Annotated in this window: 41 protein-coding genes, 1 tRNA gene, 2 pseudogenes and 1 riboswitch (1 of these 45 running past the window's edge); of the genes and pseudogenes, 34 read left to right on the forward strand and 10 right to left on the reverse strand. The window is 73.7% G+C overall.

The features are described from left to right. Positions 1–87: 87 nt before the first annotated feature. On the reverse strand, positions 88–1,632 hold the full coding sequence (locus LPU43_RS24155) for a hypothetical protein (protein ID WP_229402814.1): 1,545 nt from the start codon (positions 1,630–1,632) through the stop codon (positions 88–90). Between the two features lie 120 nt (positions 1,633–1,752). Between LPU43_RS24155 and LPU43_RS24160 the strand changes: the two genes are divergently transcribed. Together LPU43_RS24160 and LPU43_RS24165 are read left to right on the forward strand one after the other, a co-directional pair. Next, on the forward strand, positions 1,753–2,694 hold the full coding sequence (locus LPU43_RS24160; RefSeq protein WP_373321811.1) for a Replicase polyprotein 1ab: 942 nt from the start codon (positions 1,753–1,755) through the stop codon (positions 2,692–2,694). Continuing rightward, a complete protein-coding gene (locus tag LPU43_RS24165; protein WP_229402816.1) occupies positions 2,691–3,710 on the forward strand; it encodes an HAD-IIA family hydrolase in 1,020 nt (339 codons plus the stop codon). The genes LPU43_RS24160 and LPU43_RS24165 overlap by 4 nt, the downstream gene beginning before the upstream one ends. Before the next feature lie 51 nt (positions 3,711–3,761). Here LPU43_RS24165 and LPU43_RS24170 read toward each other — a convergent pair whose 3' ends face one another. Further along, positions 3,762–4,100 (reverse strand): SCP2 sterol-binding domain-containing protein, encoded by a 339-nt coding sequence (locus LPU43_RS24170; protein WP_229402937.1) that lies wholly within the window; start codon positions 4,098–4,100, stop codon positions 3,762–3,764. A gap of 112 nt (positions 4,101–4,212) precedes the next feature. On the opposite strand from LPU43_RS24170, the gene LPU43_RS24175 reads away from it, so the two are divergent. From LPU43_RS24175 to LPU43_RS24235, 13 genes are all read left to right on the forward strand, one after another. Next, on the forward strand, positions 4,213–4,941 hold the full coding sequence (locus tag LPU43_RS24175) for a phasin family protein (protein ID WP_229402817.1): 729 nt from the start codon (positions 4,213–4,215) through the stop codon (positions 4,939–4,941). A 28-nt stretch (positions 4,942–4,969) separates the two neighbouring features. Next, positions 4,970–5,173 (forward strand): hypothetical protein, encoded by a 204-nt coding sequence (locus LPU43_RS24180; RefSeq protein ID WP_229402947.1) that lies wholly within the window; start codon positions 4,970–4,972, stop codon positions 5,171–5,173. A gap of 20 nt (positions 5,174–5,193) precedes the next feature. After that, positions 5,194–6,054 (forward strand): TlyA family RNA methyltransferase, encoded by an 861-nt coding sequence (locus LPU43_RS24185; RefSeq protein ID WP_229402818.1) that lies wholly within the window; start codon positions 5,194–5,196, stop codon positions 6,052–6,054. 108 nt (positions 6,055–6,162) lie between these two features. Then, complete coding sequence (locus LPU43_RS24190) at positions 6,163–7,047, forward strand: NAD kinase (protein WP_229402819.1); 885 nt, start codon at positions 6,163–6,165, stop codon at positions 7,045–7,047. A 114-nt stretch (positions 7,048–7,161) separates the two neighbouring features. Next, entirely contained in the window at positions 7,162–8,919 is a 1,758-nt protein-coding gene (gene recN, locus LPU43_RS24195) for a DNA repair protein RecN (protein ID WP_229402820.1), read from the forward strand. Between the two features lie 120 nt (positions 8,920–9,039). Continuing rightward, positions 9,040–10,218, forward strand: a complete 1,179-nt coding sequence (steA, locus tag LPU43_RS24200) for a putative cytokinetic ring protein SteA (protein ID WP_229402821.1) — start codon at positions 9,040–9,042, stop codon at positions 10,216–10,218. A 27-nt stretch (positions 10,219–10,245) separates the two neighbouring features. Beyond that, the gene (locus LPU43_RS24205; RefSeq protein ID WP_229402822.1) at positions 10,246–11,181 is read left to right on the forward strand and encodes a copper transporter; all 936 of its coding nucleotides are present in this window, start codon (positions 10,246–10,248) and stop codon (positions 11,179–11,181) included. 67 nt (positions 11,182–11,248) lie between these two features. After that, positions 11,249–12,115 (forward strand): hypothetical protein, encoded by an 867-nt coding sequence (locus tag LPU43_RS24210; RefSeq protein WP_229402823.1) that lies wholly within the window; start codon positions 11,249–11,251, stop codon positions 12,113–12,115. A 1-nt stretch (position 12,116) separates the two neighbouring features. Beyond that, a complete protein-coding gene (gene murJ, locus LPU43_RS24215) occupies positions 12,117–13,814 on the forward strand; it encodes a murein biosynthesis integral membrane protein MurJ (RefSeq protein WP_229402824.1) in 1,698 nt (565 codons plus the stop codon). Positions 13,815–13,866: 52 nt separating this feature from the next. Next, entirely contained in the window at positions 13,867–15,027 is a 1,161-nt protein-coding gene (locus LPU43_RS24220; protein ID WP_229402825.1) for a glycosyltransferase family 4 protein, read from the forward strand. Beyond that, positions 15,027–17,318, forward strand: coding sequence for a hypothetical protein (locus tag LPU43_RS24225; protein ID WP_306416163.1), 2,292 nt, complete (start codon positions 15,027–15,029; stop codon positions 17,316–17,318). The genes LPU43_RS24220 and LPU43_RS24225 overlap by 1 nt, the downstream gene beginning before the upstream one ends. A gap of 182 nt (positions 17,319–17,500) precedes the next feature. Continuing rightward, positions 17,501–19,255, forward strand: coding sequence for a CTP synthase (gene pyrG, locus LPU43_RS24230; RefSeq protein ID WP_229402826.1), 1,755 nt, complete (start codon positions 17,501–17,503; stop codon positions 19,253–19,255). Next, complete coding sequence (locus LPU43_RS24235) at positions 19,252–19,857, forward strand: NUDIX domain-containing protein (protein ID WP_229402827.1); 606 nt, start codon at positions 19,252–19,254, stop codon at positions 19,855–19,857. The genes pyrG and LPU43_RS24235 overlap by 4 nt, the downstream gene beginning before the upstream one ends. A 78-nt stretch (positions 19,858–19,935) precedes the next feature. Here LPU43_RS24235 and LPU43_RS24240 read toward each other — a convergent pair whose 3' ends face one another. Further along, on the reverse strand, positions 19,936–20,187 hold the full coding sequence (locus LPU43_RS24240) for a TM2 domain-containing protein (RefSeq protein ID WP_229402828.1): 252 nt from the start codon (positions 20,185–20,187) through the stop codon (positions 19,936–19,938). Between the two features lie 291 nt (positions 20,188–20,478). On the opposite strand from LPU43_RS24240, the gene ald reads away from it, so the two are divergent. The 10 genes from ald (at position 20,479) to LPU43_RS24290 (ending at position 29,943) form a co-directional block, all read left to right on the forward strand. Beyond that, a complete protein-coding gene (ald, locus tag LPU43_RS24245) occupies positions 20,479–21,594 on the forward strand; it encodes an alanine dehydrogenase (RefSeq protein ID WP_229402829.1) in 1,116 nt (371 codons plus the stop codon). Beyond that, positions 21,591–22,592 carry a site-specific tyrosine recombinase XerD gene (locus tag LPU43_RS24250; protein ID WP_229402938.1) on the forward strand — a complete coding sequence of 334 codons (1,002 nt, stop codon included), beginning with the start codon at positions 21,591–21,593 and terminating at the stop codon, positions 22,590–22,592. The genes ald and LPU43_RS24250 overlap by 4 nt, the downstream gene beginning before the upstream one ends. A 173-nt stretch (positions 22,593–22,765) precedes the next feature. Then, entirely contained in the window at positions 22,766–23,689 is a 924-nt protein-coding gene (locus LPU43_RS24255; RefSeq protein ID WP_229402830.1) for a ParA family protein, read from the forward strand. 199 nt (positions 23,690–23,888) lie between these two features. After that, positions 23,889–24,968 (forward strand): segregation and condensation protein A, encoded by a 1,080-nt coding sequence (locus LPU43_RS24260; RefSeq protein ID WP_373321807.1) that lies wholly within the window; start codon positions 23,889–23,891, stop codon positions 24,966–24,968. Next, positions 24,961–25,965: an SMC-Scp complex subunit ScpB gene (gene scpB, locus LPU43_RS24265; RefSeq protein ID WP_229402832.1), complete on the forward strand. Its 1,005-nt coding sequence runs from the start codon at positions 24,961–24,963 to the stop codon at positions 25,963–25,965. Before LPU43_RS24260 ends, scpB begins: the two co-directional genes overlap by 8 nt. Next, positions 25,952–26,722, forward strand: a complete 771-nt coding sequence (locus LPU43_RS24270) for a pseudouridine synthase (protein WP_229402833.1) — start codon at positions 25,952–25,954, stop codon at positions 26,720–26,722. The genes scpB and LPU43_RS24270 overlap by 14 nt, the downstream gene beginning before the upstream one ends. A 185-nt stretch (positions 26,723–26,907) precedes the next feature. Beyond that, positions 26,908–27,588 carry a (d)CMP kinase gene (cmk, locus tag LPU43_RS24275; protein ID WP_229402834.1) on the forward strand — a complete coding sequence of 227 codons (681 nt, stop codon included), beginning with the start codon at positions 26,908–26,910 and terminating at the stop codon, positions 27,586–27,588. Further along, entirely contained in the window at positions 27,585–28,988 is a 1,404-nt protein-coding gene (der, locus tag LPU43_RS24280; RefSeq protein ID WP_229402835.1) for a ribosome biogenesis GTPase Der, read from the forward strand. The genes cmk and der overlap by 4 nt, the downstream gene beginning before the upstream one ends. A 208-nt stretch (positions 28,989–29,196) precedes the next feature. Next, positions 29,197–29,270, forward strand: a tRNA-Pro gene (locus tag LPU43_RS24285). A 364-nt stretch (positions 29,271–29,634) separates the two neighbouring features. Then, positions 29,635–29,943 carry a transposase gene (locus LPU43_RS24290; RefSeq protein WP_255686627.1) on the forward strand — a complete coding sequence of 103 codons (309 nt, stop codon included), beginning with the start codon at positions 29,635–29,637 and terminating at the stop codon, positions 29,941–29,943. A gap of 546 nt (positions 29,944–30,489) precedes the next feature. On the opposite strand, the gene LPU43_RS24295 is transcribed toward LPU43_RS24290, so the two are convergent. The 5 genes and pseudogenes from LPU43_RS24295 to LPU43_RS28590 form a co-directional block, all read right to left on the reverse strand. Further along, the gene (locus LPU43_RS24295) at positions 30,490–31,188 is read right to left on the reverse strand and encodes a (2Fe-2S) ferredoxin domain-containing protein (RefSeq protein ID WP_229402837.1); all 699 of its coding nucleotides are present in this window, start codon (positions 31,186–31,188) and stop codon (positions 30,490–30,492) included. Positions 31,189–31,439: 251 nt separating this feature from the next. After that, positions 31,440–31,946, reverse strand: a pseudogene (locus LPU43_RS24300) (ABC transporter ATP-binding protein); the annotation flags it as partial. Then, on the reverse strand, positions 31,946–32,950 hold the full coding sequence (locus tag LPU43_RS24305) for an iron chelate uptake ABC transporter family permease subunit (RefSeq protein WP_229402939.1): 1,005 nt from the start codon (positions 32,948–32,950) through the stop codon (positions 31,946–31,948). The pseudogene LPU43_RS24300 and the gene LPU43_RS24305, both read right to left, overlap by 1 nt. 56 nt (positions 32,951–33,006) lie before the next feature. Beyond that, positions 33,007–33,981, reverse strand: coding sequence for an ABC transporter substrate-binding protein (locus LPU43_RS24310; RefSeq protein ID WP_229402839.1), 975 nt, complete (start codon positions 33,979–33,981; stop codon positions 33,007–33,009). A gap of 43 nt (positions 33,982–34,024) precedes the next feature. Next, positions 34,025–34,197: riboswitch (cobalamin riboswitch) on the reverse strand. Between the two features lie 205 nt (positions 34,198–34,402). After that, positions 34,403–34,571: pseudogene (locus LPU43_RS28590) on the reverse strand (IS30 family transposase); the annotation flags it as partial. 81 nt (positions 34,572–34,652) lie between these two features. On the opposite strand from LPU43_RS28590, the gene LPU43_RS24315 reads away from it, so the two are divergent. Beyond that, the gene (locus LPU43_RS24315) at positions 34,653–35,042 is read left to right on the forward strand and encodes a bleomycin resistance protein (protein ID WP_229402840.1); all 390 of its coding nucleotides are present in this window, start codon (positions 34,653–34,655) and stop codon (positions 35,040–35,042) included. A 9-nt stretch (positions 35,043–35,051) separates the two neighbouring features. Here the strand turns inward: LPU43_RS24315 and LPU43_RS24320 are convergent, their stop codons facing one another. Next, the gene (locus tag LPU43_RS24320) at positions 35,052–36,698 is read right to left on the reverse strand and encodes an acyl-CoA dehydrogenase family protein (RefSeq protein ID WP_229402841.1); all 1,647 of its coding nucleotides are present in this window, start codon (positions 36,696–36,698) and stop codon (positions 35,052–35,054) included. A 196-nt stretch (positions 36,699–36,894) separates the two neighbouring features. On the opposite strand from LPU43_RS24320, the gene LPU43_RS24325 reads away from it, so the two are divergent. The 4 genes from LPU43_RS24325 to LPU43_RS24340 all read left to right on the forward strand — a co-directional run bounded on the left by LPU43_RS24325 (position 36,895) and on the right by LPU43_RS24340 (position 43,627). Further along, entirely contained in the window at positions 36,895–38,178 is a 1,284-nt protein-coding gene (locus tag LPU43_RS24325; RefSeq protein ID WP_229402842.1) for an aspartate aminotransferase family protein, read from the forward strand. 61 nt (positions 38,179–38,239) lie between these two features. Beyond that, positions 38,240–40,060, forward strand: coding sequence for an ABC transporter ATP-binding protein (locus LPU43_RS24330; RefSeq protein WP_229402843.1), 1,821 nt, complete (start codon positions 38,240–38,242; stop codon positions 40,058–40,060). After that, complete coding sequence (locus LPU43_RS24335; protein ID WP_229402844.1) at positions 40,042–41,871, forward strand: ABC transporter ATP-binding protein; 1,830 nt, start codon at positions 40,042–40,044, stop codon at positions 41,869–41,871. The genes LPU43_RS24330 and LPU43_RS24335 overlap by 19 nt, the downstream gene beginning before the upstream one ends. A gap of 100 nt (positions 41,872–41,971) precedes the next feature. Next, on the forward strand, positions 41,972–43,627 hold the full coding sequence (locus LPU43_RS24340) for an AMP-binding protein (RefSeq protein ID WP_229402940.1): 1,656 nt from the start codon (positions 41,972–41,974) through the stop codon (positions 43,625–43,627). Here the strand turns inward: LPU43_RS24340 and LPU43_RS24345 are convergent. Further along, positions 43,598–44,662: an LLM class flavin-dependent oxidoreductase gene (locus LPU43_RS24345; RefSeq protein ID WP_306416165.1), complete on the reverse strand. Its 1,065-nt coding sequence runs from the start codon at positions 44,660–44,662 to the stop codon at positions 43,598–43,600. The two genes, LPU43_RS24340 and LPU43_RS24345, sit on opposite strands and share 30 nt — an antisense overlap. A gap of 244 nt (positions 44,663–44,906) precedes the next feature. Here LPU43_RS24345 and LPU43_RS24350 point away from each other — a divergent pair, with 244 nt between their 5' ends. From LPU43_RS24350 to LPU43_RS24365, 4 genes are all read left to right on the forward strand, one after another. Next, the gene (locus LPU43_RS24350; protein WP_229402846.1) at positions 44,907–46,463 is read left to right on the forward strand and encodes an amino acid adenylation domain-containing protein; all 1,557 of its coding nucleotides are present in this window, start codon (positions 44,907–44,909) and stop codon (positions 46,461–46,463) included. A 13-nt stretch (positions 46,464–46,476) separates the two neighbouring features. Next, entirely contained in the window at positions 46,477–48,348 is a 1,872-nt protein-coding gene (gene asnB / locus LPU43_RS24355) for an asparagine synthase (glutamine-hydrolyzing) (protein WP_229402847.1), read from the forward strand. Between the two features lie 345 nt (positions 48,349–48,693). Continuing rightward, positions 48,694–55,020 (forward strand): non-ribosomal peptide synthetase, encoded by a 6,327-nt coding sequence (locus tag LPU43_RS24360; RefSeq protein WP_229402848.1) that lies wholly within the window; start codon positions 48,694–48,696, stop codon positions 55,018–55,020. Positions 55,021–55,022: 2 nt separating this feature from the next. After that, positions 55,023–57,671: the 5' portion of a non-ribosomal peptide synthetase gene (locus LPU43_RS24365; RefSeq protein WP_229402941.1), read on the forward strand. The gene runs 594 nt beyond the window's last position; only the first 2,649 of its 3,243 coding nucleotides appear in the window; the start codon lies at positions 55,023–55,025; its stop codon lies off the right edge, out of view.

The following is a 57,671-nucleotide window of genomic DNA, read 5'->3' on the forward strand; positions in this document are numbered from 1 at the left end:
TTTCCAGTCGAGGGCCGCCCATTAGGGTCGGCCCTCGACTGCGTTAGCGTCGAGTGCGGCGCAATCAGGAAGGATGTACCTGTGAGTTCAGGACCGCAGGACGGCGACCGTCCTCGACGTTACGAAGACCGCCCCGACAGCCGCGGCGGGGCACCCCGGCGCGACGACCGTCCGTCGTACCGCGATCGGGACGACCGCCCGCGCGACCAGCGCGGCGGCCCCGGTGGTTTCCGTGGTGGTGACCGTCGTGAGGGTGGTTTCCGGTCCCGCGACGACGCTCGTCCCGCCGGCGGTCAGGGCCGTGAGGGCGGGTACCGGGGTGGCGACCGCGATGGTGGCTTCCGTGGCGGTGACCGCCGCGAGGGCGGGTACCGCGGGGACGATCGTCGCGAGGGTGGTTTCCGTCGCGACGGTGACGCGCGCCCGGGTGGCTTCCGTGGCGGCGACCGCGACGGCGGCGCCCGGGGCGGCGACCGTGAGGGTGGCGCCCGGGGCGGCGACCGTGAGGGTGGCGCCCGGGGCGGCGACCGTGAGGGTGGCGCCCGGGGCGGCGACCGTGAGGGTGGTTTCCGTGGCGGGGACCGCCGTGAGGGTGGTTTCCGTGGTGGTGACCGTCGTGAGGGTGGTTTCCGGTCCCGCGACGACGCTCGTCCCGCCGGCGGTCAGGGCCGTGAGGGCGGGTACCGGGGTGGCGACCGCGATGGTGGCTTCCGTGGCGGTGACCGCCGCGAGGGCGGGTACCGCGGGGACGATCGTCGCGAGGGTGGTTTCCGCTCGGGGCCGCGCGAGGGTGGTTTCCGCCGCGACGGCGACGCCCGCCAGGGCGGCTTCCGTGGCGGCGGCGACCGTGAGGGTGGTTTCCGTGGCGGGGACCGCCGCGAGGGTGGTTTCCGTGGCGGCGATCGCGACGGAGGCTTCCGTGGCGGGGACCGCCGCGAGGGCGGCTTCGGCGGCGACCGTCGCGAGGGCGGCTTCCGCAGCGGTGACCGGGATGGTGGCTTCCGTGGTGGCGACCGTCGTGAGGGAGGTTTCCGCTCCGGGCCGCGTGAGGGTGGCTTCCGTGGGGGCGACCGGGACGGTGGCTTCCGTGGTGGAGAACGCCGTGAGGGCGGTTTCCGTGGCGGCGACCGTGAGGGCGGCTTCCGCCGCGACGGTGACGCCCGCCCGGGTGGCTTCCGTGGCGGCGACCGCGACGGCGGCGCCCGTGGCGGCGACCGTCGTGAGGGCGGCTTCCGCAGCGGTGACCGGGATGGTGGCTTCCGTGGTGGCGACCGTCGTGAGGGCGGCTTCCGTCGCGACGGTGACGCGCGCCCGGGTGGTTTCCGAGGCGGCGACCGTGAGGGTGGCTTCCGCTCGGGTCCGCGTGAGGGCGGCTTCCGTGGTGGGGACCGTCGCGAAGGTGGTTTCCGCTCCGGGCCGCGTGAGGGTGGTTTCCGTGGTGGCGACCGCGAAGGGGGCTTCCGGGGCGGCGACCGTCGTGAAGGCGGCTTCGGCGGCGACCGTCGTGAGGGCGGTTTCCGTGGCGGTGACCGGGATGGTGGCTTCCGCAGCGGCGACCGGGCTGGCCAGGGCGACCGCCCGCGCCGGGACGATCGTCGGGGCTTCGAGGACCGGCGTCGGGAGGGTGGCCACGGCGGGGACGCGTCGCGCGACCGGCGGGACGACCGGGGCGAGTCGGCGGGTGGGCAGGCTGCGCCGGCACTGCCCGACGAGATCGTCGCGACCGACCTGGACTCGACCGTCCGGGCCGAGCTGCTCTCCCTCGCCAAGCCGGTGGCGGAGACCGTCGCCCGGCACCTGGTCGCGACCGGCAAGCTGATCGACGAGGACCCGGCGGAGGCCCTGGCGCACGCGCTGGCCGCCCGTCGGCTCGCGTCCCGGATCGCGGCGGTTCGCGAGGCGGTGGGCCTGGCCGCGTACCACACGGGCGAGTGGCAGATGACGATCGCCGAGCTGCGCACGTACCACCGGATGAGCGGATCGCAGAGCCACCTGGCGGTGCTCGCCGACTGCGAGCGGGCGCTGGGACGCCCGGAGCGGGCCATCGACCTGTTCCGGGGCGCGGACCAGGCGAAGCTCGACAAGGCCGCCTCGATCGAGCTGCTGATCGTCGCCGCCGGGGCGCGCGGTGACCTCGGCCAGAAGGACGCGGCCGTCGCCATGCTCCAGGTGCCCGAGCTGACCAGCGAGGCGGCCGAGCCGTGGACCGCGCGGCTCCGGTACGCGTACGCCGACGCGTTGCTCGCGGTGGGGCGGCGCGAGGAGGCCCGGGAGTGGTTCTCCCGGGCGGCCGACGTCGACGCCGACGGCGAGACCGACGCCGCCGAGCGGCTGCTCGAGCTGGACGGGGTGCTCATCGAGGGCGACGACGAGGACGACGAGCCGGTCGAGGAGATCGCCTCCGGCCCGGGTGCCCCGGGCGCGGTGCCGGCAGAGCCGGACGTCGACCTCGCCGGCCCGGCCGAGGCGTCCGACGCCGAGGAAGACGACGACGAGGGCGCCGGAGCCGACGAGGGCGACAGCGAGCGGGCCGAGCGGTACGCCGACGAGGGTCTGACCCACGACGAGCTAAGCGACGACGAGGCGGGCGACGTCACGGCCCGGGTCGAGTCGGAGCCGCAGCCGGAGCGGGCCGCTTCCGAGCCGGGCGCGGAGTCGACCGGTTCCCCCGAGTCGGGCGCGGACCGGCGGTGACGGCGGGCGCCGGGGGCCGGCTGGTCGACGGGTACTCGCTGGTCGTCTTCGACCTCGACGGGGTGATCTACCTGATCGACCGGCCGATCCCCGGCGCGGTCGAGGCGGTGGGCCGGCTGCGCGCCGAGGGGCGGGCGGTGGCGTACGCGACGAACAATGCCTCCCGGCGCTCCAGTGAGGTCGCCGACCTGCTCACCGGGATGGGCGTGACCGCCACCCCGGAGGAGGTGCTGACCTCCGCCGCCGCCTCGGCCGAACTGCTGGCCGACCGGCTCCCGGCCGGGTCGGCGGTGCTGGTCGTCGGGGCGGAGGCCCTGCGCGCCGAGATCGGCGCGGTGGGGCTGCGCCCGGTGTCCCGCGCCGAGGAGTCCCCGGCCGCCGTCGTGCAGGGGTACGGCCCGCAGGTCGGCTGGGCGGACCTGGCCGAGGCGTCGCTGGCGGTCCGGGCCGGGGCGCAGTGGATCGCCACGAACACCGACCGGACCCTGCCCAGCGGGCGGGGTCCGCTGCCGGGCAACGGGTCGCTGGTGGCGGTGCTGCGGACCGCGCTGGAGCGCGACCCGGACGTCGTGGTGGGCAAGCCCGAGCCGGCGCTCTTCGCGACCGCCGCCCGCCGCGCGGGCCAGGGGCGGACCCTGGTGGTGGGCGACCGGCTGGACACCGACATCGAGGGTGCCCGCCGGGCCGGGCTGGACAGCCTGCTGGTGCTCACCGGGGTCAGCGACGTGCCCGAGCTGCTGGCCGCGCCGGAGCGCCGCCGGCCGACGTACGTCGCGGCCGACCTGGCCGGGCTGTTCGACCCGGCGGCGGTGGTCCGCGTGCCCGGCGCCCCGGAGACGGGCGGCTGGTCGGTGACGGTGACCGACGGCGGGCTGGAGCTGACCGGATCGGGACGGACGCTGGACGCGCTGGCGGCGCTCTGCGCCGTCGCGTGGGCCGCGGACGGTGGCCCGCAGGCCCGGCCGGGGTCGCCGGAGGCCGCCGAGGCCCTGGCCGCGCTCGGCCTGGCCGGCTGACCCAGGGGCGACCCGACCGGCGTCGGAGCGGACGCCGGCCGGGGCCCCGGCTCAGAGCAGCTTGCGGAGCTTCAGCAGGTCGAACGGGTTGGCCTTGATCGTGACCCGCCGGGAGGCGACCGCCGCCGTCACGTCGAGCTTGCCGCCGACCAGGGCGAGCAGGTCGTCGCTGTTGGTGCTCAGCGCGATCTTTGCCTTCGGGTCGTCCCCGTCGGTCAGGTCGAGCAGCCGCCCGCCGGCGAGCCGGCCGTGGAAGGCGACGTCCAGGTCGGTCACCCGGCAGGCCAGGGTCCGGTCCAGGTCGATCCGCTCTCGCACGGTCTCGGCGTTGCGGTCCAGCCGGGCGGCCAGATCCCGCAACGCCTGCCGGCACTCGTCCACGCTGGCCACATCGTCTCCTTCGAACGTCATGTCCGTTCCCGGCACCGTACCGCAGTGGGTCCCGCGCGGCGCCCGGTAGCGTGGCACCTGCAATCCGATCCCGGTGGAAGGACTCAGGCACATGCAGGACGCGTGGCGCGCCTACCTCGGACTGGCCATGGGCCTGACGGAGGCGCCCCGGAAGAAGGCCCAGGAGGTCGTACGCCGGGTGGTCGGCTCCGGCGAGGCTACCGGCGCGCAGCTCCAGGCCCTCGTCGAGGAGCTGCTCTCGACGGGCATGGCGAATCGGGAGGCGCTGACCAAGCTGGTGCGCTTCGAGGTGGACCGGGCGCTCGGCGCGGTCGGGCTCGCCACCGCCGACGAGGTGGCGGAGCTGACCCGCCGGGTGCGCGAGCTGGAGCGCGAGCTGCGCGAGGCCAAGGCCGCCCCCGGCGAGCCGGCGCAGCCGCCCACCGCGACAGGTGAAACCGGCGGACCCGCGCAGCCTCCCGCCGCGACGGGTGAAACCGGCGGACCCGAGCACCCGCCGGCCGCACCCGGCGCGGCGGAGCCCGCCGTACCCGGCGCCGCGGAGCCGGCCGCCCCGTCGCCCCCGGGCGCGGCGGCGACGAAGGCCGTGGCGAAGAAGGCCGTGGCCACGAAGGCCGTGGCGAAGAAGGCGGTGGCCAAGAAGGCCATCGCCCGGAAGCCGCCGGCTGCGGTGAGCGTGCGGAGCGAGCCCGTGAGCCCCGCGACCGCGCAGGACGGCGACGCGGCGGGCCGTACCGGGACCGACGGGGGCGCGGCGGAGCCGGCCCGTCCCGTGAAGAAGGCCCCGGCACGCAGCCGCCAGCCGGGCGGCGCGGAGTGAGGGCCCGGGGCACGGCGCGGGGCGGGCGGTGAGCGGGCCCTTCCGGCCGGGCCCGCCGCCGCGCCCGGTCGACATCGACGCGGACGCCGTCGACGCCCGGCACCCGGCGGTGGACGCCGCCGTGCAGGCGATGGCGAACGCGGCGACGCTCTCCCCGGCCGACCAGATCCCGCAGTACGAGGCGGCGTACCAGACGCTGCGCGAGACCCTCGCCACCATCGACCAGGCCTGACCGACCGGAGATCCATCCCCATGGCACGTCGCAACCGGCTCGATGCCGAACTCGTCCGCCGCGGCCTGGCCCGTTCCCGCGAGCAGGCCGCCGCGCTGGTCGAGGCCGGCCGGGTCCAGCTTCGCGGGGTCCAGGCCCGCAAGGCCGCCGCGCTGGTCGACCCCGCCGACCCCCTGCTGGTCACCGGCGCCGACCCCGTCTCCGAGTACGTCTCGCGGGGTGGCCACAAGCTGGCCGGCGCGCTGGCCGCGTTCGCCCCGGGCGGGCTGCGGGTGGCGGGCCGACGCTGCCTCGACGCCGGGGCGTCGACCGGCGGCTTCACCGACGTGCTGCTGCGCGCCGACGCGGCCGAGGTGGTCGCCGTCGACGTCGGCTACGGCCAGCTCGCCTGGCCGCTGCGCACCAACGAGCGGGTACGCGTCTTCGAGCGCACCAACGTGCGCACCCTGACGCCGGAGGCGATCGGCGGGCCGGTCGACCTCACGGTGGCCGACCTGTCGTTCATCTCGCTGCGGCTGGTGCTGCCGGCGTTGGCGGCCTGCACCCGCGACGAGGGGGACCTCGCCCTGATGGTGAAGCCGCAGTTCGAGGTCGGCAAGGAGCGGGTGGGCGCGGGTGGCGTGGTGCGCGACCCGGAGCTGCGCGCCGAGGCCGTCCTCGACGTGGCGGGCGCGGCGGCCGGGCTCGGCCTGGGGCTCGCCGACGTGACCGCGAGTCCACTGCCGGGGCCCAGCGGCAACGTCGAGTTCTTCGTATGGTTACGCCGGGGCGCGCCGGCCGCCGACCCGCACCGGGTGCGGGCGGTCGTGGCGGCCGGCCCACAGGGCCCGACCCCGTCGGGGGACGTGCCGGCGTGTCCGGCGGAGGAGGTGCCAGGGTGAGCGCGAGGAGTGAGCTTGCGGGCCCCGCAGTCGCGAGCGGAGGGCGGTTCGGGTGAGCGCGAGGAGTGAGCTTGCGGGCCCCGCAGTCGCGAACGGGAGGCACGGCCGGTGAGTCGTACCGCGTTGCTGGTGACGCACACCGGGCGGCGGCGCAGCACCGAGCACGCCCGGGCGGTCGCGGCGGACCTGATCTCGGCGGGGTTCGAGGTGCGGGTGGTGGCCGAGGAGGCCGACGACCTGGACCTGCCCGGCGTGGTGCCGGTGGTCGGGCCGCGCGCCGCCGAGGGAGCCGAGATCGTCTTCGCCCTCGGCGGGGACGGCACGTTCCTGCGCGCCGCCGAGCTGGCCCGTCCGGCGAAGGCCCCGCTGCTGGGCATCAACCTCGGCAAGGTCGGCTTCCTCGCCGAGGCGGAGATCGACGACCTCGACGTGGCGGTGCGCGACGTGGTCGACCGCAACTACTCGGTGGACGAGCGGCTCACCCTCGACGTGACCGCCGAGTTCGACGGCGGGCCGACGATCGAGTCCTGGGCGCTCAACGAGATCAGCGTCGAGAAGGGCGAGCGCGCCCAGATGCTGGAGCTGATGGTCGACGTGGACGGCCGGCCGCTGTCCCGGTACGGCTGCGACGGCGTGGTCTGCGCCACGCCCACCGGCTCGACGGCGTACGCGTTCTCCGGCGGCGGGCCGGTCGTCTGGCCGGAGGTGGAGGCGCTGCTGCTGGTGCCGATCAGCGCGCACGCGCTGTTCAGCCGTCCGCTGGTCACCGCGCCGACGTCCACGTTCGCCATCACCGTCGACCCGTTCACCACCCTGGCGGTGCTCTGCTGCGACGGCCGCCGGGTCTACGACCTGCCGCCGGGGGCGCGGGTGACGGTGCGTCGGGGCGGGCTGCCGGTGCGGGTCGTCCGGCTGCGGGACCGCCCGTTCACCGACCGGCTGGTCGCCAAGTTCGACCTGCCGGTGCACGGCTGGCGGGGCTCGCGGCGCTGACCCGTTCGCGGTAGGGCTGCCCACCGGCTGAGCCTCACGACCCCGCCGGTGGGTCGGCGGGCGGGCCCGCGTCGGCTGGTCAAGTGTCGGGCCTCGCGTCTACTGTCGGGTGCTGTGCTGGAAGAGCTACGCATCACCGGACTGGGCGTCATCGAGGACACCACGCTGCCGTTGACCGGCGGGATGAACGTCATCACCGGCGAGACCGGTGCCGGCAAGACGATGGTGGTGACCGGCCTCGGCCTGCTCTTCGGCGGTCGGGCCGACGCCGGCCGGGTGCGGGCCACACCGGGGCGCGCGGTGGTCGAGGGGCGGCTGCGGTTGCAGGGCCGGGTCGCCGCGACCGTCCACGCCCGGGTGGGCGACGCCGGCGGCGACACCGACGAGGACGGCTCGCTGCTGCTGAGCCGGACGGTCTCCGTCGAGGGCCGGTCCCGGGCGCACCTGGGCGGGCGGAGCATGCCGGTGGCGATGCTCGGCGAGGTCGGCGAGCAGGTGGTGGCGGTGCACGGCCAGTCCGACCAGCTCCGCCTGCTGCGTCCGGCGGAGCAGCGGGCCGCGCTGGACCGGTTCGCCGGCCCGGAGCACGAGAAGCTGCTCGACGCGCTGCGCGAGGCGTACACCCGGTGGCGGACGGTGGTCGACGACCTGGCCGACCGGCGGCGCAATGCCCGGCAGCGCAACCAGGAGGCCGACCTGCTGCGGCTGGGGCTGGACGAGATCAGCCGGGTGGACCCGCAGCCGGGCGAGGACGACGAGCTGAAGGCGGAGGCGCAGCGCCTGGAGCACGCCGAGGGGTTGCGCACGGCGGCGCAGATGGCGCACCAGTGCGTGGCCGGCGGCGCGGAGCCGACGGACGAGACGCCGGACGCGACGGCGCTGCTCGGGCTGGCCCGGCGCACCCTGGAGGCGCAGGCGGGCACCGACCCGGCGCTGGGCGAGCTGGCGGGCCGGCTGGAGGAGGCGGCCACGCTGGTCGCCGACGTCTCCGCCGAGCTGTCGACGTACCTGGCGGCGCTGGACGCCGACCCGGCCCGGTTGCAGGTCGTCTACGAGCGGCGGGCCGCGCTGCGCGGGCTGACCCGCAAGTACGCCGACGACGTGGACGGGGTGGTCGCCTGGGCCGAGCGGGCCCGCGCGCGGCTGTCCGACCTGGACACCTCCGACGACCTGCTCGACGAGCTGGACCGGGAGGCGTCCCGGCTGGCCGGCGAGGTGGCCGAGCTGGCCGGGCGGGTGTCGGCTTCCCGACAGGAGGCGGCGGTCCGCTTCGCCGGGCAGGTGACCGTCGAGCTGGCGGGGCTGGCGATGCCGCACGCCCGGATCGAGGTGGCGGTGCTGCCCCGGCCGGTGGGCCGGTCGGAGCCGAGCCTGTCGGTCAACGGCGTCGAGGTCGGCGTCGGCGCGGACGGCGGCGACGAGGTGGAGCTGCGGCTGCTGGCCCACCCGGGGGCCCCGTCGCTGCCGTTGCAGCGGGGCGCCTCCGGCGGCGAGCTGTCCCGGGTGATGCTCGCCATCGAGGTGGTCTTCGCCGGTTCCGGCGGGCCGCCCACCCTGGTCTTCGACGAGGTCGACGCGGGCGTCGGCGGCACGGCGGCGGTGGAGATCGGCCGCCGGCTGGCCCGGCTGGCCCGCAGCCACCAGGTGCTCGTGGTGACGCACCTGCCGCAGGTGGCCGCGTTCGCCGACCGGCACCTCGTGGTGGCGAAGGACACCGGGGGCGCGGTGACCACCAGCGGGGTGCGGGTGGTGGAGGACACCGAGCGGGCCCGCGAGCTGGCCCGGATGCTGGCGGGTTTGCCGGACTCGGATCTGGGTATCGCCCACGCCGAGGAGTTGTTGGCCGTCGCGGCTCGGGAAAGGCGACCCTGACCGCGGGCGATTGTGACCGCACGCACACTCGTGCGCGCTGCGGTGTGCTTCCCTGGGTAGGCGGCCCTGCTCAGGCATGTCGCGACAGAGAAGCCTGCCTCACATGCCAGGATGGTCACGATGCGTCTACCCACCTTGCGCCGGACCCGGAGCGCGGAGCCGAACACGCTCGTCGGCACCGCGCGCCTCGATCGCCGGACGAAGCGCCTGGTCGGCCGGCTGCGCCCGGGCGACATCGCGGTCATCGACCACGTCGACGTGGACCGGGTGGCGGCCGACTCGCTGGTCGCCGTCGGTGTCGCCGCGGTCCTCAACGCCAAGCCGTCGGTCTCCGGCCGCTACCCGAACCTCGGCCCGGAGGTGCTGGTCGCCGCCGGCATCCCGCTCCTGGACGACCTGGGGGAGGGGATCTTCGAGCGCGTCCGGGAGGGCGACGTCGTCCGGATCGAGGGCAACACCGTCTTCGTCGGCGGCGAGCCGGTCGCGCACGGCGCGTTGCAGGACGCCGAGTCGGTGGCCAAGGCGATGGCCGACGCCCGCGAGGGGCTGTCGGTGCAGTTGGAGGCGTTCGCCGCCAACACGATGGACTACCTGCGGCAGGAGCGCGACCTGCTCCTCGACGGCGTCGGCGTGCCCGAGATCCAGACCGAGATCCGGGGCCGGCACTGCCTGATCGTGGTCCGCGGCTACGACTACAAGGCCGACCTGGACGTGCTGCGGCCCTACATCCGCGAGTTCAAGCCGGTGCTGATCGGCGTGGACGGCGGGGCGGACGCCCTGGTCGAGGCCGGCTACACGCCCGACATGATCATCGGGGACATGGACTCGGTCACCGACGACGTGCTGCGCTGCGGCGCGGAGGTGATCGTGCACGCCTACCCCGACGGCCGCGCGCCGGGGCTGCCCCGGGTCACCGGGCTGGGCGTCGAGGCGATCACCTTCCCGGCGGCGGCGACCAGTGAGGACCTGGCGATGCTCCTGGCCGACGAGAAGGGGGCGTCGCTGCTGGTCGCGGTCGGCACGCACGCCACGCTGGTCGAGTTCCTGGACAAGGGCCGGGGCGGGATGGCGTCGACGTTCCTCACCCGGCTCAAGGTCGGCGGGAAGCTGGTGGACGCCAAGGGGGTCAGCCGGCTCTACCGGCAGAGCATCTCGGGCTCCTCGCTGCTGCTGCTGGTGCTGTCGGCGGTGGCGGCGATGGCGTCCGCCGTGGCGGTCTCCACCGTCGGCAAGGCGTACCTGGGCGTGGTGAGCGAATGGTGGAACAATTTCGTGTTCCAGCTCGGCCAGCTCTTCTAGCTCCCGACCGATCAAGAGGCTGCAAGCGTGATCAATTTCCGCTACCACGTGGTGTCCCTGACCGCCGTGTTCCTGGCGTTGGCCATCGGCCTGGTCGTCGGCACGGCCGCCCTCAACGGCCCGGTGGCCGACTCGCTCAAGGAGCGGGTCAACGGGCTGAGCAAGGACAACCAGCAGATGCGCCAGGCGGTCAGCAACATGCAGAAGGAGCTGGAGATGGAGGAGCAGTTCGCCTCCGAGATCGCCCAGATCGTCCTGCCGGGCAAGCTGGCCAACCGCCGGGTGCTGCTGCTCACCCTGCCCAGCGGGCGCGACCACGCCGAGGGCGTGCTGAAGATGCTCCAGGCCGCCGGGGCCGGTGTCACCGGCCGGGTCGACCTGCAGGACAAGTTCATCAACCCGGACAACAACAACAACCTGATGGAGCTGGCCGTCACCGCGGCCCGGCCCACCGCCCCCGCCTCCGGGCTGCCCGGCAACGGCCACGGCGTGGAGACCTCCGGCGCCCTGCTGGCCAGCGTCCTGCTCGACCGCACCGGCGGCGCCCCCGTCACCGAGGCCGACCGCAAGTCGGTGCTCGCCTCCTACTCCGACGCCGGGTACCTGACGACGGACGAGCGGGTGACCGGGCCCGCCGAGGCGGTGGTGCTGGTCAGCGGCCAACCCTACGTGGACAAGGACTCCGCGAAGAAGGACGAGTCGGTCGTCAAGATCGCCGAGCAGTTCGACCGGACCGGGGCCATCGTGGTGGCCGGCAACGGCTCGGCCGGCGGCAACGTGGTCGCGGTCGTACGGGGCGACCCGGTGCTGTCGCAGACCATCTCCACCGTCGACGACGCCAACACCACCCAGGGGCAGCTCGTCACCAGCCTCGCCCTGGCGCAGCAGCTCGTGGAGAAGAAGGCCGGCCAGTACGGCGTGGGCGACAACGCGAGCGCGCTGCTGCCTAGACTGCCCCAGTGAGCCGACGACGTACCTGGATGTCCGATCCTCTCCGCCGTGACCGCGGCGTGTCGAACGGGGTGAGCGCGTGAGCCTGCTGGGCCGCCTGTTGATCGCCGGGGCCGGCGCCGCCGCCGCCCGGTACGCGCTACGCGAGGTGCGCGGCTCCGGTGCCGCCCCGGCGCTGGAGCGCACCAACTTCCGGGGCCGCACGGTGACCCTGGCCGCCGGGCCGGCACTCGCCGCCGGTGCCGCCGCCGGCGGCGCGTTCGGCGCGCCCAGCGGCCCGGCCGGGGCCGCCGCGCTGGTGGCCGGCGTGGGCAGCGGCGCGGTCGGCCTCTACGACGACGTGGTGGGCGCCCGGCCCGAGCAGAAGGCCGCGAAGGGCTTCGCCGGGCACCTCGCCGCGCTGCGCGAGGGGCGGGTCACCGCCGGCCTCGTCAAGATCGTCGGGGTGGGCGCGGCCGGTCTCGGCGCGGCGGCGCTGCTCGCCGCCGACCCCACGGTCGCCGCGCACCCCCGGCGGCGGCGTCACCGCGCGTTCGGCCGCACCGTCGACGTGCTGCTCGGCGCGGGCGTGATCGCCGGCACCGCCAACCTGGTCAACCTCCTCGACCTGCGCCCCGGTCGGGCGATCAAGTCCGGCCTGCTGCTCGGCGCGCCGCTGGCCCGGGGCCCGCACGGCGGGATCGCCGCGGGCGCGGTGGGCGCCGCCGCCGGCCTGCTTGGCGACGACCTCGACGAGCAGGTGATGGTCGGCGACGCGGGGGCCAACGCGCTCGGCGCGCTGCTCGGGGTGGCCCTCGCCGCCCGCACCGGGCCGCTCGGCCGGGCCGGCGCGCTCGCGGTGCTCGCGGGCCTCACCGCGGCCAGCGAGAAGGTCAGCTTCACCCAGGTCATCCAGGCCACCCCTGGGCTACGCGAGCTCGACGCACTGGGCCGGCGAACCGACTGACGTGAAGACCCCGGCACCCCTCGCCGGCGCCGGCCGGGTGGCCGGAGCGGCCGCGCTCATCGCCGTGCTCACCGTGCTCAGCCGGCTCGCCGGCTTCGGCCGCACCGCCGTGTTCACCTGGGTGGTGGAGCGCAGCGACCTCGGCGGCATGTACGTGATCGCGAACACCGTGCCCAACATCATCTTCGAGATCGTGGCCGGTGGGGCGCTGGCGAGCCTCGTCGTGCCGCTGCTGGCCGGCCCGGTCGCGGCGGGGGACCGGCGGGCGGTGGGCGCGACCACCGGGGCGCTGCTGACCTGGACGCTGACCCTGCTGGTGCCGCTGGCCGCACTGGTCGCCCTGCTCGCCGGCCCGATCGTCGAGGCGATCAGCTCCGGGCGCAGCCCGGCGGAGCTGGCCGCCGGCGCCCGGATGCTGCGGGTCTTCGCCCCCCAGCTCCCGCTCTACGGCATCGGCATCGTGCTCACCGGCGTGCTCCAGGCGCACCGCCGCTTCGCCTGGCCGGTGATCGCCCCGCTGCTCTCCAGCCTCACCGTGATCGTGGTCTACCTGGTCTTCGGCGGCGCGGAGGGGCGGGGGGCCACGGTCGCCGGGGTGAGCCGGGGCGGGGAGCTGGTCCTCTCCGCCGGCACCACCCTCGGCGTGGTGGTGCTGTCGCTGTCGCTGCTGATCCCGCTGCGCAGGCTGGGCCTGCGGCTGCGCCCCGGGTACGCCTTCGACGCCGACACCCGGGCCCGCGTCGGCGGGCTCGCGGTGGCCGGGGCCGTCACCGTCACCGCCCAGCAACTCGCCCTCGCGGTGATCATCAAGAGCGTCTCCGGCGGCCCCACCGGCGCGCCCCAGGTGTTCAACCTGGCCCAGACGATGTACCTGCTGCCCTGGGCGGTGCTGGCCGTCCCGCTCGCCGTCGCCGCGTACCCGACCCTCGCCGCGGCGTCGGCGGTCGGCGACGAGGAGGCGTACCGGGGCACGCTGGCCTCGACCACCCGGGGCGTGTTCCTGTTCAGTTGCCTCGGCGCGGCGGCGCTGGCCGGCACCGCCGCGCCGGTCGCCGCGTTCTTCTACCCGACCGACCCCGCGCCGGTGGCCGCCGGGATCGCCGGCTTCGCGCCCGGCCTGCTCGGCTACGGCCTGTTCGCGGTGCTCTCCCGCGCCCTCTACGCCCGGGGCGACACCCGCCCCGCCACCCTGGCCATCACCGCCGGCTGGCTCGCCGTGCCGCTGGCCGCCGCGCCCCTGGCCGCGCTGCTGCCCCGCGCCGACCGGGTGCTCGCGGTGGCCCTGGCCAACTCGGCCGGGATGCTGCTGCTCGGCGTCCTGCTGCTCGTCGCCGTGCGCCGCGCCGCCGGGCCCGCCGCGCTGGCCGGAGGCGCCCGCGCCGGGGCGGCCGGGCTGCTCGGCGGGGGCCTCGGCGCGCTCGCCGGGGCCGGCGTCGCCCGCGCGCTGGCCGCCGCCGGCGGCGGCACCCCGGCGACACTCACGGCGCTCGTGCAGGGCATGCTGTCAGCAGCCGTGGTCGGCGTCGTGTTCCTCGCCGTGGCGTACCTGACCGACCGGCGCGACGTCCGGCCGCTGCTCGCCGCCGTGCGCCGCCGGCTCGGCGGGACGGGCCGGGGAGCCGGGCGCTCCGACGGGCCTGGGCGGCGGGACGAGGTCGGTCCGGAGCGGGGCGACGGAAAGGAGACGGTGTCGGGGTGAGCGCGACGACGGGCGGCGCGGCGGTGGCGGTGGCGGGCCGGGGGTGGTCGCGGTGACGGCCCCGACGCCGACGGTCTCCTGGCACGGCACGGTGGCGCTGCTGCTGGCCTCCAGCACCGGCGGTGTCGGCCAGCACGTCCGCTCGGTCGCCCGGGGGCTCGCCGCGGCGGGCGCGTCGGTGCTCGTCTGCGGGCCTGCCGCCACCGAGGAGCAGTTCGACTTCACCGGGGCGGGCACCCGCTTCCGGTCCGTGGAGATCCCCGCCAGCCCCACCCCGGCCGACGCCCGGGCGGTCGCGGCGCTGCGCCGGACGCTGGCCGACGAGCCGGTCGCCGTGCTGCACGCCCACGGGCTGCGGGCCGGGCTCGTCGCCACCCTCACCCGGCCGGCCGCCCCGCTCGTGGTCACCTGGCACAACGCGGTGCTCGCCCGGGGGGTGCGCGGCGGGCTGTCCCGCCTCGCCGAGCGCGTCGTCGCCCGGGGCGCCCGGGTGACCCTCGGCGCCTCCGCCGACCTCGTCGCACGGGCCGCCGCGCTCGGCGCCGCCGACGCCCGGCTCGCCCCGGTCGCCGCGCCGGCGCTGCCCCCGCCGCGCCGCCGCCGGGCCGCCGTCCGTGCCGAGTTCGGCGTCGCCGCCGACCAGCAGCTCGTCGTCTCGGTCGGCCGGCTGCACCCCCAGAAGCGGTACGAGGTGCTCATCGACGCCGCCGCCCGGTGGCGCGGCCGGACCCCGCCGCCCGCCGTGGTGATCGCCGGCAGCGGCCCGTCGTACCTGCCGCTGGCCGCCCGGGTCTCCGCCGCCCGCGCCCCGGTCACCCTGCTCGGGCACCGCACCGACGTGGCCGACCTGCTGGCCGGCGCAGACCTGGCCGTGGTCACCAGCGACTGGGAGGCCCGCCAGCTCTTCGCCCAGGAGGCGATGCGCGCCGGCGTGCCGCTGGTGGCGACCGCCGTGGGCGGCCTGCCGGAGCTGGTCGGCGACGCCGCCGTGCTGGTGCCCCCCGGCGACGTCGACGCCGTCGACGCGGCGGTGCGCGCGCTGCTCGACGACCCCGACCGCCGGGCCGCGCTGGGCCGGGCCGGGGCCGCCCGCGCGGCGACCTGGCCCACCGAGGCGGACACCGTCGCCGAGCTGGCCGCGCTCTACGCGGAGCTGGCCCCGGCCGGCCCGGCCGCCGGAGACGCCGGCACCCCGTCGGCGGGACGCCGGTGATGCTGCGCAGACTCACTCCGGCGCTGCTGACCCTGCTGGTCGTGGTCCTGGGCGTCGGCGCCCTGGCCGCGCGCCCGGCGGGCGAGACCCCCCGGCGCACCGCCGACTTCGTGGTGCTGGTCGGGGTGGCCGGCCTGCGCTGGGACGACGTGGACCCGCGGACCACCCCGACGCTGTGGCGGATGGCCGAGCGGGGCTCCATCGGCTCGCTGTCGGTGCGCTCCGCGCACCGGCCCACCTGCCCCGTGGACGGCTGGCTGACCCTGGGCGCCGGCAACTTCGCCGCCTGGAACGGCAGCCGGGGCGGCGGCGCCTGCCCGGCGGCCGGGGTGAGCGTGGAGCAGCCCGACGGCATCGGCGCGAACCTGCCCGACCAGGAGAGCGTCGTGCAGCACAACCAGGAGCGCCTGCCCTGGGGCGCGGTGCCCGGCGCGCTGTCGGAGTCGGTGCGCTGCTCGGTGGCGGTGGGCCCCGGCGCGGCGGTGGCCGCCGCCCGTCCGTTCGGCCGCGTCGACCGGTACGCCCCGGGGCTGCCCCAGGACCCGGCCCCACTGCTCGGCTCCTGCGTGCTCAGCATCGTCGACCTCGGCACCGTCGCGGGGGAGGACCGGGCGACCCGGGCCGAGCAGGCCCGCCGGGCCGACGCCGACCTGGCCCGGGTGCTCGCCGCCCGGCCGCCGCACTCCCTGGTGCTGGTCGCCGGGATCTCCGACACCGACTTCCCGGCGCGACTGCACGTCGCCGTGGCCGACGGGCCCGGCTGGGAGCGGGGCTGGCTCACCTCCCCGACCACCGGCCGGGAGGGATACCTGCAACTGGTCGACCTGGCACCGACGGCCCTCACCGCGCTCGGCCGGCCGATCCCGGAGCGGCGCTTCCTCGGCCGGCCGGCGGTCTCCGCCGACGGCCGGCCGGCGGACCTGCCGTCCGCGCTCGCCGAGCCGGCCGACGCCGACCGGGAGACCAGCGCCCAGCGTCGGGTCGCCGACTGGTTCTTCGCCGTGCTCGTCGGCGCGCAGGTGCTGCTCGCCGTGGCGGTGCTGCCGCTGCTGCGCCGCGCCCGCCGGCACGCCGGGCCGGTCGGCCCCGCGCCGGTGCCCCGGCGGGTGGTGGCGGCCGTCGAGCTGCTGCTGATCGCCGCCGCCCTGGCCGTGCCGGCCGCCCTGCTCGCCGACGTGGTGCCGTGGTGGCGCGGCGACCACGCCGGAGCGTGGTTCGCGGCGGTGACGGTGCTGCTGGTGGTCGGTGCGACCGCCGTCGTCCGGTTCGCCCCCGGGCACGCCTCCACGCTCGGGCCGCTGGGCGCGGTCGCCGGCCTGGCCACCCTCGTGGTCGCCGCCGACGTGCTCACCGGGGCCCGGCTCCAGCTCAACGGGGTGGTCGGCTACTCGGCCCTGGAGGGCGGGCGGTTCTCCGGCCTGGGCACCGTCGCGCTGGGGGTGTTCGTCGCCGGCTCCCTGCTGTGCGCCGGCTGGCTGGCCCAGCGGGTACGCCGCCAGTGGCGGCCCGCGGTCGTGGTCGCCGTCGGCGGGATCGCCGTGGTCGTGGTCGGCAGCCCGTACCTGGGCGCGGACTCGATCGGCGCGATCGCGCTCACCGCCGGGGTGAGCGTGGCCGCCGCGATCAGCACCGGCGGCTGGCTGACCATCAGCCGGCTGGTCTGGGCGGCCATGGCGGGGCTGGCGCTCACCGTCGGCTTCGCGGTGGTCGACCTGCGCCGGCCGGCCGCCGAGCGGGGCAGCCTCGGCCGTTTCCTGGCCGCCCTCGGCGACGGCACCGGCGGGTTGACCGTGCACCGCTCCGGCAGCGCCAACTTCCAGACCATGGTCGACAGCCCGCTGACGGTGCTGGCCCTGGCCGGCGCGCTGCTGGTCTGGTTCGCCCTGCTCCAGCCGTGGGGCGGCCTGATGCGGCTGTTCGGCATCTACCCGGCGATGCGGGCCGCGATGGCCGGCACGGCGGTGGCGGCCGTCCTCGCGGGGCTGCTCGGCGGCTCGGCGCTCGACGTGGCGGGTGCCGCCGGCGCGCTGGTGGTGCCGATGGCGGCGCTGGCCGCGCTGCGGGTGCTCGACCACTCCACGGACCGGACGCAGCCGGGCGACGGCGGTCCGGCCAACGGCCGCCCGCTGGCCGCGCCCCGCCGCCCGGCCGACGACGACATCCCGACCGGCGGCGACGCTCCGGTCGGCGGCGCCGACCCGGGCGAGGGGGCGGGCGGCGGCGCGGCCCACGGCGGCGTGGCCGCGCCCGATCCGGCCGCCCGCGCGTCGACCGGGGCCGCGACGGCCTGACCCCGAGGGGCGCCCCGGCCGGGCGACCTCGGGTGCGGCCTGCGGGCCCGGCCCGGGGAGGTGTTACCGTGGAGTCCCGTGGATCGCGTGATCATGTGGCCCCCGGCCGGGACACCCCGGCTGTTCGGCGCTGATCGGCACGGCGGTTCGCACGACCGCTACGGACGACACGGGAGCAGGCCTTGGCCCCTTCAGCACGGACGACCAGGCACATTTTCGTCACCGGGGGCGTCGCCTCCTCGTTGGGAAAGGGCCTCACCGCCTCCAGCCTCGGTAATCTGCTCTCGGCGCGCGGCCTGCGCGTGGTGATGCAGAAGCTCGACCCGTACCTCAACGTCGACCCCGGGACGATGAACCCGTTCCAGCACGGTGAGGTCTTCATCACCGAGGACGGCGCGGAGACAGACCTCGACGTGGGGCACTACGAGCGCTTCCTCGACCGGGACCTGTCCGGCAAGGCGAACGTCACCACCGGCCAGATCTACTCGGCGGTGATCGCCAAGGAGCGGCGCGGCGAGTACCTGGGCGACACCGTCCAGGTGATCCCGCACATCACCAACGAGATCAAGGCGCGGATCCTCGGCATGGCCGACCCCGACGGCGACGGCCAGATCCCCGACGTGGTGATCACCGAGGTCGGCGGCACCGTCGGCGACATCGAGTCGCTGCCGTTCCTCGAGGCGATCCGCCAGGTCCGCCACGACCTCGGCCGGGACAACTGCTTCTACCTCCACGTCTCGCTGGTGCCGTACCTGGCCCCGTCGGGGGAGCTGAAGACCAAGCCGACGCAGCACTCGGTGGCCCAGCTGCGCAGCATCGGCATCCAGCCGGACGCGCTGGTGCTGCGCTGCGACCGGGAGATCCCGGACAAGGTGAAGCAGAAGCTGTCGCTGTACTGCGACGTGGACCGGGAGGCCGTCACCGCCGCCCCGGACGCGCCGAGCATCTACGACATCCCGAAGGTGCTGCACCGCGAGGGGCTCGACGCGTACGTGGTGCGCCGGCTCGGCCTCTCCTTCCGCGACGTCGACTGGGCGAGCTGGGACGACCTGCTCGACCGGGTCCACCGGCCCCGGCACACCGTCACCGTGGCGGTGGTCGGCAAGTACGTCGACCTGCCCGACGCGTACCTGTCGGTGAGCGAGGCGATCCGGGCGGCCGGGTTCGGCCACCGGGCCCGGGTGCAGTTGCGCTGGGTGCCCAGCGACGACTGCGTCACCCCGGCCGGCGCGGCGGCGGCCCTGGCCGGCGTCGACGGCATCGTCATCCCCGGCGGCTTCGGCGTGCGCGGCATCGAGGGCAAGATCGGCACCGCCCGGTACGCCCGGGAGAACGGCGTGCCGCTGCTCGGCCTCTGCCTCGGCCTGCAGTGCATGACCATCGAGGTGGCCCGGCACCTGGCCGGCCTGGACGGGGCGAACTCGCTGGAGTTCGACTCCGAGGCCACGCACCCGGTCATCGCGACCATGGCCGACCAGGAGGACATCGTCGCCGGCAGGGGCGACCTGGGCGGCACCATGCGGCTGGGGGCGTACCCGGCGAAGCTGGCCGAGGGGTCGATCGTCGCCGAGGCGTACGGCGCCACCGAGATCAGCGAGCGGCACCGGCACCGGTACGAGGTGAACAACGCCTACCGCGACCGGCTCACCCGGGCCGGGCTGACCTTCTCCGGCACCTCCCCGGACGGCCGGCTGGTCGAGTTCATCGAGCTGGACCGCGCCCTGCACCCGTTCTTCGTGGCCACCCAGGCCCACCCCGAGCTGAAGAGCCGCCCGACCCGGCCGCACCCGCTGTTCGCGGCGTTCGTGAAGGCCGCCGTGGCGTACTCGGAGGCCGACCAGCTCCCCGTGGACCTGGACGCCGTCGCGGAGGCGGCGGAGCGGGCCGAGCGCGACGGCGGCGCGGCGGCCGAGGAGAAGGCGGCGGCGAACCGGTGAGCGCCGCCGAGCACCGGTACGAGGTGGCCGACCGGCGGGAGCGCTTCGCCGGCCGGATCTTCTCCGTGGTCACCGACGAGGTCACCATGCCCGGCGGCGGCACCGCCGCCCGCGACTACGTCAAGCACGTCGGCGCGGTCGCCGTCGTGGCGCTCGACGACGCCGGCCGGGTGGTGCTGATCCGCCAGTACCGGCACCCGGTCGGCCGGCACCTGTGGGAGCTGCCCGCCGGCCTGATGGACGTCTCGGGGGAGGACCTGGCCGCCGCGGCGGTCCGCGAGCTGGCCGAGGAGGCGGACCTGACCGCCCGCACCGTTGACGTGCTGGTGGACCTGCACAGCTCGCCCGGCTTCTCCGACGAGGTCGTCCGGGTCTTCCTGGCCCGGGACCTGGCCGACGTGCCGGCCGGGCAACGCCACGAGCGCAGCGAGGAGGAGGCCGACCTCCAGGTGGTCCGGGTCGACCTCGACGAGGCGGTGCGGATGGTGCTGGCCGGGGAGATCACCAACGCCTCCGCCGTGGCGGGGGTGCTCGCCGCCGCGCGGGTCCGGGACTCCGGCTGGCCGTCGCTGCGCCGGCCGGACGCGCCGCTGCCGCGCTGACGGGGCACGACGGAAGGGGCCGCGCGGCGACGCCGCACGGCCCCTTGCCGGTCCTGGGCGCCAGGGGCGCCGCGAGGGTCAGTCGCGCAGCGGGCGACCCTGCCCGTCGACGCCACCGTTGACCAGGATCAGGATGCCGTCGATGAGGCCCCAGAGGCCGCCGACGCCGCAGGTCACCAGGCTCACGATGAGCTGGATCACGCCGGTCTTGGTGTCGCCCATGTAGAACCGCCCGGCGCCGAACGTGCCGAGCAGGATGCCGAGGAGGCCCGCGACGACCTTGCTCTTGTCGGAGACGCCCTGCGGGTACTGCTGATAAGGAGTGGTCATGGGGCGACACCCTAGTGATCCACACGCGTCGTGTCCGCAGCGCACCCCCACAGGCGGGACGATCAGGGACGAACACTGTCCTGACGGCTGAGGTCGTGTCCACCGTGGGCCCGCCCGACGCCTGACACATCGTCAGCACCGGCGGACAGCGGTTGTCACTGTGTCGGCGTCGTCGGCCCGGTGGCGCGCCTAGACTGCCGCCGACGGAATCGGTGGACCGCGGCGGCAACGGAGCCTCCACGCACCGGCGGCGTCGGGGGTGGGATGGCCCCGGAGAGAGGTGTCTACGTCGTGAAGGTCGGAATCCCCCGCGAGGTCAAGAACCACGAGTACCGCGTGGCGATCACGCCGGCGGGCGTCAACGAGTTCGTCCGCAGTGGCCACGAGGTCTTCGTCGAGTCCGGTGCCGGCGTCGGGTCGAGCATCACCGACGAGGAGTTCGCCTCGGCCGGGGCCACGATCCTGGCCACCGCCGACGAGGTGTGGCAGACCGCCGAGCTGGTGCTCAAGGTCAAGGAGCCGGTCGCCGAGGAGTACCACCGGATGCGCGAGGGGCAGGTGCTCTTCACCTACCTGCACCTGGCCGCGTCCAAGGCGTGCACCGACGCGCTGGTCGACCGGAAGGTCACCGGCATCGCGTACGAGACCGTCGAGCTGCCCGACCGGTCGCTGCCGCTGCTCGCCCCGATGTCCGAGGTGGCCGGCCGGCTCGCCCCGCAGGTCGGCGCGTACCACCTCCAGCGGCAGGGCGGCGGGCGCGGCGTCCTGATGGGCGGGGTCTCCGGCGTGTACGCGGCGAAGACCGTGGTCATCGGCGCGGGCGTGTCCGGCATGAACGCCGCCGCCATCGCGCTCGGCCTCCAGGCCGAGGTGCTGCTGCTCGACAAGAACGTCGCCCGGCTGCGCCAGGCCGACGCCATCTACCGGGGTCACCTGCAGACCGTCGCCTCGAACGCGTACGAGATCGAGCGGGCCGTGCTCGACGCGGACCTGGTCATCGGCGCGGTCCTCGTGCCCGGCGCGAAGGCCCCGACCCTGATCTCCAACGAGCTGGTGTCCCGGATGAAGCCCGGCAGCGTGCTGGTCGACATCTCCATCGACCAGGGCGGCTGCTTCGAGGACTCCCGCCCCACCACGCACGCCGAGCCCACCTACCAGGTGCACAACTCGATCTTCTACTGCGTGGCGAACATGCCCGGGGCGGTGCCGCACACCAGCACCTACGCGCTGACCAACGTCACCCTGCCGTACGCGCTGGAGCTGGCCAACCAGGGGTGGCGCGAGGCGCTGCGCCGCGACCCGGCCCTGGCGCTGGGCCTGAACACCCACGACGGCCAGGTGGTCTACGGGCCGGTCGCCGAGGCGCACGGCGTCCCGGCCCTGCCGCTGGACGAGGTGCTGGCCTGACCGAGCGGGGGAACGCACCGGACGGGGCCGGGGAGGGCGAGCAGCCCGCCCCGGCCCTGCGCCGCGTCGTGCGCGGCTACCTCGACCACCTCACCGTCGAGCGCGGGCTCTCCGCGAACACCCTGTCGTCGTACCGTCGGGACCTGGAGCGCTACCTCGCGACGCTGGCCTCGGCCGGCGTCGCCGACCTGGCCGCCGTCGACGCCGGCCAGGTCGAGGCGCACCTGGCCCGGCTGCGCGCCGGCGACGACGGCAACCCGCCCCTCGCGGTCTCCTCGGCCGCCCGGGCGGCGTCGGCCGTGCGCGGCCTGCACCGCTTCGCGCTGCGCGAGGGGCTGACCGGAGCGGACCCGAGCCGCGACGTCCGGCCGCCCGCGCCGCCCCGCCGGCTGCCCCGGGCGCTCTCCGTCGACCAGGTGGTCCGGCTGTTGGAGACCGCCGGCCCGGTGGCGGCCACCGGCGAGGGCGCGCCGCTGGCGCTGCGCGACCGGGCGCTGCTGGAGTTCCTGTACGGCACCGGCGCGCGGATCTCCGAGGCCGTGGGCGCGGCCGTCGACGACCTGGACAGCGACGAGGGCACGGCGCTGCTGCGCGGCAAGGGCGGCCGGACCCGCCTGGTGCCGATCGGCGGGTACGCCGTCGAGGCGCTGCGGGCCTGGCTGGTGCGCGGCCGGCCCGCCCTGGTCGCCGCCGGCCGGGGCACCCCCGCCGTCTTCGTCAACGCCCGGGGGGGAGCGCTGACCCGGCAGGGGGCGTGGACCATCCTGCGCCGGGCCGCCGAGCGGGCCGGCCTGCCGGTGGACGGCCCCGGGGCGGTCTCCCCGCACACGCTGCGTCACTCGTACGCCACCCACCTGCTCGACGGCGGCGCCGATGTGCGGGTGGTGCAGGAGTTACTCGGCCACGCCTCGGTGACCACCACCCAGATGTACACGTTGGTCACCGTGGAGCGGCTGCGCGAGGTGTACGCCACGGCCCACCCCCGCGCGCTCGGCTGACCCGGGCCGGCGCGTCGGCCGACACGCCGTACCGGTGCCGAACGCCCTGCTGGTCGGTGGCGTAGAGTCGGCATGGCGCGGACCTTTGCGGGGCGGCCGGGGTGCGCGGCGGCGCCACGAGGACGTCGGGCGGCTCCGACGCCGGTTGGTCGTCGGGAGGGGGCAGCGAGGACATGGCGGGCAACGGTGACCGCGCCGAGACCTGGACGACGGAGCTCCGCGAGCAGCAGGCCACGCTCGGCGCGGATCTCGGCCCGGCGGACCCGGCGGCCTACACGATGCGCAAGCCCATCCCCGAGCCGATGCCCACCGACCGGCACGGGCCGGCCCGGATCATCGCGATGGCCAACCAGAAGGGCGGCGTCGGGAAGACCACCACCACGATCAACCTGGGCGCGGCCCTCGCGGAGTACGGGCGCAAGGTGCTGCTGGTCGACTTCGACCCGCAGGGTGCCCTCTCCGTCGGGCTCGGGGTCAACCCGCACAACCTCGACCTGTCGGTCTACAACCTGCTGATGCAGGACGACGTCACCGCCGAGGACGTCCTGATCAAGACGGACGTGGCGGGCCTGCACCTGCTGCCGGCCAACATCGACCTCTCCGCGGCCGAGATCCAGCTCGTCAACGAGGTCGCCCGCGAGATGGCCCTGGCCCGGGTGCTGCGGTCGGTCCGCAAGGAGTACGACTACATCCTGATCGACTGCCAGCCCTCCTTGGGCCTGCTGGCGATCAACGCGCTCACCGTCGCGCACGGCGTGCTCATCCCGCTGGAGTGCGAGTTCTTCAGCCTCCGGGGCGTGGCGCTGCTGCTGGACACCATCGACAAGGTGCGCGAGCGGCTCAACTTCGACCTGGAGCTCGAGGGCATCCTCGCCACCATGTACGACAGCCGCACCACCCACTGCCGGCAGGTCCTCCAGCGGGTCGTCGAGGCGTTCGGCGACAAGGTCTACCAGACGGTGATCACCAAGACCGTGAAGTTCCCCGAGTCGACGGTGGCCGGCGCCCCCATCACCACCCTCGACCCGGCCTCCTCCGGCGCCCGCAACTACCGGCAGCTCGCCCGCGAGGTGATCGCCGCCCAGGCGGAGCGGTAGGCCGCGTGCGCCGCCGTTCCGGCGCGGTCGCGGCCGGGGTTCCCGGCGTGCTCATGGCCAGCGTTCCCGCCCTGGTGACGGGCGGCCTTCCCGTCGTGCTGTCGGGTGGCCTTCCCGCCGTTCTGACGTATGGCCTTCCCGTCGTGCCCACGGGCGGCCTTCCCGCCGCGCCCCGGGGAGCGTGGACTACGGTCGTCCGGTGACCGCGCCGCCGCTCGACCCGCCCGCCACGCTCCCGCCCCCCGGGGCCGGGGCGACGGCCGACGCCGACACGGTGGCCGAGGCCACGAGCGGGTTCACCGTCCGGCTGGACAACTTTACCGGCCCGTTCGACCTGCTGCTGCAACTCATCGGCAAGCACAAGCTCGACGTCACCGAGGTCGCCCTGCACCGGGTCACGGACGAGTTCATCGCCTACATCCGGGCCATGGGCGACCGGTGGGACCTCGACGAGGCCAGCGAGTTCCTGCTGATCGCCGCCACGCTGCTCGACCTGAAGGCAGCCCGGCTGCTGCCCGCCGCCGAGGTCGAGGACGAGGACGACCTGGCCCTGTTGGAGGCGCGGGACCTGCTCTTCGCCCGGCTGTTGCAGTACAAGGCGTACAAGGAGGCGGCGGCGCACATCGCCGAGTTGGAGGCGGTCGGCGGGCGGCGCTACCCCCGGGCGGTCACCCTGGAGCCCCGGTACGCCGAGGCGCTGCCCGACCTGGTCCTCGGCATCGGCCCCGAGCGGCTGCTGAAGCTCGCCATCAGGGCGATGACCCCGAAGCCCGTGCCCGAGGTCTCCATCGCGCACGTGCACATGGTCCGGGTCAGCGTCCGCGAGCACGCGGCGATCCTCACCGAGCGGCTGCGCCGGGCCGGCACCGCGACCTTCTCCCTGCTCTGCGCCGACTGCGAGGTCACCCTGGAGGTGGTGGCCCGGTTCCTGGCCCTGCTGGAGCTGTACCGGGAGGGGCTGGTCGCCTTCGTCCAGGAGCAGGCCCTGGAGGAGCTGACGGTCCGCTGGACCGGCCCCGCCGAGGGGGCCACCGACCTGCACATCGACGAGTACGCGGGCGAGGCGCCCTCGGCCACCGGGGCCGGCGGCGACGGGTCTGGAGACGGGGCTGGGGGCGGGGGTGAGGGCCGCCAGGTCGGCGACGCGGCGGGGCCCGGGCCCCTGGGACCGGGCGGCGTCGGCGACGTGGCGGAGCCCGGGCTCCCCGGACCGGGCGGCGTCGGCGACCCGGAGCCGATCGAGGGAGAGCGAGAGGGAGAGCGGGAGCGCAATGAGTGACGAGGAGCGTCGGGACTCCCTGGCCGACCAGGCGGCGGCCTGGGTACCACCGTGGCAGCGCCCCGCCGCCGCGACGCCCGCGCCGGGCCCGGCCGAGCCGCCCGACCCCGACCCGGTCAGCCCGCCGCCCGTGCCATCGCCTGTGCCGCCGGCCGCCTCGGAGCCCGCCCCCGAGCCCGCCGCGCAACCCGTCCCCGGGCCTGCCCCCGACGCGGCGACCCCGATCACCCCCACGCTGCCGACCGAGCCGGACGTCAGCCCGGATCGTGGTACGGAGGGGCCGGACCGTACCAAGATCCTTGCGGGTGGGGTGAGCGCGGAGAGCGGTGCGGCTAGCCGGAACGGTGCGGCGGCGGAGGCCGGCGGGGCGGCAGAGGCTGGTGGGGCGGGGAAGCGGGGGCGGGGGCGGCGTCGCGTCGTTGCCGCGCCCGTCGAGCACGTCCCCGTGCTGGACGACGCGGAGCTGCGCGGGGCGCTGGAGGCGATCCTGCTGGTCGTCGACGAGCCCGTCAGCGAGCTGACCCTCGCCCAGGTCCTCGAACAGCCCCCCGAGCGGATCGGCCCCCTGCTCGACGACATCGCGGCCGGCTACACCGCCGCCGGGCACGGCTTCGAGCTGCGCCGGGCCGCCGGCGGCTGGCGGCTCTACACCCGCCCGGAATACGCGACCTACGTCGAGCGGTTCGTGCTGGACGGGCAGTCGGTCCGGCTGACCCAGGCGGCGCTGGAGACACTGGCGGTGGTCGCGTACCGCCAGCCGGTGACCCGTTCGCGCATCTCGGCCATCCGGGGTGTCAACTGCGACGGGGTGATCCGTACGCTGGTCACCCGTGGCCTGGTCGAGGAGTGCGGCACCGAAGCGGACAGCGGGGCGTTCCTCTACCGCACCACCACCCTGTTCCTGGAGAAGCTGGGGCTGAACTCGGTCGCCGACCTGCCCCCGCTCGCCCCGTTCCTCCCCGACGACGTAGAAGAGCTTGCCGATGCGACGCGATGACCGTGCCCCCAAACCCGACGCGCCCGTCTTCGAGGGGGCCGAACGCCTCCAGAAGGTGCTGGCCGCCGCCGGCGTGGGCTCCCGACGCGCCTGCGAGGACCTGATCTTCCGCCGCCGGGTCACCGTGAACGGCCGGGTGGCCCAGCTCGGCGACAAGGTCGACCCGGCCAACGCCGTCATCCACGTCGACGGCGAGCGCCTCGTCGCCGACACCCGCCTGGTCTACCTGGCGATGAACAAGCCGCGCGGGGTCGTGTCGACCATGGCCGACGAGAAGGGGCGCGCCGCCCTGTCGGACTTCCTGGGCAACCGGGTGGAGCAGCGGGTCTACCACGTCGGGCGGCTCGACGCGGACAGCGAGGGCCTGCTGCTGCTCACCAACGACGGCACCCTCGCCCACCGGCTCATGCACCCGTCGTACGGGGTGTCGAAGACGTACCTGTGCGAGGTGGCCGGGCCCATCCCGCGCAACCTCGGCAAGCGGCTCGCGGCCGGCGTCGAGCTGGAGGACGGCCCGGTGACGGTCGACTCCTTCAAGGTGGTGGGCACCCTGGGCAAGACCGCCCAGGTGGAGCTGACCCTGCACGAGGGGCGCAAGCACATCGTCCGACGGCTGCTCGACGAGGTCGGGCACCCGGTGTCCCGGCTGGTCCGTACCTCGATCGGGCCGATCCGCCTCGGCGACCTGCGCGCCGGGCGGACCCGCCGGCTCACCAACGCCGAGGTCGCCGCCCTGTTCAAGGCGGTGGGTGACTGACCGGCGGGACGGGGTACCACAGCGGGTAGGCTTCCGTGGCGCCCCGGGCGGGGCGCACGGTGGCGTGGGTCGCCACCGGCGGCGTCGGGCGCGGCCCCCGGTGGGGCGCGGACACGATGACGCCGACGACAACCGCTCGCGACGGGCCGCCGGGTCCCGCGAGGCACGGGCTGAGGAGGATCACGGTGGAGGAAAACGTACGGGCCGGGCGCTGCGTGGTCGCTGTGGACGGGCCGTCCGGTTCGGGTAAGTCCACCGTCTCCCGGCGGCTCGCCGCGGGCCTCGGTGCCCGCTACCTGGACACCGGCGCGATGTACCGGGCGGTCACCTGGGCGGTGCTGCGCTCCGGGGTCGACCTGACCGACGCCGCGTCGGTGGGCAAGGTCGCCGCCGAGGTCGACCTGAGCATCGGCACCGACCCCCAGGGGTACGGGGTGAGCGTCGACGGGGTGACCGTCGACTCGGACATCCGGGGCCCCGAGGTCACCGGGGCGGTCTCCGCCGTTGCCGCCGTACCGTCGGTGCGGGCGCTGCTGGTGGCCCGCCAGCGGGAGCTGATCGTCAAGGCCGGCCGGATCGTCGTGGAGGGCCGCGACATCGGTTCCGTCGTCGCGCCCGACGCCGATCTGAAGGTCTACCTGACCGCCTCCGAGGCGGCGCGCGCCCAGCGGCGCAGCGCCGAGGACGCCGCCGACGTGGCCGCCACCGCCGCCGACCTGGCCCGTCGGGACCGGCTCGACTCGACCCGCAAGGCCGACCCGTTGCAGCAGGCCGACGACGCGGTGGTGCTGGACACCACCGAGCTCGGCATCGACGAGGTCGTCGACCGGCTGCGCGCCCTGCTGACCGAGCGGGGCGTGGCATGAGCGGCGACGGGGGCTGGGTGGAGCTGCGCGAACCGGACGCCGTCGCCGAGGAGCCGACCGGGCCGGTGCCCGTGGTGGCCGTGGTCGGCCGGCCCAACGTGGGCAAGTCGACTTTGGTGAACCGCATCATCGGCCGCCGGCAGGCGGTCGTGGAGGACATTCCCGGGGTGACCCGGGACCGCGTCCCGTACGACGCGCAGTGGGCCGGCCGGGCGTTCACGGTGGTGGACACCGGCGGCTGGGAGCCGGACGCGAAGGACCGCGCGGCGGCGATCGCCGCGCAGGCCGAGATCGCCGTCGCCACGGCCGACGTGGTGCTGTTCGTGGTCGACGCGGTGGTCGGCTCCACGGACGTGGACGAGGCCGCCGTCAAGATGCTGCGGCGCAGCGCCAAGCCGGTCATCCTGGTGGCGAACAAGGCCGACAACGCCTCGATCGAGATGGAGGCGACCTCGCTGTGGTCGCTGGGCCTCGGCGAGCCGTACCCGGTCTCGGCGCTGCACGGCCGGGGCTCCGGCGATTTGCTCGACCGGATCCTGGAGGCGCTGCCCGAGGCGCCGACGATCGTGGAGAACCGCCCGCGCGGCCCCCGCCGGGTGGCGCTCGTCGGCCGGCCCAACGTGGGCAAGTCGAGCCTGCTCAACCGCTTCTCGGGGGAGGAGCGGGCGGTCGTCGACTCGGTCGCCGGCACCACCGTCGACCCGGTGGACAGCCTGGTCACCATCGGCGGGGAGACCTGGCAGCTCGTGGACACGGCCGGGCTGCGCAAGCGGGTCGGCAAGGCCAGCGGCACCGAGTACTACGCCAGCCTGCGCACGGCCGGGGCGATCGAGGCCGCCGAGGTGGCGGTGGTGCTGCTCGACTCCAGCGCGCCGATCAGCGAGCAGGACCAGCGGATCCTGTCGATGGTCACCGAGGCGGGCCGGGCCCTGGTCATCGCCTTCAACAAGTGGGACCTGGTCGACGGCGACCGCCGGTACTACCTGGACAAGGAGATCGAGCGGGAGCTGCGGCGCATCCCCTGGGCCCTGCGGATCAACCTGTCGGCGAAGACCGGCCGGGCCGTCGACAAGCTCGCCCCGGCGCTGCGCAAGGCCCTGGCGAGCTGGGAGACCCGGGTGCCGACGGCGCAGCTCAACCAGTGGCTGACCGCGCTGGTGCAGGCCACCCCGCACCCGGTGCGCGGGGGCCGGGCTCCGAAGATCCTCTTCGCCACCCAGGCGGGTGTCGCCCCGCCGCGCTTCGTGCTCTTCACGACCGCGCCGCTGGACGCCGGCTACCAGCGCTTCGTCGAGCGCCGGCTGCGCGAGGAGTTCGGCTTCGAGGGCAGCCCGGTGGAGATCTCGGTACGCCCGCGCAAGAAGCTCGGTCCGGGCGGCCGGGGCAAGGCGCACGGCTGATCCTGTACGTCGCAGAAGGCCGGGTGGGAGCTTGTCCCACCCGGCCTTCTCGGTCCCGGCAACTCACCTATCCTCCTAGGACGGCGTAGGGGTGGTGGATTGAGTCATGCCGCTCGACACCGCTCGGCGGGGGAGGGGGCGGTGCGCGCCGGGGCAAGATCCTGCGCTAAGCTGTACCGGCTGCCGCAGGGAGATCGCGCGGGGGCATCGGGACGTGGCGCAGCTTGGTAGCGCACTTGACTGGGGGTCAAGGGGTCGTCGGTTCGAATCCGGCCGTCCCGACAGCAAAAAAGGCAGGTCAGGGCCTTGATTCACTTCAGTGGGTCGGGGCCTTCTTGCTGTGCCGTCTCACAATTCATCACGTACGCTCGTACTGCTTGATTTCGATGGCTGCTGTCTGGGTGGACGTAGACCCGTTCGGCGAGCGTGCCACCGTCTGCGTGGCCGGCCCAAGCCGCCAGCACGACGTCGGGCACTCCAGCGCCGGCGAGGTATGTCAGGCAGGCGTGCCGCGCGTCGTAGGGTCGAACCTTGCGGACCCCGACCTTGGCCATTAGGTCATACACCCGGCGGCGGAAGGGTCTTCTGCGCCGATAGGTGACATCTGATATGGCTTGCCCTGGTGGCGGGCTGGAAGGATGTCGCTGTGCCCAAGCCTTACCCCCGAGAGTTCCGTGATGACGTCGTGCGTGTCGCTCGTGACCGCGAGGCGGGAGTGACGGTCGAGCAGATCGCCAAGGACTTCGGGGTGCACCCGATGACCTTGTTCAAGTGGCTGCGCCAGGCGGACATGGACGCCGGTGCCATCCCCGGGACGACCGGCACCGAGTCGGCCGAGCTGCGCGAGGCCCGCAAGCGGATCAAGCTCCTCGAACAGGAGAACGAGGTTCTGCGCCGGGCCGCCGCCTACCTGTCGCAGGCGAACCTGCCGGGAAAAGGCTCTACCCGCTCGTGAGCGAGCTGGCCGCCGACGGGATCCCCGTGGCGGTGACGTGCCGGGTAGTTGAACATCGCTCGCCAGCCCTACTACCGGTGGCTCGCCCGCCCCGTCGGTGACGCCGAACTCGTTGCCGCTCACCGCGCGAACGCGCTGGTCGACCCCCACGCGATGATCCCGAGTTCGGATACCGGTTCCTGGCCGATGAGGCCCGCACGGCCGGACAGGCGATGGCTGAGCGCACCGCGTGGAGAATCTGCTCGGATAGCGGCTGGTGGAGCACCTTCGGCAAACGCAAGCGTCGCGGCAAGGGCGGAAGGTCGGTCCGCCGGTGCACGACGACCTCGTGCGCCGGGACTCTGCGGGGCGACTCCGGGCGCTGGACAGTGCGGATGACGGCAGGTCCGCTGGCTTGCCGGTAGCGGCCTTGTCACATTCTCATACAGCGGGGCTGGTTGGAGCGGTGAGTCGTTGGCCCCAGTCGGCTGGAACGCATCGATGGCGACGACGCAGCATCGCCGGTTCGCCGCTCCGCGGTTCCTGACCGAGTCGATGGCTACGCATTCACGAGTCGCGTGGGCGCCGGCCGCCAACCGACCTGCTATCCCGCAGGTGCTCGTCGGTGATACGGACGGCGAGACCTGCGTCGACGCGTTCGTACCAGGTGTCGTCGGGATACACGACGACGAGCGGGCCGAGGTTGCGTGGGAACAGGCAGCCGGTCGCGGTGACCAGGACGTCGTCGTCGCCGAGGCCGTGCTCCTTCAGGCGGTTGCCGAGGGTGGCGGCGACGTGGTCGGCGCCGTATGCGGTGCAGCGCGGCCCGCGGCAGACCAGCACGTGCCGGCGGTGGCGGGTGATCTGTGACCAGGCCGGGCTGCGGAACGGTCCGGGGTTGCCGTCGAGTGTGGTGTGTTCGCCGGTGATGGCATCGCTGACTTCCGTGACCAGCGCGGGCTGCGCCGCCAGCGGCGCGGCGACGAGAATTCGTGCCTGCCGGTGCCGTGTGGTGCGCCAGTGGGCGACCGCGCGGCGGATCCAGGTGTCGAGGTACCGGTCGGGCGGTACGTGCGTGGCCACGCGCAGAACCTCGCCATGCTCCGGTATGGCATCGAGGGCTGCGTGCAGGGACGGCTCGGCGCCGTCGAGGAAACACGCCCGCACCGGTACCCCCGTAGCCTCGGCGACCGCCGCAGCGAGGCGGTGGATCGCGTCGTGGCCGCCGTGGTGGGTCGCCCCGCATGAGACGAGCAGGACGTTCATGCCGCCGGTGTGCGATAGGTGATGACCGTGTGTCCGTTGTGCACGGTGACGTCAGCATCCACGGCGTACACGTCGGCGAGCAACGCGGGCGTCAGCACGCCGACAGGCGGTCCGGAGGCGACGACCCGGCCGTGGTGCAGCACCACCACGAGGTCGCAGAACATCGCGGCCAGGTTGAGGTCGTGCAGTGCGGCGAGGGTGGTGACGCCGCTGCGGCGGACCAAGTGCAGCAGCTGCAGCTGGTGGCCGATGTCGAGGTGGTTGGTCGGCTCGTCGAGCAGTAGCAGTTGCGGCTCCTGAGCCAGGGCTCGGGCGAGCTGCAGCCGTTGGCGTTCCCCGCCGGACAGCGTCTGCCACTTGCGGTGGGCGTACCCGGTCATGTCGACGCGTTCGAGAGCGTCGGCCGCGGCCGCCCGGTCGGTGTCGCTGTCGGACCAGCGGGAGCGGCGGTGCGGGGTGCGGCCGAGCAGCACCACATCGAGCGCGGTCAGGTCGAGGTCGGTCTCGGCGTACTGGGCGAGCAGGGCCATCCGCCGCGCCGCAGCGGCACGCGGCAGCCTGGCCACGTCGTCGCCCGCGACGGTCACGGTCCCGGACCCGGGGGCGATCAAGCCGGCGACGACCCGCAGCAGGGTGGTCTTGCCGGACCCGTTCGGGCCGAGCAGGCCGACCAGGGTGCCGCGCGGCACCGAGCAGGTCACCCGGTCGAGGAGGCGAGCGGCCGGCACTGACCACGAGACATCGCGGATGTCGAGCATCAGGCGTTCCCATCCCGTCGGCGCAGCAGTAGCACGAACGCGGGCACCCCGAGCAGGGCGGTCAGCACGCCCACCGGTAGCTCGCGGGGTTCAAACAGGGTCCGGGCCGCGGTGTCCACCCAGATCAGAAAGATCGCTCCGGCGAGGACGACGATCGGCAGCAGCCGCCTGTGGTCGGGGCCGGTAAACCGCCGCGCGGCGTGCGGCAGCAGCAGGCCGACGAAGCCGATCGCGCCGCTGATCGCGACCAGCACGGCGGTCAGCAGCGCGGTGGTGACCAGCAGCAGCCACCGGACACGCCCGACGGCAACGCCGAGGGCGGCGGCGGCCTCTTCGCCGAACGCGAACGCGTTGAGCGCACGGGCGAACCAGAGGATCACGGCGAACACCGCCGCGAGCACCGGCGCCGCCCATCCGAGTGCGGCCCAGTCGGCGCGGGCGAGCGAGCCGGACAGCCAGAAGGTGATGCTCTGGGTCGCGTGCGGGTCGGCCGCCCAGATGATCACGAACGAGGTCAGCGCGGCGCACAGCTGCGCGACGGCGACGCCGGCCAGCACCACCCGGGTCGGTCGCAGGACCGCTTGCCGGCCGGCGGCAGCGACCACGACGGCGAACGCGGCGAGCGCCCCCGCGAACGCACCCCCGGTGAGCGCCGCAGCACCCGCGCCGAGGCCCAGGACCAGAACGGCGACGGCGCCGAGCGACGCCCCGGAGGAGACGCCCAACAGGTACGGGTCGGCGAGCGGGTTCCGGGTGACGGTCTGCATGACCGCCCCGGAGGCGGCGAGCCCGGCCCCGACCACGGCGGCGCCCAGCACCCTCGGCAGCCGCAGCTCCCACACGATGTGGTCGCGCAGCAGCGGCACGTCGGCACTCGTCAGGCCGAGATGGTTGGTGATGACCAACCACACGGTGCCTAGCGACAGGTCTGCCGGCCCCACCGTCACGGCCGCAGCCACCGACAGCAACAGGCCGCCCGCGAGCACGACCACCACGGCCACCATGCGCACCGCACGAACCGGCCGCGCCAGGGCCCGCGCCGGCCGGGTGGCAGCGGTGGTCAGTTGCCCACCCCGCCGACACCCCGGGCCAGGGCCTCAACGGCGAGCACGTTCCGCACGCCCGCGGAGGTGGAAGAGAAGTCCAGGACGACGTACCGCTTGGCCTTGACGGCGGGCAGGTCTTTGAGCGTCGCGTGCTTTTCGAGGAACGCTTGCTTGGCAGCGGCGGGATCCCAGCTCGCGTCGATGAGCACGATGACGCCCGGGTTCCGCTCGACGACCGTCTCCCAGCTGGTGTCGGCCCAACTGCCGTTCAGGTCGGCGAAGATGTTGGTGACCCCGGCCGCAGACATGATCATGGCCGGGCTGCCGCAACAGGCGCCGGCACTGGGCGCGTCGTTGCCGGCGTCCCACCACAGCACCCGCGTGCCCTTCGCGCCCGCTGACACTTTCGCGATGCGCTCCTGCTGGTCGGCGATCAGCGCCTCGGCCCGCTCCCCTACACCGAAGATCGCGGCGATTTCACGGAACTCGGCTAACACGTCATCCATCGCCAGCTTCGCCGGCCGCGTGTCTTTCGGGCAGCCGGCGGCGGAGACGTACGTGCCCACGCCCAGCTTCTGCCAATCGGCGCGGTCGCCGACCCCCTCGTCGCTGAACGCACTCGCGAAGGAGGCGTAGACAAAGTCGGGCGCGATGTCGAGCAGCTTCTCCTTCGACGGGTACTCCTTGGCCAGTACCGGCACCTTCGCGTACGCCGCGGCGTACGCGGGCAGCACCTGGTCGTCGAGGTAGGCGGTGCCGGCCATCCGGTCCTGCAAACCGAGCGCCAGCATGATCTCGGTGGCGGACTGGTTCATCGTCACCGCCCGCGCCGGGGGCTTCGTGACGGTGACCGGTGTGCCGCAGTTGGTGAGTGCGACTGGCCCTGCCGAAGTCGACGCCGTGGTGGCCGGCTTGTTGTCGCCGGTTGCGGCGCAGCCGCCGAGCAGGGCGAGCAGGACGGACAGCGGCGCAGCAACGCGCCAGGACACAGGGGACCGCATAGCGGGACCACCTTCCAGCACCTCGTGGACGGGTCGTGCAGGTGCCGTGGCCGGTCTCCTGGCTGACGGGTGGTGCGCCGGCGGCCGGCCTTCCCAGGCATGCGCCCAGTGACCTTTCGGTGGCCTCCAGCATCCCGATCACAGTGGCGAGGGCCGCACCGGTCTCACACCGGCTTCCCGAACACCACGGCCAGGCCACCCTAACCAAACCAGACGGCATCGTCACCGTGGCCTAGGTCATGGTCGGAGACCACGGTGGTTCACCGTGCCCGCTCGCGTGAGGTGTCGTCGGATCAGCAACGCAGCGACGCGCACAGACGGCTCGGCGAAGGCGCTCGACCGGGGACCGGCCTGCTGGGCGAGTTCAGTCGGTGGAAGCATTCGTCTCGACGAGTTCGGTGAATATGCGGCGTTCGTCCAGGTAGCGGGGCTCACGGATGCGTGGTGCCGGTGCGGGGCGGGCACCGCCACGGCGGGCGGTGCGGCAGCCGGATCAGCTCCCGGGCCAGGGTGGATACCGGCTGGGCGTACACCCACTGGCAGATCGCCTCGTGAGACACCCGGTAAGCCTGATCGTCACCACCGGAAGCCGAAGATTGCATCGGCCGGTGTCAAGCCGATGGCAGCCAGAGGCGGCCGAGGTGTGGCATGGTGGCCTGATGACGACCGAATCCACGTCCCTCGACCGGCCGGCGCTCATTGGATTCGCGCCCATCTTTCCCGTCGCGGACCTGCAACGGGCAGTGGAGCACTATGCGCAGCTCGGCTTCGAGGTGACCCCGTACGCTGACGGCGCGGAGTACGCGTTCGCGGTGCGCGACGGCGTTCAGCTGCACCTCTCGCACACCCCGGACCACGACCCGGCACGCGGAGCGGCCTGCGTTTACCTCTACGTGCACGACGCCGCCGCGCTGGCGGATGAATGGCGGCAGGCGGGGGTCGGCGGCCGGACCGGGCCGTCCCGGGACACGGAGTACGGCCTCCGGGAGGCCGTCCACGTCGACCCGGACAACAACATGATCAAATTCGGTTCACGCATGGATGGCTGACGCCTACGGTCACGCCTCCCCGGCGTGCCGCCCCAGCACCGCCGCTCGCAACACCTCCCGGGCCTCCCGTGCCGGCGCCGGGCGGGGAAGCTCCGCCACGAGCGTCCCGGGAGCGTCGGCTTCCTCGATCAGGTCCTGCAGTCGGCGCACGACCCGATTGCCGAGCCACCAGGTGGCGTAGTCGAGCGCGGCCCGATCCGTCACGCTGCTGACACCCGTCACCCCGACGGTGTCCCGACACGCAGGGCAGACCAACTCGCACGTGGCCAGCAGCGCCTCGATCTCCGCCAGTGAGGAGGCGGCCGAGAACCGCAGCGCCTGGTCGACGGCCCAGATGCCGCGTGCGCGCGCCGCCCCCACGATGGCGCGCAGCACGTGCGCCATCCGATCGAGCGCAGCGACCCGGGCGCAACCGCTCGCTTGCGACAGATCCGCGCATCGCTGGGTCAGGGGCGGGGAGTACGGCCGCCAGCCACGGCGTGCGATGTCGACGATGCGGCGCGGTCCGGCGGAGTAGCACTCGCCGGTGCCGGCCAGCGTGGTATCCCCGGTGGTGGCGGGCCGCAGACGTGGCAGCCGGGCACTGAGATCCTCGAGCATGACGTGACTGGTGCCGTCGAAGACGGAGTACAGCGGCACGTCACGGACGTACCGTGCGTACGGATGCTCATCCAGCAGCGCCCGCGCGCCGAGCACCCGGCGTCCCTCGGTAATCGCTTCCTCTGCCAGCCGGGGACACAGGTACTTGGCCACGGTCGCGAGGTAACCACCCCCGGGACCGTGGACGTTGACCGCGCAGGCCGCCTTCACCGCGGTGGCCGCCACCACCGTGTCCAGCACTGTCATCCGGACGAGATGCTCCGCTATCGCGCCGAGGGTGACGATCGGCTGGCCGTACACGTCACGCTGGCGAGCGTACGCGATGGCGACCTCGGTGGCGCCGGAGAGCGAGCCGGACGCCAGCGCCGCGATGCCGGCGTGCGACATCATCAGCGTCTTCTGCACCTGCGAGAAACCCGTCCCCGCCCGACCCAGCAGCGCATCGGCCGGAACGTACGTGTCGGCGAACCGGACTCCCGAGATGTCCGCGCCACGGGTCGGCCCGGTACGCCAGCGCGGCAGGGCCTCGACGGTGCGGTCGCGGGGCACCAGGAACAGCGACAGCGCGTTGAGCCCGTCGACGACGCCCGGCTCACCGGTCCGGAGCAACGCCACCAGCAGGTCGTGCTCACTGCCGCCATTGATGAGTTGTTTCGTGCCGGTCAGGCGATAGCCGCCGGCCTCGGCGTGAGCTCGCGCCGTATTGCGTAACAGGTTGGAGCCGTGCTCCCACTCGCTGAGCAGCAGGGCCGCGCTGGCTCCGGCAAGCAGGGCCGTGGTCACGCCCGCCTGTTGCGCGGCGGTTCCCGACAGGTAGACGGGGAGCAGGGCCAGGCCGGTCACCCCCACCGTGATCGCGAGGCTGCCGCTGCGCCGAGCTGTGACGGCGTGCAGCTCGCACAACTGCCGCGTGCTTGCGTTGGCGGGTGCCAGCAGGTCGGCCAGACCACGTTCGTGCAGCGCGGCCACAAGATTTGTGGGGTACGCGCCCGTCAGCTCCACCCTGTCCAGTTCTCGTGCGGTCGACGGTTCAGCCAGGTACTCGTCGATGGACATCAGAGCTGCGGAGTCCGTGGGCGCTCCGGGCACGAGCCGTTGCCAGGCGGAACTGGCCGGTCGAGATGACATAAGTGACTCTCGAAAATGGATTCCGGGGCTGCACCGTATCGCCGCCGGCGCTGACGGTCAAGATGGCCTCGGCCGGTCGGGGGATGGGTACTATGTGGCCTCAACCATATTCATGGGGGTTAACATGCCGCATCCCGACGGCTCGTCGGCGGTGTCGGCGCGCGAGGCGTTCAGCCAGGCCCGTCGTCACCTTCCCCCAAGCCTCGCGGTAGCAGGAAAGCTCATCGGCCGGGGCGCGGTGGAAGAGTCCGCCGAGGGTTGCCGGGTGGTGCTCTCCGACGGGCGGGTGGCCCTCGACTTCGGCTCATACGCGGTCACCCTGCTGGGCCACCGGCACCCCGAGGTGGTGGCAGCGGTGCGGGGCCAGCTCGACCGACTGCCCACCGCCAGCCGGTCGTTGCTCAACCCGGTGGCCACCGCGGCTGCGGCCGAACTCGTCGACTACCTGGGTGGCGGGCTGCGCCGGGTCTACTTCGGTCTCAACGGCAGCGACGCCGTCGAGGCCGTCGTCAAGCTGGCGCGGATGGCCACCGGACGTACCCGGATCGTCGCCGTGGAGGGGGGCTACCACGGCAAGTCGCTCGGCGCGTTGGCGCTGACCCATCACCACCGTTACCGAGCGGGCCTGGACGACCTGCTGACCGGTGTGGTGCACGTACCCGCCGACGATGCCGACGCGGTACGGCGGGCGACCGACGACGGGGCGGTGGCGGCGGTGCTGTTCGAACCGGTGCAGGGCGAGAACGGCGTTCGGCCTCTCGACGTCGACGTGCTGCGGCGGTGGTGCGCCGACGCGCACGCCCACGGCGCCATGGTCATCGCCGACGAGATCCAGAGCGGGTTGCGGCGCTGCGGCGAGCGTTCGGTCGCCCTCGCCGCCGGCCTACCGGTCGACGCGATCCTGCTCGGCAAGCCGCTGGGCGGCGGGGTGCTGCCACTCTCGGCGGCGATCTGTGCCGAGCACCTGTACGCCCCGTTGATCAAGGATCCGCTCGTGCACACGAGCACCTTCGCCGGCCACCCGCTGGCCTGTGCGGCGCTCCCGGCCGCGCTCGCCGCAGTCGAGGACCTCGCGCACCGCGGGGAGCACATCGCCCGGCAGATGGCAGAGAGGCTTGCCCGCGTGCGTGAACGCTGGCCAAGGCTCGTCACGGATGTGCGGGGCCGAGGGCTGTTGTGGGGCCTGGATCTCGCCAACCCCCATCTCGCCGGGCAGCTGATCCTGGATCTGGCCCACGCCGGGCTGCTCGTCTCGCCGTGCATGAGCCGCCCGGAGACCCTGCGGCTCCTGCCCCCGCTGATCGCACAGGACACGGAGCTGGCGGAGGCGTTCGAGGTGGTCGAGGCCGCGCTGGCCCGGTTGCCGGTCGACACGGTGGGAAAGGGCCGCTCCACCGATGGCCGATGAGTCGGCCGGCGCCGCTATTGGCAGGTGGTCGGCGATCCTGGCGAGGTCCCGCCGGCCGCTGATGCGCCGACTGCGTTTGGTCAGGCTGTTCGGCGGGGCCGGTGGATACCTCGCCGCCGGCAGCATCGCGGCGCATCTCGTCGCCGCCCTGCTGCCGGTCGCCGCCGCAGCGGTGACGGGCTGGTTCGTGCACCTGCTGGGCGCGCCCGACACGGGCCGCGACGTCTTCCTCGCCGTTGCTCTGTTGGTCGGGATGGCGCTGCTGGCGCCGTCTGTGGCGATGGGCCGTGACATTCTCGAAGAGTTGTTGGTCCGCCGGGTCGACGGCCGGGTCCGCAGCGAGGTCCGCCTGGTCGCTCACGGGCCGTCCGGCACCGCGCATCTGGAGACCGCCGCCTTCCAGAGCGACGCCCTGCGGGCCTCGGACGCCGGCGTCGGCATCGGCCGGATTCGATCGCCCGGCACGGCCGCGGCAGGACAGATCGTGGTGCTGTTCCGGTACGTGTCCGCGCTGGCGGGCGCCGCCTTGCTGGCGACCTTCTCGGTGCCGCTGGCGGTCGGGCTGTTCGTCGCCGCGGTGGTCGTGCGCCTGCGCCTGCACCGGCAGTGGCTCCACCTGGCCGCGGTGAAGGACGCGGACGCGGACGGGCAGCGCCGGCTGACCTACCTGGCAGAGCTGGCGGTGACCGGCGCGGTCAAGGAAATGCGGGTGTTCGGTCTGGCCGACTGGCTGCTGCGGCGCCGGCACGGGCTGATGTTCCGCGTCCACGGGCCGACCTGGCGACAGATGTGGCGGGTGCTGCGCAGCCAGAAGTTCGCCCTGGTCGTCGGCACCGCCTCGGTCGCGGCCTCACTGGCCGTGCCAGCCGTCGCCACGCTCACCGGGCGGATCGGCACGGGCACACTCGTCACCGCGCTCGTCGCCGGCGGCACTGTGTTGTCGCTGGCGTCGATGGGCGACGAGGCGTTCGATATCGAGTACGGCTTCGGCGCCGTGCGCGCTCTCGACCGGCTCCACGAGCGCTACGCCGACTCGGCGTCGACTCCTCGCAGGCCGGTGGATCCGCCGCAGCCACGACCCGACCCACCGGAGGTGCGTTTCGAGCAGGTGTGCTTCGCCTACCCCGACGGTCCCCCGGTCCTCTCCGGCCTATCCCTGGTTCTGGGCCCGGGCGAGACGGTCGCCCTCGCCGGTGCCAACGGCGCCGGGAAGAGCACGCTCATCAGACTGCTCGGTGGTCTGAACGAGCCGACCGACGGACGGATCACCGTCGACGGCACGCCATTGATCGAGGTAGACACGGCCGGGTGGCGCCGCACCGTCGCGGTCGTCCCGCAGGAGTTCGTGCGATACCCGGCGAGCCTGGCCGACAACGTGGCGCTGGCCGCGCCGGAGCACCTCGCCGATCGGAACGGGACGCTGCGCGCGTTGCGGCAGGCGGGTGCGGCGTCGCTGGTCGAGCGGTTGCCACAGGGACTGGACACCATGCTGGGGTGGGAGAGCGGTGGCGGTGTCGATCTGTCCGGCGGGCAGTGGCAGCGGATCGCCGTCGCTCGGGCACTGTTCGCGGCGGCACACGGCCGCCGGCTGCTGGTCCTCGACGAACCGACCGCCCACCTCGACGTGGTGGCGGAGGCTGAGTTCTACGAACGGGTCGTGGCGGCGGTCCGCGGAAGGGCCACCGTCGTGCTGATCTCCCACCGGCTGTCGACGCTACGGCCGGCGGACCGGATCCTGCTGCTACGCGACGGCCGGGTGGTGGAGGAGGGCGACCACGGCACGCTGATGGCCGCCGGCGGAGAGTACCAGCGCCTGTTCATGTTGCAGGCGGCCCGTTTCGGCGAGCCAGACGGGAGGCCGACGTGCGTCCCACACGCCTGACCCGACGGCTGGCGGTGTTGCGGCACGTGTTGCGGCTCTCCTGGCGGGTCGACCGTCGCACCGTGGTGGCGATCCTGGTTTTGATGACCGCGCAGGCCGGGGTCGTGGCGGTGACCGGGCTCAGCCAACGGTGGCTCGTCGACGCCTCCGTCGGAGAGCAGGCATGGGGCGTCGCGCTGGCCGTCGCGGTGGGGGCACTGGCCCTGGGGGTCGGCGCTGCCGCCGGTCGGGTCCAGGTCAACATGCTGCTCTACCTGGTGGACCGAGTACAGCTGACGCTGCACGAGGAGATGCTGACCGCGGCGGCGACGATGACGATCGACCGTCTCGAGGAGCCCCGTCAACTGGACCGACTCGAACGGCTGCGCTTCGGGGCCTGGGACCTCGCCTCCTCCGTCTGGCAGCTCTCCTCCGCCGTCGCCGCGGTGGCCAGCCTGGCTGTCACCGCGGCGTTGCTGGCGACCGTGGATGTCGCGATGTGCCTGCTGGTCGTCGGCGCCCTGCCGGCCCTGTGGACAGGGCGACGCGCGGAGCAGGTGCTGCGCGACGCGTACGACGCGTGCACCGGCCTGCAGCGCCGCGAGCAGCGCCTGCACGAGCTGTGCCTGTCGCCGGAGTCGGGCCGCGAGCTGGCCCTCTCCGGCGGCGCGGCGGAACTGGATCGCCGGGCGGGGCAGCTGTGGCACGACGTCAGCCGGCTTGGACTGCGGGCCCGGCTGCGGGCGTCGCTCTGGGAGTCGAGCGGGTGGCTCTGCTTCGGTGGGGGACTGGCGGCGGCGTTGTCCGTGCTCGTCGTCGAGGTTCGCGCGGGAACTGTCACCCTCGGTGACACCGTACTGGTGGTGAGCCTCGCCGCCCGCCTGCACGGGCAGCTAGGTCAGGTGGTGGGAGACCTGCGCCGGTTCGCCGGCGCGGCACACGTCGTCGATCACTACGCCCACCTGCGCGATGCGGGCAGCGGAGCAGCGAGTGGCACGGCGGCGCCACCACAGCGGCTGGACGACGGCATCCACCTCGCCGGGGTCGGCCTGCGTTATCCGGGCGCCGACAGAACCGCCCTACACGGTCTCGACCTGACCCTGCCGGCCGGTGCCACGGTCGCCGTGGTGGGCGTGAACGGCGCCGGCAAGAGCACCCTGGTCAACTTGCTGACCGGCTTGTACCAGCCGACCACCGGGGTCATCACTGTGGACGGTCGTCCACTGGCCGACTTCCGGCCGGAAGCCTGGCGCGCCCGGGTCGCCCCGGTCTACCAGGACTTCGTGCGGTTCCAGTTCCGACTGCGCGAGGCCGTCGGAGTAGGGCACCTACCGGCGCTGCACGACGCCGCCCGGGTGAGCGCCGCGCTGCGCCGGGCCGGCGCCGATCGCTGGTGGCTCCGGCTGCCCGGCGGGATGGAAACCCAACTCGGCGGCGTCTTCGGCGGGTGGGAACCGTCCGGAGGACAGTGGCAGCAGGTGGCGCTTAGCCGAGCCCTGCTGCGCCCGGACCCGCTGCTGATGGTCCTCGACGAGCCGACCGCCGCGCTCGATCCCGACGCCGAGGAGGAGCTGTTCGTCCGGTTCGCGGCCGACACCGCGACTTCCCGCGCAGAGCGCGGAACGATCACCGTGTTGGTCTCCCACCGCCTGTCCAGTGTCCGGATGGCCGATCTCGTCGTGGTCCTCGACGATGGACGGCTGGTGGAATCCGGCACCCACGACGACCTCATGGCCGCCGGCGGCGGGTACGCCCAGCTGTACCGTACCCAGGCCGATGCCCACGGCCTCGGACCGGCCCGTACCGCACCCACACCGCACGCGGCCCGTTGAAGGTTGATCCGCCGGCCGCTAGGCTCGCCCGCACCGTACCTGGTCTTGGCGGGTGCCTTGATCGGCGGACACTGATCAGCTCGGAGGTTGCGTGCCGGAGATGTCGCAGGCGGAGCAGGCGGCCGGGCCGACGATCCTGGACTGGCTGGCCGAACCCGCCACCGACCGTGGGCTGCACTTCGCCGACACCGTGGGCGACGGATGGACCTTCGTCTCCTATGCCCGGCTCGCCGCGCTCGTCGCCCGTGCCGCCGGCCGGCTGCGCGAGGCGGGGGTGAAGCCGGGCGAGGCGGTACCCCTGGTCTGCCCGACCTCACCCGCCTTCGTGGCGGGGTTCTTCGGTGCCCTGGCCCTGGGCGCCACGCCCTGCCCGGTCGCCCCGCCGGTGGCTTACCGGGACCCGGCCGCTTACGTCCGGCACCTCAGCCGGGTGGTGGAGCTGGTCGACGCCCGGGTGGTGGTGACCACGGCGGCCGGCGCCGCGGTGGTGCCACTCCGCGGCGTCACTGTGCTCACCAATGTCGACACCGAGCATCCCGGCCCGGAGCGGTTCGAGCCGGCCCCGCCGACCGCCGTCGTCCAGTTCAGTTCCGGCTCCACCGGGCCGCAGCGAGGTGTCCAAGTCTCCATGGCGGCGATGAGCGCCAATATCGCAGCCATTCGTAGCTGGTTGTCCTACACCGAGGACGACGCGATGGTCAGCTGGCTTCCGCTGCACCACGACATGGGCCTTGTCGGCGCCCTGCTGATGCCGATGACGGCCGGCACCGACGTCTGGATGCTCCAGCCCGAGCAGTTCCTCCGCTCGCCGGCGCGCTGGCTGTCACCGTTCCGCAGCGGCGCCACCACCAGTGTGGCACCCACCTTCGGGCTCGCCCACCTGGTCCGCCGGGCGCGCGTCGCCGACCTGCGCGGGCTCGACCTGCGCACTTGGCGGTCCCTGGTCGTCGGTGCCGAACCGGTGCGAGGAGAGGTGCTTGACGCCTTCACCCACCTGCTCGCGCCATACGGCTTCGAACCGGAGACGCTGCTGCCGGCGTACGGTCTGGCGGAAGCGACGCTGGCGGTCACCGGAACCCGCTCGGGGAGGGGTCGGCGTGTCCGGATCCTGCCCGGCACGCTGGCTCCCGGGCAACCGGTGCAGGTTACCGACGACACGTCGGTGGGTGTCGAACTCGTTGGCTCCGGCGAGCCGTTGCCCGGCGTGCAGGTACGCCTCCTCGGTCCGACCGGCGCGCCGGTCCCCGACGGAGCCGCGGGGGAGATCGAGGTGCGCGGGTGCACCGTGGCGACCGGGTACCTCGCCGACGACGGGCCGGGCCGGTTCGACGGGGTGGTCCGCACCGGTGATGTCGGCTTCCGCCGGGACGGGAACCTGTTCGTCGTTGGCCGGCTCGGCGACAGCACGAAGCAGTTTGGCCGGTGGCTGTTCGCCGAGGAGTTGGAATCCGTGGCCGTGGCGCGGTCGCCCCGGCCGACGCGTACCGTCGTGCTGCTCGGCGGGGACGCCGAGGGTGCCGCGGTGGTGGCGATGGTCGAGGATGACCTGGGCGATTCGGCGGCCGCCATCGGCGGGGCGCTGGCCAACCGGGTGACACCGGCACGGGTACGGGTGTACAGCGCGCCCGAGGGCTGGATCGCGCGCACCACGAGCGGGAAACCGCAGCGGCGCGAGATGTGGCGCCGCCTGGTGTCCGGCGACACCACCGTGACCCTGCGGTGGGACTCACTGGAGCCCGGCGCCACCGGGAGTTGACGGTCGAGCCGACGCGGCCCGGTGCACGATCGTCGCGGCACGGTCGAGAACCTGCGCCGCCCACCTGAAGTCCTCCTCCGCTGCGGCGAGGTCGAGGATGAACGTGTCCGCCCCCGCGCTGATCTCGGAGGCCAGTACGGCGGCGAGGGTGTCCACCCCGCCCACCAGGAACGGACAGTCGGCACGCAGGCTGCGCATCGGCGCCGACCAGAACCATGACGGCGGCGCATCCGTCTCCGCTGCCTCGCGGAACGCCCGGTGCCGCCACGTCGCGTCGGTGTAGCGGAGCGCAGCAGCGCCGGCCGCCTCCAGTTCGGGCGCGAGAGGGTACCGCCGCAGCGCCGCGCGCCATGCCTGATCGTCGGTCTCCCGGGCGATCATCCCGGCGTAGCGACCGGCCCGCAGGTCGGGGGAGACCGGCTGTGGCCGTGGCCGGAACATGCCGATCTGGCCGGCACCGAGGGCGCGGGCGCACTCCCGGGCGGCCGCCGACTCGCCGGCCACGAACGCCTGTGGGCTGAGCCCGGCAGCCGGTGCGTGTCGCAGGCGGGCCCCCCGTACCTGGTAGAAGCGGCCCTGTCGGCTGACCGGGGTGCCGTCGAGTAGGGCGAACACGATTTCCGCGTACTCCCGCAGGCGGGCGTACCGGTCGTCGTGCTCGGTCGGGTCACCGAGGGCGAGCCGGTCCGGCACCGACGTGCCGGCGACCAGGTTGAGCAGTAGCGGGCGCTGGTACCGGTAGGTGAGGCTCGCGGCGAGCTGGGCGGTCGCGAACGGGTGCTGGTAGACGGGGTTGACCGCGACCAGCGGCCGCAGTGCGGCCGAGGTGGCGAGCGCGTGGTGGGCGACCGTCCAGGGATCGACCAGCGTGTCGTTTCCGACGTGGGCCAGAACGCCGGTGAGTCCGTGCCGGTCGGCGAGGCGGATGGTGGCGTCCACTGCCGTCCAGGCAGAGGCTGGATCGTGGTCTCGGGGACTGATGGCGAAGACGCGGACGCCCATCCGGGTGGCACCGGTTGGCGGGTCTACGGTCATGCCCCTCCGTTCTGGCCCGGCCGGATCGGATCGGCGGCGGGCGAAGCGAGCCCGGCGCTGTGCCGTGCGCCGTGCGCCGTGAACGATGACGAACGCCTGTCCGATGTGTCAAGACGGGCGGTTGACGCACCCCGACCGTGCCCTGGATCGTGGTACGTTGGCCGCGCCCGAGCCGCCATGACGGCCTGGCCGAACGGATCCGCAGTCGAGGCTCGGGGAGCGCCATGGAGCCGGCACCGCGCCGATGACGCCGCCTACTCTCTTCCCGGATCGCTTCCTCGCCACCGTGGCCGCGATTCCGGATGCCGTTGCCGTACGTGACGACCGGGGTAGCATCAGCTTCGGTGCCCTCCACCACCGCGCCCGTGGCCTGGCCGGGGCGCTCGTGACGGCCGGCGTTCGACCCGACACGGCGGTCGCGGTGCGGATCGGTCGCACCCGTAACCTCCTCGTCGCCGTGCTGGCGGTCCTGCGGGCGGGGGGTGCCTTCATCCCCGTAGACCCGGACGACCCGCCCGCACGGCAGCGGTTCGTGGTGCGGGACAGCGGGGCGACGCTGGTGCTGTCCGAGACCGGTGACGGCCCGCCACTCGGTCCACCGACGCTTCATCCCGACCGGCCGGGTGCTCCGGGGACGGTGGTGCTGCCGCGGATCCATCCGGAGCAGACGGCGTACGTCATGTACACCTCCGGCTCGACCGGCACGCCCAAGGGTGTCGCGGTCCCTCATCGGGCGCTGGCCGCGTACCTGGACTGGGCGGCCATGCGGTACCGGGCCGACCGGCCGGTGGTGGCGCACACCTCACCTGCCTTCGACCTCACGGTGACGACGTTGCTCGCTCCGCTCGCCGGTGGTGGGGGAGTCCGGCTGGTAAGGTCGTCGGACCCGCTGGAGCTCGACGCGGTGTGGCGCGAGCGCTCCTGGGGTCTGGTGAAGCTCACGCCGTCCCACCTGGATGCGCTGGCCGCAGCGCGGAGAGTGACCGGTGATCAGCCGCCGGCCGTCGATGTGCTGGTCGTCGGGGGCGAGGCGGTACGACCGGAGCAGGTCCGCCCATGGCTGGCAGCCGGGCGGGCGACGCGGGTCGTCAACGAGTACGGACCGACGGAGGCCACGGTCGGTTGCTGTGCCCACGAGGTCAGCGGAACCGACGATCCCGTGCCGATCGGTCGCCCCGTTCCGTACGCGCGGGTGACGATCGCGGGCGGCGGTGCCGTTGACCCGGGGGAGCTGCTCGTTGCCGGCGTTGGACTGGCGCATGGCTACCTGGGTCGACCGGGAGCCACCGCGGAGCGATTCCGGCCTGACCCGGACGGGCACGGTGCCCGCCGCTACCACACGGGCGACCTGGCCAGCCTTGGTCCCGACGCCACCCTGCGCTTTCACGGGCGGACGGACCGGCAACTCAAGATTCGTGGGCATCGGGTGGAGCCGGGCGAGGTAGAGGCGGCGTTGCGGGCGTCGCCGTCGGTGGCCGCGGCGGCCGTGATCGCGGAGCCGACCCGCACCGGAGACCGGTTGGTGGCCTATGTGGTGGCGGTGGCGGACAGCGGATTCGACGCCGCCGCCGTTCGCCGGGAGCTGGCCGGGCGGCTGCCCGGGTACGCCGTTCCGGCCCGGGTCGTGTGCCTGCCGGAGCTGCCGCTGACGACCAACGGAAAGGTCGACCTCGGTGCACTCGCCCAGCACCGTCGTCGGTCGCTGGCACAGCTGCTGGCTCGACTCGAGGCCGAGCCGGACGAGGGCCGGCCCGAACCGGCGGTGGGCGAGCCCACTGCCTCCGGGGGGCCCGCAGCGTGAGGGAGGAGCCGTCGTGTGCGGCATCGTCGCGATCTGGTCGCCGACCACGCCGGTTCTCGGCACCGACCTGGCCCCGATCGAGCTGCTGCGTCATCGAGGCCCGGACGCCGTAACGCGATGGGTCTCGCCCACCGGCATCGTCGGGCTGGCGCACACCCGCCTGGCCGTGGTCGGTGTGGACAACGGCGACCAGCCCGTGGCCACTGCGGACCACGCGGTCCGGGCGGTGGTCAACGGTGAGTTCTACGGCTACCGCGAGCTGAGGACGGAGTTGGCCGGGCGAGGTCATCGGTTCCGCACCACGACGGACAGCGAACTCGTTCCTCACCTCTACGAGGAGGACCCGTCCGATCTGGTGAGCCGGCTTCGTGGCGAGTTCGCCGTCGTGCTCTGGGACGAGCGGCGCAGACGGCTGATGGCGGTGCGGGACCGGTTCGGGGTCAAGCCCCTGTACTACACCTGGCTCGGTCGGCGGCTGGTGTTGGCGTCCGAGGTCAAGGCCCTGTTTGCGGCGGGGGCTCCACGGCGCTGGGACGCGGAGTCCTTTCATGACTACCTGCACGCCTGCTTCGGCCCGGAGCGGACGCTGTTCGGCGGGATCCTCCAGGTGCCGCCGGGCGGCATGCTGTGCGTCGACGACGGTGGCGCGCGGGTTGTGCGTTACTGGGAGCCGGACTATCCGCGCGTGGGCGAGCTGCCGGACGGTGGTGTGGACCGTGCGGCTCTGGTCGAACAGGTGCGCGCCGAGGTCGAGGAGGCGGTGCGGCTGCGGCTGGTCGCCGACGTGCCGGTCGGGTTTCATCTCAGCGGCGGGCTGGACTCGTCCGCGGTGGCCGGGGTGGCGGCCCGGTGGCTGCGTCCGCGTACCTTCACCGTCCGGTTTCCCGGTACGTCGCGGGACGAGGGCGACGTGGCCGCCAGGACCGCGGTGGCGCTGGGCGCGGACCACCAGGAGGTACGGTTCGGCCCGGGGCTGGACCCGGAGGCGGTCCTCGCCACTGCCGTCACTGGTGAGATGGTGCAGGAGAATGGCCACGGCACGGCACGGTACCGGCAGAGCGCCGCACTGCGGCGTGGCGGTTTGCGGGTGGCCCTGGCCGGTGAGGGCGGCGACGAGTTGTTCGCCGGGTACGGGCATCTCCGGACCGACCTGGAGCTGAGCACCGATCCGGAGCAGATGGCGCGGGTGCGCCGGTCGTACGCCCGGATGACGGTCGGCCCGGTTCCGGCGACGTTGCTCGGTACGCTGGAGCGCCTCCGGTTCCTGCCCGGATGGTTGGTGGACCGGTGTATGACGGTGACGATGCCGATCCAGCCGCTTCTGCGCGCCGAGTTCCGCGCCCGGTTCGCCGGCCGCGACAGCCTCGCCGGGCTCATCGACAACGCCGGCCACCAGCTGACCGACCGCTCGCCGGTGCACCAGTCCCTCTACCTGTTCCTGCAATCCTGGTTCTGCAACTACATCCTCGCCGCCGAGCGACTCGACATGGCACACGGCGTGGAGGTGCGGCTGCCGTTGCTCGACCACCACCTGTTCCGGCGGGCCAGCCACCTGCCGCTGGCCGAGCTGCGGCGCGGTGGTGGGAAGCAGCCGTTCCGCGATGCCATGCGCCCATACCTGACCGAGGAGGTGTACGCCGGGGAGAAGCGTCCGTTCTTCGCCCCACCCTCAACCGGGGCCGCTGGCGTCGCCGCGCTGCTGCTGCATATGATCGACGACGGTGGATTCGACGGGGCCGGTTTCTTCGATCCGGTGGCTGTCCGGACGTTCCTGCGGGGCGTCGGTTCCGCCACCGGCCGACGGTCGGAAACCAACGATCGGCTGTTACACATCGTCGCTAGCGTCGCCGCCCTGCAAGCCTCCTACGGACTGAGTCTGGGCTGATCCATTGTGTACTGCCTAGGGCGGTGGCGGCCTTGCTGGGCCCTCGGATTTCCTTTAGGCTCCGGACGTGATCGAAAAGGTGCGACTGTCGGCAACGAACCGCCGCTGACCGCGTCATCAGCGCGTCTTCGGTCTGCATGGGCAAGGGCTGATGCAGGTCCGTCGATGGGCGTGGCACCCCGGCCGGTCGGTGGCGGCTCCTGGCCAAACCCCGCCGGCATCTATCCCGGTTTATCCTTTCGTGCATTTTACCGTCGCGGTGGGAGGTGTGACGCCTTGACTGCTCTCACTTGAGAAGTCATGACGGACCCGCGCATGGTGAATCGAGGCCAGATCTTGTATCCGATGACGACCGACGCCACCAGCGGAAGCTACGAGGCATCGCCGTTGCAGCAGCGGCTCTGGACGCTGGCGGCCGTCGATGACCCGGTTCCGGTGGTGCAGTCCCGGATCCGGCTGCCCGAGGAGATCGACGCCGGTCGGCTCCGTTCCGCGGCACGACAGGTCGTCGACCGGCACGAGGCGTTGCGCACCGTCCTGGCCGGTGTCCCGGACGGTGGGGCCGCTCAGGTCGTCCGACCCACCGGGTCTGCGATGACGACCGCCGCCGTCGATGGCGCGGGCGGCGAGGACGGGATCCTGGCCGAGGAACGCACCGCAGTGGACCCGGTGGCCGGACCGGGGTTCCGAATTCTGCTGCTCACCGGCGGGACCGAGGGTCCTGAGCTGGTGTTGACCGCCCACGCGGCGATCGCCGACCGGCTTTCGCTGCGTATCGTCGCGCGGGAATTGGCGGCCCTCTGCGCCGGTGACCCGCTCGACGACGCCACACCGCCGTTGCAGTACGCGGACTACGCCGCCTGGCACCGGGACCTGCTCACGAGCCCCGACACGGCCGCCGACCGGGCTGCCTGGGCCCGGCACCTGGCCGAGATCACCTCGGCCGCCGGCGCGGGTCGCCGCCTGCGCGGCGACGGCGACCCGGCGGAGGGTGACTCGACGGCGAGGGTCGGCCCGGTGACGACGGGTGTCCTCGACGTCCTCGCCGCCGAGCGGGGTCTGCCCGTCGAGCGCCTGATCGCGGCGCTCTTCGCCCTGGTGTGCGCGCGTTTCACCGGGGGGCCGGCGGTGGTGGACCTGGTTGAGGCGGGCCGTGGCCACGAGGCGTTGCGCAGCGCGGTCGGTTCCTTCGCCCGCGGCCTGCCTGCGCTGCTGCGGCTGGACGCCGACGCCATGCTGGTCGACGTCGTCGACGACTTCGACAGCACCGTGTCCGACCTGGTGGACCGGCTTGACCACCTCGATCCGGCGGCAACTGCGGTCAGCGCGGCCGACCTGTGGTTCGGGTTCGAATACCTGGACCTGCGGGAGCCGTGCGGGTCCGACTGGCGGATCGTGGCGGAGTCGACCCCGCGACACGCGCCGGTCGACCTCGTCTGCCGGCGGCGCGACGACGTGCTGGAGTTGTCGTTGCGGCACACTGGCCGAGCCCTGTCGTCGAGCGCCGCCGCAGCGATGCTGGCCGGTGTGGGCGCGGCGCTGGCGGAGGCGGCACAGCGGCGGCTGGACGGGACCGCCGCCACGGTGGAGCTGCTCGACGCGGCAGAGCGCGGGCGGATCCTCGCCCTCGGCCGGGGCGCCGAGGTGCCCGGCCCGGGGCGCACGCTGCACGATCTGATCGCGGAGGTCGCGCAGACGGTGCCGCGGAACGTCGCAGTATCCGACACTGCGGGTGAGCTGAGCTACGCGGAGCTGCAGGCACGCGCCGACCAGTTGGCCCATCATCTGCGTGCCCGCGGCGTCACGACCGGCGACCGCGTCGTGGTCCGGTTGCCGCGGACTGTCGACCTGCTCGTCGCGGTGCTCGGCACGCTGCGGGCCGGGGCAGCCTTCGTCCCGGTCGATCCGATGTTCCCGGACGCCCGGTTGGCCCACATCCTGCAGGACGCCGGGGCGGTCATGGTGCTTTGCGACCGGCCACTGCCCGACGTGCCGAACGATCGGACGCTGCTGCTTGCCGACCGGGCAGCTGAGATCGCAGCGCCACCGGCCCCGCCGCCCGACGTGGTGGTCGGGCCGGCCGATCCGGCGTACGTGCTGTACACCTCCGGCACCACCGGTGTGCCCCAGGGCGTGGTCGTCCCGCACCTCGCTGCGGTGAACTACCTGCGTTGGGCTGTGGACGCCTACGATCTGCGGGCCGGCTCCGGGGTGCTGATGCACTCCTCGATCGGCTTCGACTTCGGGCTGACCACGTTGCTCGCCCCGCTGCTGGCCGGGCAACGTGTGCTGATGGTGGCGGACGGGACCGGCGTGACCGGCATCGCGGAGGCGCTACGCTCCACGCGGGACGCCACCCTGGTCAAGCTGACCCCCACCCATCTGGAGGTGGTGGGTCAGCTGCTCACCCCCGCAGAGCTCCGCAGGGCGGTGCGTACCCTCGTGGTGGGTGGGGAAGCGCTCGACGCCCGGGTGCTGTCAGCGTTCCGCGAAGCCGGTGTGCCTACCTACAACGAGTACGGGCCCACCGAGACGGTGGTGGGCAGCACGGTCCACCGAGTGCCGGACGACGCACCGACGGTGGGTCCGGTGCCCATCGGGCGGCCCGTGGCCAACACCCAGGTCTATCTCACCGAGCCCGGCGGCACGCTCGTCCCCTTCGGCGCGGTCGGAGAGATCTGCATCGGCGGCGACAGCGTCAGCGACGGATATCTGAACCGGCCGGAGCTGACCGCCCGCCGGTTCGTCGCCCATCCGGAGTCCGACCCGCCCGCGCGGATGTACCGCACCGGCGACCTGGGTCGTTGGTCGGCGGCCGGTGAGCTGGAATATCTTGGCCGGATAGACCGGCAGATCAAGATCCAGGGTGTCCGGGTCGAGCCGGCGGAGATCGAGGCGGTGTTGCGGGACTGCCCCGCGGTGAGCCGTGCGGCGGTCGTGCTGCGTCACGACGAACCGTCCGGTTCGTCTCCGCTCGCCGCGGTGGATCTGCTCGTGGCGTACGTCGTCCCGGCTCCCGGAGCCGCACCCCGACCGGACACGCTCGTCCGGTTCTGCCGCGAGCGGCTGCCTGAGCAACTGGTGCCGAAGTGCTTCGTGACGCTGGCGGAGCTTCCGCAGACGCCGAACGGCAAGCTGGATCACGCCGCGCTGCCCCGGCCGGACCTCAGCGCACGTCCGGGCGTCGACTTCGTCGCGCCGCGCACCGAGGCCGAGGAAATCCTGGCCGGGGCCATTGCCGGAGTGCTGAATCTCGACGCGGTAGGCATCGACGACAATTACTTCTCTCTCGGCGGAGACTCCATTCGAAGCGTCATGGTGACGAGCCGCGCGCAGGCCCGCGGCGTGCCGGTGACGGTGGCCGATCTGCACACCCATCTCACCGTACGCGCCTGCGCCGCGCGGCTGGGGCGGCCGGACAGCGGGGTGAGCAGTCCGGCAACGAAGGCGTTCGACCTGTTGCCACCGGCGGAACGTGACCGGGTGCCCGACGACGTCGAGGACGTCTTCCCGCTGAATCTGCTGCAGGAAGGCATGATCTTCCACCGTGACTTCGCAGCCAAGTCGGCGGTTTACCATGCCATCGCGTCGATCCGGCTCCGGGCACCGTTCCACCACGGCGCCATGCGGACGGCGGTGGACCAGCTCGTCGCGCGTCATCCGATGTTGCGCACCTCGTTCGACATGACCACCTTCAGCCAGCCGATGCAGCTCGTGCACGTGGACTTCGAGAGTCCGCTGTACCTGCGCGACCTGCGTGCCCTGCCGCCCGAGCGGCGGGAGCAGAGCGTCCTGGAGTGCGTGGAACAGGAGAAGGCGCGCGGCTTCGAACTGCACGAGTACCCGCTGATCCGGTTCATCGTGCAGCGACTCACCGACGACGAGTGGCAGTTCACCTACGGCTTCCACCACGAGATCATCGACGGGTGGAGCGAGGCGGTGATGATCACCGAACTCTTCAGCCACTACTTCTCCATCGTCTTCGACGAGCCGGTCACCGTCAAACCGCCCACCTCCACCATGCGGGACGCGGTCGCCCTGGAACTCGAGGCCCTGCGCGATTCGGCGAACTACGAGTTCTGGGCGCGCTACCTGGCTGGGGCGACCGTGATGCGGCTGCCCCGGTTCGGCCAGGGCCCGGCGGCCGACAAGGGTGCACGCGACATCCGGCGGATCGAGGTGCCGATGTCCGTGGAACTCTCCGACCGATTGAAGCGGCTGGCCGTCGTCGAGGCCGTACCGCTGAAGAACGTGCTCCTGGCCGCGCATCTCGTGGTGATGTCCACGTACGGCGGGGAGGCGGACACGCTGACGTACACCGTGGGCAACGGCCGCCCGGAGACGGCCGACGGCAGTTCGGCGATTGGGCTGTTCGTCAACAGCCTGGCCCTGCGCGTGCCGACCGGCGGCGGGACCTGGCGGGAGCTGATCCACGCCGGCCTGGCCTCGGAACGCGCCTCGCTGCCGCACCGACGGCTGCCGATGGCCGAGCTCAAGCGGCACCAGGGCAGCGAGCCGTTGGCCGAGACGTTGTTCTTCTTCACGGACTATCACGTCTTCGGCGTGCTCGACCGGTGGACGGACCGTGGCGTCAGCCATGTCGCGACCGAGTTGTACGGCGAGTCCACCTTCCCGTTCTGTGCCATCTTCCGACTGAACCGGGAGACCGGGCACCTGGAGATCCGCCTGGAGTACGACGGCCTGCAGTTCACCGGAGCGTTGATGGACGGCCTACGGGACTGCTACGCGCAGGCGCTGCGGGTGATGACCGAGGACCCCGACAGCCGGTACGACGGGCGGTCCTTCGCCCCACGCGAGGAACAGGCACGGATCGTGGACGGCGACGCCAGCGGCGGGGCGCCGGACCACCGCCGGCTGCACGACCTGGTGTGGGAGCAGGTCGTACAGCGTCCCGACGCGGTCGCGGTGCAGTTGGGCGACAGCTTCGTCACGTACCGGGAACTGGGTGGACAGGCCCGCCGGCTGAGCCGGCGGCTGCGGGCGCGCGGGGTCGGCGCGGAACGCGTCGTCGGCGTTCTCCTGCCGCGTTCGGAGCTGCAACTGGTGGCGATCCTGGCCGCGGTGCACGCCGGTGGCGCCTACCTTCCGCTTGATCCAGAGCTTCCCGACGACCGGCTGGCCGCAGTTGTCGCGAACGCGGGCTGCACGTTGGTGCTGACCGACGGGGCACTCGCCGCCCGGGTGCCGAGCGGTGTCGAGGTGCTGTCCCTCGACCAACCCGTGGACGAGCCGCCGCCGGCGGCGCCGCCGGCGGCCGGCGCCGCACCCGCCAACGCGGCCTACCTCATCTACACCTCGGGATCCTCCGGAGAGCCGAAGGGCGTCGTCGTAGAGCACCGCCAGGCGGTCGCCTCCACGCTGGCCCGGCACCGGCGCTACCCGCAGCCGGTGGACCGCTTCCTGCTGCTGTCCCCGATCTTCTTCGACAGCTCGGTCGCGGGCGTGTACTGGACCCTCAGTCAGGGCGGCACCCTGCTGCTGCCGGCCGAAGGGCTGCAGCGTGAGCCCGCAGCACTGCTCGACCTCATCGCGAGGGACCAACCGACCCACACGCTGGCCATTCCGGCACTGCTGACGCTCCTGCTCGACCAGGCCGCCCCCGGCCAGCTCGCCTCGCTGCGTACCGTCATCTCCGCTGGCGAAGCCTGCCCGGAGGGCCTGGTCCGGGCCGTTGCCCGGCAACTGCCCGGCAGTACGCTGCACAACGAGTACGGGCCGACCGAGGCGACCGTGTGGGCGACCGCCTGGTCGGCACCGAGCACCCGGTGCGGGACGGACGCCGATCCGCCGCAGGTGCCGATCGGCCGGCCGGTGCCGGGTTGCCAGGTGCTGCCGCTCAACCACGCCGGTCACCTGACCCCGGTCGGCGTGACCGGCGAACTGCACATCGGGGGCCACGGGATCGCTCGCGGATATCTGGGCCGTCCGGGTGCCACGGCGGCGGCCTTCCGCCCGGACCGACACGCCGGGCGGCCGGGCGCGCGGTGCTACGCGACCGGGGACCTCGGCCGGCTGCTGCCCGACGGCGACCTGGACTTCCAGGGCCGCGCGGACCAGCAGGTGAAGATCCAGGGGTTCCGGGTCGAACTCGGCGCCGTGGAAACGGTACTGGACGCGCACCCGGCCATCCGCCGGTCGATCGCGGTCGCCACTGGACAGGCCGCGGAGGAGCGGATGCTGGTCGCCTACGTGGTGCCGTGGGGCGGCGAGGAGCTCACCGCCGCGCAGGTGCAGCGCCACGTCTGGGAGCGGTTGCCGAAGTACATGGTGCCCGGGGCGGTGGTGGTGATGGACGCCCTGCCGCTGACCGCCACCGGCAAGGTCGACCGTGCCGCTCTGCCCTCCGTCACCGAAGCCCATCTGGGCGGCGGAGCCGGATATACGCCGCCCCGGACGGAGCTCGAACAGGCCATCGTGGCGATCTGGTGCCGGGTGCTGCGGTTGAACCGTGTCGGTGTCCACCAGAGCTTCTTCGACCTCGGGGGCGAGTCGTTGCGGGCCATGCAGGTGGTGGTGGCCACGAACAACGTCTTCGGGACCACCCTGTCGGTGCGCCGGCTGTTCGACCGGCCGACGGTGAGCGAGTTCGCCGAGGAGGTGGCCACGGCGCTGGCCGGCACCATGGGGCCAGCCGACCGGGACGACCGTTGACGATGCCGGTCTCCGCCGCCCTCACCCCGGGCCAGCTCGGCCTGTGGTTCGTGCACGCGGTAGCGCCGCGCGCGGCGGTGTTCAACACGTGCACGGCGATCGACCTGCACGGTCCGCTTCAACCGGCGGCCCTGCGGGCCGCGGTGCGCGAGGTCGGTCGCCGACACGAGACGCTGCGCACGGTGTTCGGCGAGGAGTCGGGCGAGCCGCGTCAGTGGGTCGTCGACGACCCGGCCGAGCTACGGCTGGTGGACATGACCCACGTGACGGACCCGGTACGTGAGGCGGAGGTCGAGCGCCTTCTCGCGGCGCTCGCCGCGACGCCGTTCGACCTGACCGCCGCACCGCCGGTGCGATGGCTGCTGCTGCGCCTCGCCCCCCAGCGGCACTTGCTGGTCCTCGACGCCCACCACATCGTCTGCGACCACCACTCGCTCGGGGTGATCTGCGGTGAACTCGGCGAGGCGTACGCCCGGGCGCAGGCCGGACGACCCGCTGCGGCGGAAGTTCCCAAGCCGGAGCTGGCCACCCTCGCGCGGGCGTGGAACCGGGGCGACGAGCCGGCGGGCCTGCGATTCTGGGCCGAGCGGTTGGCCGGGGCGCCGCACCGTACCGACGTGTTCGCGGGGCAGCCGGTCACCGTGGGACCGCAGCCGCCGCTGCACGTTCGGCAGCGCTACGGTCCGGAGGAGCTCGCTCGACTCGCACCGCTGTGCGGCGCCGAGCGGGCGACGCCCTTCATGGCCCTCCTGGCCCTGGTCGCGGGCCTGGTCGCCCGCTACACCGGGCAGGGCGACGTGGTGCTCGGCGCACCGGTCTCGTTGCGCGGCGACCCGGCGTACGCGGACTCGGTGGGCCTGCTCGTCAACCTGGTGCCGCTGCGACTGCGGATCGACGGCACCGCGTCGCTGCGCTCCGCGCTGCGCGTTGCCCGCTCGGCCCTGCTGGACGCGCTCGAGCACCCGGCGGTTCCGTTGCACCGCGTGGTCGACGTGGCCGGCACCGTACGAGCGCCGGGGACGACCACCCCGCTGGTCCAGGTGGTTGTCACGTACCAGCGGGAGGTGGCACCCGTCCTGGTCGGAGCGCGGGCCGTCTCCCGTCCGGTCACGCCCGGCGCCGCCAAGTACCAGTTGTCGATCACCGCGACCGAGACCGCGTCGGGCTTGGACCTCCTGCTGGAGAGCGACCGGCGGTGGTGCACCGTCGAGGACCTGGCCACGTTCGGCCGCTACCTGACCGCCCTGCTGCACGCCGGCTCGGCGGACCCGGACGCCGTGCTGAACGCCGTCGACGTGCGCGACGACGGAGAGCGGCAGCGGGCCCGGCGTCGGGCCTCGGGGGCCTCGGTGCCACGTCCCGTGCCGCAGGCTCTGCACGCCCTCGTCCTCGACACCGCCGTTGACCGACCGGACGCGGTGGCGGTGAGCGCTCGGGACGGGCAGGGAGACCCGGTGCATCTCAGCTACGGCGCCCTGCGACGCGCGGCGCTGCGACTGGCCGCCGATCTGAGTGATCGACTAGCCGGGCCGGAGCCGGTGGTCGCGGTGCTTCAGCGGCGCGGGGTCGGCCTGCCGGTGTCCTATCTCGCGGTCCTCGTCGCCGGTGGTGTCGTCCTGCCGCTGGAGCCCGACGACCCGGACGCCCGCCTGGCCGAGCTGGTTGCCGACAGCGGCGCAACCCTCGTGTTGACCGACAGCCGACAGCTCGACCGCGCCCGGCGGCTGGCACCCGTGGCGTTGGCGGTCGAGGAGGTCCTGGTCGCGGACCGTTGGCCGCGCGACGTGGTGCTCGGACCACGGCCCGGGCACCCCGAACAGGCCGCCTATCTGCTGTACACCTCCGGATCGACGGGGCGGCCGAAGGGGGTCCTGGTACCGCACCGCGGAATCACCAACCGGGTGTTGTGGGGGCGCGAGCAGCTGCCCGACGGCTACGGCGAGCGGACCCTGGTCAAGACACCGATCGCGTTCGATGTGTCGATGGCGGAACTCTTCGCGCCGCTGGCGGCCGGTGGCTGCGCGGTGCTGGCCGCGGTCGGAGGTGAGCGCGACCCGCAGTACCTCGCGGAGGTGGTCACGCACGAGCAGGTCACGGGTGTGCACTTCGTGCCCTCGATGCTCGCGCCGTTCCTGGCCGAGGTGGTCGCGCGGGGCCGGGGTGCCGGCACGCTGCGGGTGCTGACCTGCAGTGGCGAGGCGTTGCTGGACGGGCTGGCCTGTCGGACGCTGGATTTGTTCGACGTCGACCTGTACAACCTCTACGGACCCACCGAGGCATCGGTGGAGGTGACTGCCTGGCACGCCGACCGTCGGTCGGCGGCCGCCGTCTCGATCGGCCGTCCCATCGCGAACGTCGAGTGCCACCTGCTCGACGACCGGCTGCGCCCGGTGCCGGACCCGGTGGCCGGCGAGCTGCACCTGGGCGGGCACTGCCTCGCCCGCGGCTACGCGGGCCGGCCGGCCATGACCGCAACCGCCTTTCTGCCGTGGCATGACGGCGCGCGGGTCTACCGCACCGGCGACCACGGTCGATGGACGGCGCGTGACGAGATCCGGCTGCTGGGCCGCCGCGACGACCAGGTCAAGCTGCTCGGTCGTCGGGTGGAGCCGGGTGAGGTCCGGCAAGCGCTGTGCGCGCACGGTGACGTC

Source organism: Micromonospora okii, from assembly GCF_020884795.1.
Taxonomy (GTDB): domain Bacteria; phylum Actinomycetota; class Actinomycetes; order Mycobacteriales; family Micromonosporaceae; genus Micromonospora; species Micromonospora okii.

Bases quoted from the DNA above. Each gene is read 5' to 3' on its own strand.
- LPU43_RS24175 (WP_229402817.1), top strand. From the start codon at position 4,213: ATGCAGGACGCGTGGCGCGCCTACCTCGGACTGGCCATGGGCCTGACG.
- LPU43_RS24185 (WP_229402818.1), top strand. From the start codon at position 5,194: ATGGCACGTCGCAACCGGCTCGATGCCGAACTCGTCCGCCGCGGCCTG.
- steA (WP_229402821.1), top strand. From the start codon at position 9,040: ATGCGTCTACCCACCTTGCGCCGGACCCGGAGCGCGGAGCCGAACACG.
- LPU43_RS24225 (WP_306416163.1), top strand. From the start codon at position 15,027: ATGCTGCGCAGACTCACTCCGGCGCTGCTGACCCTGCTGGTCGTGGTC.
- LPU43_RS24240 (WP_229402828.1), bottom strand. From the start codon at position 20,187: ATGACCACTCCTTATCAGCAGTACCCGCAGGGCGTCTCCGACAAGAGC.
- LPU43_RS24255 (WP_229402830.1), top strand. From the start codon at position 22,766: ATGGCGGGCAACGGTGACCGCGCCGAGACCTGGACGACGGAGCTCCGC.
- scpB (WP_229402832.1), top strand. From the start codon at position 24,961: ATGAGTGACGAGGAGCGTCGGGACTCCCTGGCCGACCAGGCGGCGGCC.
- LPU43_RS24270 (WP_229402833.1), top strand. From the start codon at position 25,952: ATGCGACGCGATGACCGTGCCCCCAAACCCGACGCGCCCGTCTTCGAG.
- der (WP_229402835.1), top strand. From the start codon at position 27,585: ATGAGCGGCGACGGGGGCTGGGTGGAGCTGCGCGAACCGGACGCCGTC.
- LPU43_RS24295 (WP_229402837.1), bottom strand. From the start codon at position 31,188: ATGAACGTCCTGCTCGTCTCATGCGGGGCGACCCACCACGGCGGCCAC.
- LPU43_RS24305 (WP_229402939.1), bottom strand. From the start codon at position 32,950: ATGGTGGCCGTGGTGGTCGTGCTCGCGGGCGGCCTGTTGCTGTCGGTG.
- LPU43_RS24315 (WP_229402840.1), top strand. From the start codon at position 34,653: ATGACGACCGAATCCACGTCCCTCGACCGGCCGGCGCTCATTGGATTC.
- LPU43_RS24320 (WP_229402841.1), bottom strand. From the start codon at position 36,698: ATGTCCATCGACGAGTACCTGGCTGAACCGTCGACCGCACGAGAACTG.
- LPU43_RS24325 (WP_229402842.1), top strand. From the start codon at position 36,895: ATGCCGCATCCCGACGGCTCGTCGGCGGTGTCGGCGCGCGAGGCGTTC.
- LPU43_RS24330 (WP_229402843.1), top strand. From the start codon at position 38,240: ATGCGCCGACTGCGTTTGGTCAGGCTGTTCGGCGGGGCCGGTGGATAC.
- LPU43_RS24340 (WP_229402940.1), top strand. From the start codon at position 41,972: ATGTCGCAGGCGGAGCAGGCGGCCGGGCCGACGATCCTGGACTGGCTG.
- LPU43_RS24345 (WP_306416165.1), bottom strand. From the start codon at position 44,662: ATGACCGTAGACCCGCCAACCGGTGCCACCCGGATGGGCGTCCGCGTC.
- LPU43_RS24350 (WP_229402846.1), top strand. From the start codon at position 44,907: ATGACGCCGCCTACTCTCTTCCCGGATCGCTTCCTCGCCACCGTGGCC.
- LPU43_RS24360 (WP_229402848.1), top strand. From the start codon at position 48,694: ATGACGACCGACGCCACCAGCGGAAGCTACGAGGCATCGCCGTTGCAG.